Origin of the sequence: Noviherbaspirillum sp. ST9 (assembly GCF_048799745.1) — a bacterium.
Lineage (GTDB): Bacteria > Pseudomonadota > Gammaproteobacteria > Burkholderiales > Burkholderiaceae_D > Noviherbaspirillum.
In genome coordinates, this window is record NZ_JBLWFR010000010.1 from 57,672 (window position 1) to 113,895 (window position 56,224).

Here is a 56,224-nt window from a genome sequence, read left to right on the forward strand (position 1 = left end):
AGTCGTGATGTCACTGTCACACTCTGCATCACAGTTGCTGTCCGCAAATGATCAGGCAGCCTTGACCGGAATGGCGACGCGGCGCTTCTTCTCAAGGATTAATGGCGCGCAGCGTTCGTCGCTTTGATGGATGACGACGCAGTCCATGCACTGAAAGCAGTCGTCATAGCGGATGCCGCCGTCGGGTTGGATGGCGGAGTAGTCACAGCGATGGCGGCAGGTCTGGCAGGGTTTGCCGCATTCGTTCCGGCGCGGGAGCCAATCGAACAGGCGCACCCGGCCGAACAGCGCAAGGCCGGCACCCAGCGGACAGAGATAGCGGCAGAAGAACTTGTACCAGACGGCGCTGGCGGCAAGCAGGGCCGTCGCATACAGGACATACGGCCAATGGCGCTGGAGGCCGAGCGTGATTGCTGTTTTGAAGGGCTCGACTTCGACGAGGAATCCGGTCGCCCGTTCCGACACGAATACGCTGCAGACAAGAACAGCGAGCACACCATATTTCACCAACCGAAGGCGCGCATCGGTCCGCTGGCGGAGCCGCACTTGCGGAAGCCGCCCCCACTGCCCGAGTTTTCCCGTGAGCTCCTGCAGCGCGCCGAAGGGACACAGCCATCCGCAGAAGGTGCCGCGTCCCCACGCGAAAAGCGACAGTCCCACGGCGGCCCAGATGAGGATGGACACCGGGTCGTACATCAGGAACGCAAGACTGGCCCCCTCCTTCACGGCGTGGATGATGCCGGTCAGCGTGACAATGGACAGCTGGCCCTGCGCGTACCAGCCGATGAAGAGCAGCGTGAAGGCCAGGAATCCCGCACGGAACCAGGCAAAGCGGCGCGCATCGGCGGCGAGGATGGCCGGCTTCGACAAGGCGGCAAAGAGCAGCACAAGCGCCGCTGCCACGATGGCGAGTTCCGGCCAGCGCTGCTTCCATGCCGGCATCCACGACTTTTCCTCGCTGGGAGGGATCGTGACAAAACGCTCGGGCAAGCGATAGGCGAAGCGGAAATCCCGCACAAAGCGTTCCGGATAAATCATTCCCTTGAGCCGCGTAACGTGCAGAGCAAGATCGAGCGGCTGCGAAGGATCAAGTCCGGCTTGCGCAATGACGCGGAAGACCTTCATCGAATCCCGCGCGCCGTCCTGCAGGCGAAGGTCCAGATTGAGGTCACGCATTTCAATGGGCAGGCCGCCTTGTATCAAGGTGAATCGGTCCGGCGGCGTGCCGGCGATGAAGCGTTCCGATATCGGGGCATAGTTGCCGCGCCATCGCACCAGCAGGGCGTGATCGCCCTCTTCCAGTCTGGACGCGAGGCGCGACCAGCTTTGCACATCGAGAAGACTGCGGCCAATCGACGGCACGGACACGAGGGCAACTTCCAGATCCGCAAATACTTCGTTCGGTCTCTGTAACGCTGCAGGGTCCAGATCGGCGCCGTCGGACCCTTCGAACGCCTTCTCCACATCGACATTGCGCAGCAGGAACGATTGGAGCAGTCCCTCCGCCTTCAAGTCGGCGAATCTGATCGATTCCAGAACATCCTGGCGCACTTTCGCAATGCGGTCAGGATCCTGCGCCGCGGAGAACCCGAGCTTCTTGCGCGCCACCTTGAGCGCCGCGGACAGAAGGGTCTGGTTAACGATGCGCACGGATGCGGTGGCCTTCGCCACACCGTCGATGTGCACGTTAGTGCCGTCCTTGTTCGTCGCCGAATCGATCACGACATTCTGCTTGAGCGACACCCCCTGGTATTGGCTGACGAACTTGTGCAAGGGCCCCTCACCCAGTCCGTCCAGAAACACGGGTTCATGCTGGGACAAGACCTTTACGTCAAGGAAGGTGCCTTGCGGATCGATTGCGATGAGCAAGTCGACCGGTACGCCGGCGAAGCCCGGCACCGAGACGAAGTCGATGGACTCGAAGAGATAGCCGACCAGGTCCGTTGCCGGGCCGTTCTGCTTGTAAACGGGCCAGACCGGCAACGCCTCGTCCTTCTGCCCGATCATCCAGGGGGCGGGGTAGGACTTTTCAAGCGCCTCTCGGGTCAGGACGCCGGCACTGCATGGCAGCAGGATGCACAGCAGCAGGCCGGCGATCAGTCGTCGGAATGCGTTCACGGCTTGGCCGGCGTCACTCCGTGCTTCGCAAAAATCTTCGCCAATTCGCCGGAGGTTTCCAGCTCGTTGGCAGCCGCCTGCAGCGCCTTGGCCAGCTCCTCATTGTCCTTCTTGACGGCCAGGCCGATCACCCAGCCCTGGCGCGGAAGCCGTGCGAAGTTCAGGTCGCTGAGCGGGAAGTTGGTGTCGCCTTTCACGGCCCCTTCGATCTCGGACTGATTGGCGAACACGGCGTCGAGTTCACCGGCCTTGAATGCGGCGAGCGCGGCTGCTGCGGTGTCGTAGATCTTCACGCTGTCACGCACCTTGCCGTCCTGTTCTCCCAAAAGGAGCATGGCGGCAATCGATACCTTCTCGACACCGACCTTTTTCCCCACCAGGCAATCCACCGATTCGCACGACGCAATCTTGCGCACGTCGCGCACCAGGCGCACGCGGTCGCGGTAGTACGGGGCAAAGATCGATACGCGCTTGTTCTCGGCCATGAGCTGCCTGTCGACGGGCACATGCATCATGACATCGGCAGGGCCGTAGCCGAGGTAATGCCCCTTCCACACCATGTTGCGCAGGTCGTCGTTGAGGTTTTCGCCCGCCTCGAAGGGCAGCAGGCTCACCTGCACGCCGAGCTTGGCGGCCATTGCCCTGGCGAGGTCGACGTCGATGCCGCCCTCCTGCGAGGAGAAGGGTTGCATGTCCTTGTACACCGCGACCTTGAGGACGCCGGACTGCCGGATCTTGTCGAGATCCGCATGCGCGGACGGGATGGCAAGCGTGAATGCGAGCAGCAGCGCCGCCCGAAAGAATGGAATAAGTGTCACGACGGTCTCCGTTATCGTTATGGGAATGCGTGTCGCGCGGCTGCGGCGGCCTCCGGGCCGCCGTCCGGTCGTTGTTACTTCACTTCACGGCGCGTATCGAGATAGGCGCGGATCGACCACATGGCTTCCTGGCTCAGCGTGCCTTCGAAGGGCGGCATGTAGACGGCGCCGTTGCGGACCTTGCCACGGCGCGCGGACGTCAGGAAGTACTGGTCCACGTCCTTGATGCAGGCCTGTTTCTTGGTTTCGATCTTCTGGTTCATGCAATCCTTGTCGAGCTTGCGCAGGTCGGGCGCAATGCCGCCGGAGACCGCCTCGATGCCATGGCAGCGCGCGCAGTTCTGTGTATAGGCTGAGCCGCCGATGCGGACCGCCTCGTCATTGCCCCGGAAAGGATTTTCGTCGCGCCATTGTTCGCCCAGTTGCGGCAGCGATTTGGTGTCGACGGCCTGCGGCGTCACGTCTCCGTGGGCGAACACGACGGACGCCTGGAAGGAAAGGGCGAGCAGCAAAGCGGCGGTGCGGATGGATGAAGCTTTCATGTTGTCTCCTTGGCTTATTAAGAAATGGCGTTTCCCCATAAGCGCAAAGAGCATGCCAATCGCCCATCTGCACACGTCGTAGGCGCGCGTCTTACGTATTCGCCCTGAGCCCCGTGTCCGAACGCTTCAGGTGTGCTGCACCGCCTGATCCAATTTGAAACACCACTGTTAAAAGCTGGCGCAACTGTCCGCCCCTGTTTTTAGTACTTGACAAATAAACAAGCGTGACACGCCACAATGCGCACGAAAAACCTTGCATTCCCTAACGTCATGGTGAATAATCTAAATGAGAATTGTTCGTATTTACAAAAGGATCAATAATGACCGGAACGATGCAGCACATGAAGGACGAGGACGACGGCCGGCAAGGCAGTCCCGCCACGCAGGCTGCATCGCGGACGCCGCGCTTCAAGAGCGAAGATCTCTTCCAGCAGCAGCGTGAAGTCGAAATCGATCATCAGGGACGGATCTACCGTTTGCGGCTGACCCAGATGAACAAACTGATCCTGACCGCTTGAGCGGCGACCGCAGTTCGCACCATCAACTTTACGAAAGCAGTGCCATGATCGTCTGTGTCTGCAACAACGTCTCCGAACGCCAGATCCGTCGTGCTGTCGACGCGGGCCATACGACCATGCCGCAGCTGCGTGAAGAACTGGGTGTCGGCACCTGCTGCGGCAAGTGCCACTCCTGCGCCAAGACCGTACTGCGCGAATGCCTCGAAGATGGCGCGCGCGAGCCGCAACCGGCGATGTCGATGATGTTCCAGTCCGCAATCGCCGCCTGAGCTTTCCCCTCTCCCCTCCACACCTTTCCGCCACGCATCCGCCCGTCGGATGCGAATGATTCGCGCTAACAAAACGCAGGGCCTTCATGGCAAATCCGGCTGCGTGCGTTATCATTTCGATACTCAAGGGCGCGAACACGCGCCTCCTCCCACCCCACTGCAGAGGGCTCCATGAAAGGCGATCCGAATATCATCCGGCTGCTGAATGCGCAGCTCACCAACGAACTGACCGCGATCAACCAGTACTTCCTGCATGCGCGGATGTACCGGCATTGGGGCCTCAAGAAGATCGGCAAGAAGGAATACGAGGAGTCGATCGAGGAGATGAAGCATGCCGACCGTCTGATCGACCGCATCCTCATGCTCGAAGGCCTGCCAAACCTGCAGGCGCTGAACAAGCTGCTGATCGGAGAAAACGCGCAGGAAATGCTGGAATGCGACCTCAAGCTGGAACAAGGCGCGCAGCAGACCTTAAGGGATGGCATCAAGGCCTGTGAAGCCGCTGCCGACTTCGTGTCGCGCGACCTGCTGGAAGACATCCTCGAGGAAACCGAGGAACATATCGATTGGCTCGAGACGCAACTGGAGCTGATCAACAAGGTCGGCATCCAGAATTACCTGCAATCGCAGATGGACGATTGATCGTACTCACGGAAATAAAAAAGGGCAGCCGAGGCTGCCCTTTTCATTGGATGCGCGCAATCTTATTGCGGCACGGTGTCCTTGAACGATGGCCTTTCCGACAGCTTGTCGAACAGCTTGCCGAGGTTCGGATGATCCCCGCGCCAGTCGATTTCCGGGAAGCGGAACGACAGCCAGCCGAGTGCGCAGCCGACGGACACATCGGCCAGCGTGTAATGGTTGCCGCTACAGAACGCGGTGTCCTTCAGGCCGGCGGACATCGCCTTCAGGCCATTGTTGACCTTGTCCATCTGGCGCTTGATCCACTCGGGGCTCTGCTGTGCCTCCGGACGCTGCCGCTCCAGGCGAATTGCCACGCCGGCATCGAGCACGCCGTCGGCGAGCGCTTCCCAGCATTTGACTTCCGCGCGCTCGCGGCCGTTGGGTGGAATCAGCTTGCCGACCGGCGTCAGCGTATCGAGGTATTCGACGATCACGCGCGAATCGAACATGGCGCCGCCGTCTTCCATGATCAGGCACGGCACCTTGCCGAGCGGGTTGTACTGCATGATCTTGGTGTCGGGAGCCCAGACGTTTTCCTGGACCAGTTCATAGTCGAGCTTCTTTTCCGCCATCACGACGCGGACTTTGCGGACATACGGGCTGGCGAGAGAACCGATGAGTTTCATAGGAGCGTATCGTAAGAATTGGTCTGGATTATAACATTGAGGAAGCGCGCGATAAGGCGCGGCGGCCGCCGCGCGCATGTCCCGAGGCAGGCGATTTCGCGTGCGGCGCAGATGGTAAAATGATGGATTCCCCTGGTTTTGCGCACGGTTTGCCCCACTTTGCGCAGGTTTTCTTTTCATTCTCCGCATTTTCATATCATGTCGCTTTCCGCTCTCTCCGCCCTCTCGCCGTTGGATGGCCGCTACGCCGCCAAAACCGACAAGCTGCGTCCCCTGCTCTCCGAAGCAGGCTTCATGCACCATCGCGTGAAGGTGGAGATCGCCTGGCTGCAGGCGCTGTCCAACGCCGGCTTCACGGAGATCAAGCCGTTCTCGCCGGCGGCAAGCGCCCTGCTGGACAAGCTGGCCAACGAATTCAGCGAAGCGGATGCCGAGCGCATCAAGGCGATCGAAGCCGTCACCAACCATGACGTGAAAGCGGTCGAATACTGGCTCAAGGAAAAGGTCAAGGACGTGCCGGAACTGGTGGCCGCCTCCGAGTTCATCCACTTCGCCTGCACCTCGGAAGACATCAACAACACCTCCCACGGCATGATGCTGAAGGCGGCGCGCAACGATGTGCTGCTGCCGTCGCTGCGCAACGTGATCGCCCGCCTGACCGAGATCGCACACGACAACGCGGCGCTGCCGATGCTGTCGCGCACGCACGGCCAGCCGGCCAGCCCGACCACCCTTGGCAAGGAAATCGCCAACGTCGTCGCCCGCCTGAAGCGCGCCGAGAAGCGCATCGCCGACGTCGAAATCCTCGGCAAGATGAACGGCGCCGTCGGCAACTACAACGCCCACCTGTCCGCCTATCCCGCTTTCGACTGGGAATCGTTCTCGAAGAACGTGATCGAGCAGCGCCTCGGCCTGACCTTCAATCCGTACACCATCCAGATCGAGCCGCACGACTACATGGCCGAACTGTTCGACGCCGTCGCGCGCGCCAACACCATCCTGCTCGACCTGAACCGCGACATCTGGGGCTACATCTCCCTCGGTTACTTCAAGCAGAAGACCAAGGCCGGCGAAATCGGCTCCTCGACGATGCCGCACAAGGTCAACCCGATCGACTTCGAAAACTCGGAAGGCAACCTGGGCCTGGCCAACGCCGTGCTGAAGCACCTGTCCGAGAAGCTGCCGGTTTCCCGCTGGCAGCGCGACCTGACCGACTCGACCGTGTTGCGCAACATCGGCGTGGCCTTCGGTTATGCGATCCTCGCTTACGACAGCTGCCTGCGCGGCCTGAACAAGCTGGAAGTCAACCCGGCGCGCCTGGCGGAAGACCTCGATGCGACCTGGGAAGTGCTGGCCGAGCCGGTGCAGACCGTGATGCGCCGCTACGGCATCGAGAACCCGTACGAGCAGCTGAAGGAACTCACGCGCGGCAAAGGCATCTCGAAGGAAGCCCTGCGCGAGTTCGTGAACGGCCTGGCCATCCCGCAGGATGCCAAGGACCTGCTCCTGGCCATGACGCCGGGCAGCTACACCGGCCGCGCTGAAAAGCTCGCTCGCGAGATCTGATCCTGCTTTGCGGAGCGCCACCGGCGCTCCGCCCTTCCCTTCCGCACGCGGAATAAAAGCCGCTCCCTGCCTGTTTACATATCCGTACCGTCATATCCGGTATGACCGTAGTGCTGTCGTTTTTCCGGACAACACTGATACATTTTTGCTGATATGATATTCGTCCTAATTAAAACTAATTGACAAATAGCAACGACATGCGCCGCTATACGCTCCCGGCGATCCTCCTGCACTGGGTCACCGCGTTCCTGATCGTGTGCGCCTTCGGCCTCGGTCTGGTAATGGTCGACATCCCGGGCATCACGCCGACCAAGCTGAAGTACTTTTCCTGGCACAAGTGGCTGGGCGTGACCGTGCTCGGCATCGCCTGCGTTCGCATGCTGTGGCGGCTCACGCATGCGGCGCCCCCATTGCCGGCGTCCATACCGGTGTGGCAGGTCCGGGCGTCCCACGCGCTGCATGGCCTGCTGTATATCCTGATTTTCGCGGTGCCGGTTTCCGGCTATTTCTACAGCCTGGCCGCCGGTGTTCCGGTAGTCTATCTCGGCCTCATCCCGCTGCCCGTGCTGATCGAAGCCAACGCGGAGTGGAAGCCCATCCTCAAGCAAGTCCATTACGCGCTGAACATGACCCTGCTCACCTGTGTCGTGATCCACGTCGGCGCCGCCATCAAGCATCTCGTTATCGACCGCGACGGCGTTTTCCGTCGCATGTTGCCCTGATTTTCGACGCAAGGAATCGACCATGAAGCTCCACGCCATCCTTCGCAACACCACCGTCCTCGCGCTGGCGGTCGCGCTGCCGGTGCTCGCCGCGCAGCTCAAGTCCGACCCGGCCAAGAGCAGTGTCTCCGCCGTGTTCAAGCAGATGAACGTGCCTGTGGAAGGCAAGTTCAAGCGCTTCAACGCCCAGATCGACTACAACAGCGCCAAGCCGGAAACGTCGAAGGCCGCGATGGAAATCGACGTCGCCAGCTTTGACCTCGGCGATGCGGAGTTCAACAAGGAAGCGCAGAAGAAGGATTGGTTCAACGGCCCGCAATTCCCGAAGGCGACCTTCGTCTCCAGCGCGCTCAAGCCGGCCGCCGGTGGCAAGCTCGACGTTTCCGGCAAGCTGACCATCAAAGGCAAGACGTCCGACGTCGCCTTCCCTCTCACCGTGAAGCAGGAAGGTGCAACACAGGTTTTCGAAGGCGCGCTGCCGATCAAGCGGCTGGCTTTCAACATCGGCGAAGGCGAGTGGAAGGACACGAGCATGGTCGCCGATGAAGTCGTCATCAAGTTCCGCGTCGTCGCGACGCAATAAACAACCCTGGGAGAATAACCAATGCAGATCAAGCACATCATCGCCGCCGTCCTGGCCGTCAGCGCCAGCTCCGCCTTCGCGCAGACCTACAACATCGAACCGAACCACACCTTTCCGAGCTTCGAAGCCGACCACCTCGGCATCTCGGTTTGGCGCGGCAAGTTCACCAAGACCAGTGGCGTGGTGAAACTGGATCGTGCAGCGAAGACCGGCACGATGGACATCGCCATCGACGCCAACACCATCGATTTCGGTCATGCCAAGATGAACGAGCATGCCAAGTCCAAGGACATGTTCAACGTCGAGCAATTCCCGACCATCACCTACAAGGGCAAGTCGATGAAGTTCGACGGCGACAAGCCGGTATCGGTGGAAGGCGAACTGACCATGCTCGGCGTGACCAAGCCGGTCAGCCTGACGATCGGCAAGTTCAAGTGCATCGAGCACCCGATGTTCAAGCGTGAAGTGTGCGGCGCCGATGCGACGGCGGAATTCAAGCGTACCGACTTCGGCCTGAGCTATGGCACGCCGCGTTTCGCCCCGGAAGTGAAGCTGGCGATCCAGGTTGAAGCGCTGAAGGCGGACTGATCGCCCAGCCGATCCCACAAGCCGGCCCTTTCCAGGCCGGCTTTTTTTTGAGCCCATCATGAAGAGAGAACGTTACCTGCGCAGCGTCCGCCTGCTGGCCGAGTGCTACCACACGTTCGAGCACATCTCCTCGACCCACATTCGCACCCTCGACCTGACGCCGCCGCAATTCGACATTGTTGCGACGCTGGGCAATACCGAGGGCATGTCGTTCAAGGAACTGGGCGAGAAGACGCTCATCACCAAAGGTACGCTGACCGGGGTGGTCGACCGGCTGGAGGCGAAGGGGCTGGTGTGCAGGATTTCCGACGCTAACGACAGGCGCAGCACCATCGTGCGGCTGACCGCGAAAGGCGAGCAGGAATTCGAGCGCGTCTTTCCGCCGCAGATCACGCTGTGCAAGGAACCGTTCCTGGCGTACGGGGAAGAGGATTTCGCCGCGCTTGAACGGGAGCTGTCCAAGCTCAAGCAGCATCTCGACGACGCTGCACGACGCATGAAGCAATAAAAAAACCGGCTCGAAAGCCGGTTTTTTCATGGGGCGGAAGAATCAGACCACTGCGCCGTCGGTCTCGTCCTTTTCCTTGACCGGTTTGATCAGGTCTTCGCGCGTCACGCCCAGCCACATGGCGACAGCGGCGGCAACGAACACCGAGGAATAGATACCGAACAGAATACCGATCGTCAGCGCCAGCGCGAAGTAATGCAGCGTCGGGCCGCCGAACATCAGCATCGACATGACCATGATCTGCGTCGAGCCGTGGGTGATGATGGTGCGGGAGATCGTGCTGGTAATGGCGTGGTTCATCACGTCCGCCGTGTCCATCTTGCCGTAGCGGCGGTCACGGAAGGTTTCGCGCACGCGGTCGAAAATAACCACGGATTCGTTCACCGAATAGCCGAGGATCGCGAGCACCGCCGCCAGCACCGTTAGCGAGAATTCCCACTGGAAGAAGGCGAAGAAGCCGAGAATGATCACCACGTCGTGCAGGTTGGCGATGATGGCGGAGACCGCGAACTTCCATTCGAAGCGCACCGCAAGGTAGATCACGATGCCTGCAATCACCATGGCAAGCGCGGTCAGGCCGTCGTGCGCGAGTTCGTCGCCCACCTGCGGACCGACGAACTCGACGCGCTGCAGCTTGACCGCCTCATCCTGCGCCTTGAGCGTGGCCATGACCTTTTCGCTCTGCTGGGCGGACGAGATGTCCTTGCGCGCCGGCAGGCGGATCATGACGTCCTGCGCCGTGCCGAAGCTCTGCACCTGGGTATCGGTATAGCCGAGGCCCTCGATGCTCTTGCGGATGCCTTCCAGGTCGGCCGGCTTGGTGTAGGTCACCTCGATGACCGTGCCGCCGGTGAATTCGATCGACAGGTGCAATCCCTTGTAGAACAGGAAAAACACGGCCGCGACGAAGGTCAGCGCCGATACCGCGTTGAGGATCAACGCGTGGCGCATGAAGGGGATGTCCCTCTTGATGCGGAATAATTCCATTACATTCCTTTCGTTTGCCCGGTGTGGTCGTCAGGCGTTCGGTTTCCAGACCTGGCCGATCGACACGCTGGTCAGTTTCTTCTTGCGTCCATACCAGAGGTTGGCGAGGCCGCGCGACACGAAGACCGACGAGAAGATCGAGGTCAGGATGCCCAGGCAGTGCACGACGGCAAAGCCGCGGATGGCACCGGAGCCGAAGATCAGCAGCGCCAGGCCGGCAATCATGGTCGTCACGTTGGAGTCGAGAATCGTCGCCCACGCACGGTCGAAGCCGGCTGCGATGGCTGCCTGCGGCGTATTCCCGGCCCGCAGTTCCTCGCGAATGCGCTCGTTGATCAGCACGTTGGCATCAATCGCCATACCGAGCGTGAAGGCAATTGCCGCCATGCCGGGCAAGGTCAGCGTCGCCTGCAACGTGGACAGCACCGCGATCAGCAACAACAGGTTGACCGACAGCGCGAACACGCTGAAGAAGCCGAACAGGTGGTAATAGATGATCATGAAGATGGCGATCGCCGCGAAGCCATACAGCGTCGAGTTGAAGCCCTTCTGGATGTTGTCGGCACCAAGCTGCGGCCCGATGGTGCGTTCCTCGATGATTTCCATCGGCGCTGCCAGCGAGCCGGCGCGCAGCAGCAGCGCGAGGTCGTTGGCGGCTTCGGCGGAACCCATGCCGGTGATCTGGAAACGGGAGCCGAGTTCGTCGCGAATGGTGGCGACCGTGAGCACTTCGCCGCGGTTCTTTTCGAACAGCACGATGGCCATCAGCTTGCCGATTTTTTCACGGGTCGCTTCGCGCATGCGGCGGCCGCCGTCACCGTTCAGGTCGATGCTGACGGCGGGCTGCTGATTCTGGTCGAAGCTGGCCGAGGCGCTGGAGATATAGTCACCGGTGATGATTGGGTCCTTGAACAGCACGACGGGTGCGCCCTTGCCGACCTTGAACAGTTCGGAGCCGAAGGGCACGGCAGCGGTCTCTTCGGTGCCGCGCGTGACGCTCTCGTCGACCATGCGCACTTCCAGCGTGGCGGTACGCCCGATGATGTCCTTGGCGCGCGACACGTCCTGCACGCCCGGAAGCTGCACGACGATACGGTCGGCGCCCTGGCGCTGGATGACCGGCTCGGCCACGCCCAGTTCGTTCACGCGCTTGGACAGGGTGCTGATGTTCTGCTGGACGGCTTCCTCGACAGTACGCTTGAGCGCTTCCGGCTTGTAGCTGGCGAGCAGGGTCAGGTCGGCGCCGTTCGTGCCTTCCTGGAAGGTCAGTTCGCCCAGTTGCGAGGCGAGGACTTCGCGCGCCTTGACACGGGTTTCGGGTTCGCGGAACTTGATCTCGATGGCATCGCCGGCGCGGCCGATGCCGGCATGGCGCACATTCTTGTCGCGCAGCAGGCTGCGGACGCTGGATTGCAAACCTTGCAGGCGCTTGTTCAACACGCCCTTGGTATCCACCTGCATCAGGAAGTGCACGCCGCCGCGCAGGTCGAGGCCGAGGTACATCGGCAAGGCGCCGACGCGCTGCAGCCACTGCGGGGTGTTCGGCATCAGGTTGAACGCGACGATGTAGGTCGGGTCAGCCGGGTCGGTGTTCAGTTCCTTCTCGAGCAGGGCCTTGGCCTTGAACTGGGTGTCGGTGTCGCGGAAGCGGGCGCGCACCGAGCCCTGGTTGCCGCTGACGTCGAAGGACATCCCTTCCGCCTTGATGCCGTTTTTGGCCAGTGCCTCTTCCACACGGGAAGTCGCGGACACATCGACCTTCACGGTTGCCTTCGCGCTGCTGACCTGGACGGCCGGCGATTCACCGAAGAAATTGGGGATCGTATACAGCACGCCGAACAGCAGCGCGATGGCGATCAGAATGTATTTCCAGAGGGGATAACGATTCATGGGGATTCAAGTTCCGGATAGAGCGGGCCGATCAGATGATGCGGCCCAAGGAAAACTGCCGCCGGGAAAGGCGGCACATCATCCCTTTACAGCGACTTGATCGTGCCCTTCGGCAACAGGGTCGCAATGGCTGCCTTCTGCGCCACGATTTCGGTGCCGGTCGCGACTTCGATCGTTACATACGCATCGGTCACCTTGGTGATCTTGCCGAGGATGCCGCCTGCGGTCACGACTTCATCTCCCTTGGCCAGCGCTTCCATCATGCTCTTCTGTTCTTTCTGGCGCTTCATCTGGGGACGAATCATCAGGAAGTAGAGCACGATGAACATCAGGACGATGGGCAGGAAGCTCATGAGGCTGCTTTCCGGGCCAGCGGCCGCGGCTTGCGCGTATGCGTTGGAAATGAACACGTATTACTCCTTACTATGGGATGGATCAACCCGGCATTTTAGCATTGGCCGCCGGGATTTCCGGGATCGTCGAATTGACCCGGGAAGCGTGGGAAAACCGGCCCCGAATGGGCCGGTTCAAGGAGGTGTGCAGGCTCAGACGCCGCGGGCGCGGTCGGACTGGAATTGCACGACGAACGCCTGGAAGCGATCGGCGTCGATGGCGGCCCGCATCTCACGCATGAGCTGCAGGTAGTAGTGCAGGTTGTGGATGGTGTTGAGCCGCGCGCCGAGGATTTCGCCCGCCCGGTGCAGGTGGTACAGGTAGGCGCGCGAGAAATTGCGGCAGGTATAGCACTCGCAGGTCTCGTCGAGGGGCTTGTCGTCGTCCTTGTAGCGCGAATTCTTGATCTTCAGGTCGCCGAATCGGGTGAACAGCCAGCCGTTGCGGGCGTTGCGGGTAGGCATTACACAGTCGAACATGTCGACGCCGTTGGCCACCCCCGCCACCAGGTCTTCCGGCGTGCCGACGCCCATCAGGTAATGCGGCTTGTCCGCCGGAAGACGCGGACCGACGTGCTCCAGCACGCGCATCATGTCTTCCTTCGGCTCGCCCACGGACAGGCCACCAATGGCATAGCCCTCGAAGCCGATGTCCTGCAGGCCTGCCAGCGATTCATCACGCAGGTGCTCGAACATGCCGCCCTGGACGATGCCGAACAGCGCATTCGGATTTTCACCCTTGTTGAACTCGTCGCGCGAGCGCTTGGCCCAACGCAGGGACATGCGCATCGACTTGCCTGCCTCCGCTTCGGTGGCAGGCCGGCCGTCGATCTCGTACGGCGTGCATTCGTCGAACTGCATGACGATGTCGGAATTGAGCACGCGCTGGATCTGCATCGAGATCTCGGGCGAGAGGAAGAGCTTGTCGCCATTGATGGGCGACGCGAACTTGACGCCCTCTTCCGTGATCTTGCGCATCGCACCCAGCGAAAACACCTGGAAGCCGCCTGAATCGGTGAGGATGGGCTTGGTCCAGCCCATGAAGCGGTGAAGGCCGTCGAATTTGCCGACCACATCCAGCCCAGGACGCAGCCACAGATGGAAGGTATTGCCGAGAATGATCTGGGCGCCCACTTCGTTCAGTTCTACCGGCGACATCGCCTTGACGGAACCATAGGTGCCGACCGGCATGAAGATGGGGGTTTCGACCACGCCGTGGTTGAGCGTCAGGCGGCCGCGACGGGCCTTGCCGTCGGTCTTGAGGAGTTTGAAGTTCAGCATTTTTTTGTCAAAAGCATGGCGTCGCCATAGCTGAAGAAGCGGTAGCGCTTCTCGATGGCGTGCGCGTAGGCGTTACGGATCTGCTGGTAGCCGGCGAAGGCGGACACCAGCATCAGCAGTGTCGATTTCGGCAGGTGGAAGTTGGTAATCAGGCGGTCGACCGTTTTGAAGGTATAGCCCGGCGTGATAAACAGGTTGGTATCGGCGCTGCCGGCCACCAGCTCACCGGACTGCGAGGCGGATTCCAGCGCGCGCATGCTCGTGGTTCCCACTGCGACGACCTTGCCCCCATCGGCTTGCGCCGTGCGCACCGCTTCGACCGTCTCGTGCGGAATGGTGTACCACTCGCTGTGCATCTTGTGCTCGGCAAGGTTTTCGGTACGCACCGGCTGGAAGGTGCCGGCGCCGACATGCAGGGTGACGTAGGCAAACCGCACGCCCTTGTCGCGCAACTTGTCCAGCAAGGGTTGGTCGAAATGCAAGCCTGCGGTTGGCGCAGCGACCGCGCCCGGCTCTTTCGCGTAGACGGTCTGGTAGCGCTTTTCGTCGAATTCGTCGGCGCTGTGCTCGATGTACGGCGGCAGCGGCAGGCGGCCGTGCGCTTCGATCAGGTCGAACACATCGGAGGGGAATTGCAGCGTGAAGAACTCGCCCGCACGCTCCCCGACCGTCACATCGAAGGCATCGGCGAGACGGATCGTCGTGCCGGCCTTGGGCGACTTGGATGCGCGAACCTGCGCAAGCACATGACGCGTATCGAGCACACGCTCGACCAGCACCTCGACCTTGCCGCCGCTGTCCTTGACGCCGAAGAAGCGCGCCTTCAGCACGCGCGTGTTGTTGAAGACCAGCAGGTCGCCGGGGTTGAGCTGATCGACAATCTCCGCGAAGGCGCGGTCGATGAGCGTGTCCCCGTCCACATGCAGCAGGCGCGATGCGCTGCGTTCGGGCAGCGGCAATTGCGCAATCAGTTCCTGCGGCAGGTGGAAATCGAAGTCGGAAAGGGAATACATGCGTCAGAATGGCACAGAACGATGTTGAAGCAGGCATCTGCGCTTGACAGAATTGCCATACAATCTTCAACCGAGATAAAACCCGCTATTTTACGCCCTGCAGCACGAATCACATGCCCGCCCCGAAGCGAAAATCCGCCACACAGGAAAAAGCCAATACCGGCGCCGCCAAACTGGCGCGCCTCGGGCTGCGCACCGACATGGACCTGGTGCTGCACCTGCCGTTGCGCTATGAGGACGAAACCCAGGTGCTGCCGATCAAGGAGGCAGGATTCATGGGCGGCACCTCGGCGCAGGTCGAGGGCGTGGTGACGAATTGCGATATCCAGTACCGTCCGCGCCGCCAGCTTGTGGTGACCATGGCGGACGACAGCGGACAACTGGTGATGCGTTTCCTGAATTTCTACGGCAGCCAGGTCAAGCAGCTTGCGGCCGGAACGCGGGTGCGGGCGCGCGGCGAAGTGCGCCACGGGTTCTTCGGCGCGGAAATGGTCCACCCCACGTACAAGGTGGTGGAAGAAGGTACACCGCTGCCGGACGCGCTGACCCCGGTCTATCCGGCCGGAGAAGGATTGTCGCAGGCTTACCTGCGCAAGGCGATTGCCAATGCACTGACCCGCGTCGACTGGCGCGACACGCTCTCGCCACAACTCCTTGCGGAACTGAAGCTTCAGCCCTTCGAGCCCTCCGTCCGCCTGCTGCACAACCCGCCTCCGGATGTGAGCGAACATGCGCTGCTGGATCGTTCGCATCCCGCATGGGTGCGCATGAAGTTCGACGAGCTATTGGCGCAGCAGTTGTCATTGAAGCGTGCACAGGCCGCGCGCCGCGCAAAGGGTGCCGCAGCCCTCCCGGTCCTCGGCGAGCTGTCCCACGCACTGATGCAGGCTCTGCCCTTCACGCTTACCCGCGCGCAGCAGCGCGTGCTGGCGGAAATCCGGGCGGACCTGCGCGAGTCCTTCCCCATGCAGCGCCTGTTGCAAGGCGATGTCGGTAGCGGCAAGACTGTCGTTGCCGCACTGGCTGCCGCGCAGGCGATCGACAGCGGTTTCCAGGCCGCGCTGATGGCGCCGACGGAAATCCTGGCCGAGCAGCATTTTCGCAAGATCGCGCAATGGATGGAACCGCTGGGTGTGAAAGTCGCCTGGCTGACCGGCAGCCTGAAAAAGAAGGAAAAGCTGGAAGCGCTTGGCCGCGTGGAAACCGGCGACGCGCAACTGGTCATCGGCACCCACGCGCTGATCCAGGAAGGCGTGGAGTTCGCAAGACTGGGCCTCGTCATCGTTGACGAACAGCACCGCTTCGGCGTCGGGCAGCGGCTGGCGCTGCGCAACAAGGGTCTGGATGCGGATACCGTTCCGCACCAGCTGATGATGTCGGCCACACCGATCCCGCGCACGCTGGCGATGACGTATTACGCCGACCTCGAAGTGTCGGTCATCGACGAACTGCCGCCCGGGCGCACGCCCATCGTCACCCGCATCGTGGACCAGAACCGGCGCGACCAGGTCATCGAGCGCGTCCATGCCGCCGCCCAGGAAGGACGGCAGGTGTACTGGGTCTGTCCGCTGATCGAGGAATCCGAAGCGTTGCAATTGCAGACGGCTACCGACACCCACGCGACACTGGCCGCCGAACTGTCCGACCTGCGCGTCGGTCTCGTGCACGGCCGAATGAAGCCGGCAGAGAAGCAGATTGTCATGGACGCCTTCTCACGCGGCGAAGTGCATGTACTCGTCGCCACCACCGTGATCGAAGTGGGCGTGGACGTACCGAATGCGTCCCTGATGGTCATCGAGCATGCGGAGCGCTTCGGCCTGTCGCAATTGCACCAGTTGCGCGGCCGTGTCGGCCGCGGTTCCGCGGCGAGTGTCTGCTTGCTGCTCTACCAAAGCCCGCTCGGGCCGGTGGCCAAACAGCGCCTGATGACCATGCGCGAAACGACGGACGGCTTCGAAATCGCCCGCCGCGACCTCGAAATACGCGGCCCGGGAGAATTCCTCGGGGCACGCCAGTCGGGCCAGGCGATGCTGCGCTTCGCGGACTTGCAGACTGACCAGTGGCTGGTGGAAAAGGCGCGGGACCTTGCCCAGGCATTGCTTCGCGACGATCCCGCAACCGTTGAAGCCCATCTCGCCCGCTGGCTGGGCGGCCGGGAAGAATTCCTGAAAGTCTGACCGGCCCCCCACATTGCCGCACGCAATCCTTTGCTTTTTGGCATAGTCTTTATACTATGGTCATTACCGACAGCGATCCGACCTTGTCCTATACAGAAGAGGCGAGCGTACCCTTATGACACTTACCGAACTCAAATACATCGTGGCGGTCGCGCGGGAAAAGCACTTCGGCCATGCCGCCGAGGCCTGTTTTGTCGCCCAGCCAACGCTGTCCGTCGCGATCAAGAAACTCGAGGATGAGCTTGGCGTCGTGATTTTCGAGCGCGGCGGGACCGAGATTTCGATGACCCCCCTGGGTTCCCAGATCGTCGCCCAGGCCGAGCGCGTGCTGGAGCAGACTGCCGCCATCAAGGAAATCGCCAAGCAAAACAAGGATCCGCTTGCCGGCCCGCTGCGCCTCGGCGTGATCTACACCATTGCCCCCTACCTGCTGCCGCCGCTGGTCAAGACCATGATCGAACGCGTGCCGCAGATGCCGCTGGTGCTGCAGGAAAATTTCACCACGCGTCTGATCGAGCTGCTGCGCCAGGGCGAACTGGACGCCGCCATCATGGCCCTGCCCTTTGCCGACCAGGGTCTGGTCGTGCAACCGCTCTACGACGAACCCTTTGTCGTGGCCCTGCCCAAGCACCACCCGTGGTCCGACCGGTCCGCCATCAAGGCCGAAGACCTGAAATCCGAAACCATGCTCCTGCTGGGCAACGGCCACTGCTTCCGCGACCAGGTGCTGGAAGTGTGTCCGGAAATGTCACGCTTTTCGACCAGCGGCGACGGCATTGCACGGACCTTTGAAGGTTCGTCGCTGGAAACCATCCGCCACATGGTTGCGTCAGGAATCGGGATCACTGTCCTTCCGAAGGCATCGGTGCCGGACATGCAGTCGCGCGACGGCATGCTGCGCTACGTGCCTTTCGCCGAGCCCAGTCCATCGCGCCGTGTCGTGATCGCCTGGCGCAAGAGTTTTACCCGCCGTCCCGCCATCGATGCCATCCGGGATGCCGTGATGTCCTGCGACCTGCATGGTGCAACCATGCTGCAGGAGGCGGAAAGCGCCGCAGCCTGAGGATCAGGCTTCGATTCGTCGCGTTGTCTTTGAATCGAACCAGTGCAGGGCCGCGGCGTCGTATCCCGCCTGGACCGTTTCGCCGACCTCGGCATGCACATGGGACGGCGCACGCAGGACAAGCGGCTGCCCGCCCGCCGTGCCATGAATGAGCACGTCCGCCCCAAGCGCCTCCACCATCTCCACCTGAAAGCTTAATCCCGGCGTCCCCAACTGCATGTGTTCAGGTCGGATACCAAGGATGCACTCCCGGCTCTGCAGTGCACCTGCAGGCACCGGTAATGCTGCACTTGCGCCATTGCCAAGTTCAAACCGCGTCCCGTCACTGCTGACCTTGCCCGGCAACAGGTTCATCGGTGGAGAGCCGATGAAACCGGCAACAAACGTCGTGGCCGGCTTGCCATACACCTCCGTCGGCGTGCCAATCTGCTCGGCACGTCCCGCATTCATCACGATCATGCGCTGGCCCAGCGTCATCGCCTCGACCTGGTCGTGCGTCACATAGAGACTGGTGGTGCCAAGGGTGCGATGCAGTTTCTGGATTTCCAGCCGCATCTGGACGCGCAGCTTGGCATCCAGGTTGGACAAGGGTTCGTCGAACAGGAATACCGCAGGCTCGCGCACGATGGCGCGGCCCATCGCCACGCGCTGCCGCTGGCCGCCGGAAAGCTGGCGCGGCGTGCGATCGAGCAGCGCGCCCAGTTCCAGGATCTTCGCCGCCTTCTGCACGCGGCTGTCGATATCGGCCTTGGAAAACTTCCGGATCTTCAATCCATACGCCATGTTCTCGTACACGCTCATGTGCGGATACAACGCGTAGTTCTGAAACACCATCGCAATGTCGCGGTCCTTGGGTTCCAACTGGTTGACGACGCGCTCGCCGATGACGATATCGCCGCCGGTGATTTCTTCCAGGCCGGCCACCATGCGCAGCAGCGTCGACTTGCCGCAGCCGGAGGGGCCGACCATGACGATGAATTCGCCGTCGGCGATATCGATCGAGATACCGTGGATGACCTCGACTGCCTTGATGCCTTTGCCGTAGGTCTTGGTAATGTTTTTCAGGTGGACTTGTGCCATCGATGTACCGTTGCCTTACTTTTCCGAATCAACCAACCCTTTGACGAACCACTTCTGCATGATGACGACAACGAGACCTGGCGGCAGCATGGCCAGGATCAATGTCGCCATCACCATGTTCCACTCCGGCGCCGCGTCGCCGCCGGCAATCATCGTCTTGATGCCGATACCGATGGGATACATGCCCTGCTCTGTCGCCACCAGCAGCGGCCAGAGGTACTGGTTCCATCCGTAGATAAACATGATGACGAACAGCGCAATCACATTGGTGCGCGACAGCGGCCAGAGCACATCCTTGAAGAAGCGCAGAGGCCCTGCCCCGTCGATGCGTGCCGCCTCGGCCAGCTCGTCCGGCACAGTGAGGAAGAACTGGCGGAACAGGAAGGTCGCGGTCGCCGATGCGATCAGCGGGATGGTCAGTCCGGCATAGCTGTTGAGCATGCGCAGGTCGGAGACAACCTGGTAGGTCGGCGTGATGCGCACTTCCACAGGCAGCATCAGGGTGATGAAGATCATCCAGAAGAAGACGGATCGTCCGGGGAAACGGAAGTACACGATGGCGAAGGCGGAGAGCATCGAGATGGAGATTTTCCCGATCGCGATCACCAGCGCGGATACCAGGCTGACCCACATCATGCGACCAACCGGCGGGGCGGTGATATAGCCAGACGCGCCTTCGACAATGACAGCGGAGTAATTCGCGAGGAACTGGTCACCCGGCAGCAGCGACAGTGGCGCCATTGCCGCCTGTTCCGCCGTCTGCGTACTGGCAACGAAAGCCACGTAGATCGGGAAGGCGACGATGGCGACGCCGAGGATCAGCACAAGGTGGCTGATGAAATCGAGAATGGGCCGGCGTTCAATCATGAGTACTGCACCTTCCGTTCGACGTACTTGAACTGCAGCACCGTCAGCGTAATCACGATGGCCATCAACACCACCGACTGCGCCGCCGCGCTGCCCAGGTCGCCGCCCTTGAAGCCGTCGTGGAACACCTTGTACACGAGGATTTCGGTTTCCTTGCCCGGACCGCCGTGCGTCGTCGCTTCGATGATCGCGAAGGTATCGAAGAAGGAGTACACGATATTGATCACCAAAAGGAAGAAGGTTGTCGGCGACAGCAGCGGGAAGACAATCGTGAAGAAGCGTCGTACCGGTCCGGCGCCATCGATGGCCGCCGCTTCAATCAGCGATTTCGGAATCGCCTGCAATCCGGCGAGGAAGAACAGGAAGTTGTAGCTGATCTGCTTCCACACCGCGGCCATGACGATCAGGATCATCGCGTGCCGGCCGTTGAGGAGGTTGTTCCACTCGACGCCCACGTCGCGCAGCACGTGGGCAATCACGCCCAGTGTCGGGTTCATCAGGAACATCCACAGCACCCCGACCACGACGGGCGATACGGCGTAGGGCCAGATCAGGAAGGTCTTGTAGATCGCCGCGCCCTTGACGACGCGGTCGGCAAAGACGGCGAGGATCAGCGACAGCGACAGGCCGATGCAGGCCACCAGCACGGAAAACATGGCCGTGGTCTTGAAGGACTCCAGGTAATTGCCGTCGTTGAACAAGTCGCGGAAGTTGTCGAACCAGACGAACTCCGACGACACGCCGAAGGCATCCTGCATCAGCACGGACTGATACAGCGCCTGCGCGGCGGGCCAGAAGAAGAACAGCAGGGTAATGAGGATCTGAGGTGCCACCAGGGCATAAGGCAGCCAGGCGGACCTGAAGCGCGCGCGTTTTTCCATTGCTCTCCGGGCGGTGCGGGATCCGCCGGACGGATCCCGCCAATCGCCTTATTTGTTGGTCTTCTCGAAGCGCACCAGCAGGTCGTTGCCGCGCTGGACGGCGGTGTCGAGCGCCTCTTTCGCCGTCTTCTTGCCGTTCCAGACCTGCTCCAGCTCTTCGTCGACGATGGTGCGGATCTGCACGAAGCTGCCGAGGCGGATGCCGCGCGACTTGGCCGTGGTTTTGACAATCATCTGCTGCACGGCGACCTGCGGCCCCGGCGACTTCTCATAGAAGCCAGACTGCTTGGTCTGCTCGTAGGCGGCGGTGGTGATCGGCAGGTAACCGGTCTCCTGGTGCCACTTGGCCTGCACTTCCGTCTGTGACAGGAACTTGAAGAACTTCGCGACCGCCTTGTATTCATCCGTCTTCTTGCCGCTCATCACCCACAGCGACGCGCCACCGATGATGGTGTTCTGCGGAGCGCCCTGCACTTCGCTGTAATACGGCAGCGTCGATACAGCGAACTTGAACTTCGCATTCTTGTTGATGTTGGCGTAAGCCGAACTGGAGGAGGTCAGCATCGCGCATTCGCCGGAGTAGAACTTGGCTTCCGGTTCGTTCTTGCGGCCGGCATAGGTGAAATAGCCCTGTTTGGCCCAGTTCGACAGGTTCTCGATATGCTTGACGTGCAGCGGGCTGTTGAACGACAGGCGCGCATCGAGGCCGCCGAAGCCGTTGTTCTTCGTCGCAAACTCGACGTTATGCCAGGCGGAGAAACTCTCCAGGTGCACCCAGGACTGCCAGCCGGTCGTATAGGCGCACTTCTCGCCGCTGGCCTTCAGCTTGGCGGCGGCGGACAGGACTTCCTGCCAGGTGGACGGCGCCTTGTTCGGGTCCAGCCCGGCTTTGGCGAACATGTCCTTGTTGTAATAGAAGACGGTGGTCGAACTGTTGAACGGGAAGGACACCATGTCGCCCTTGGGCGAGGTGTAGTAGCCGGCCACGGCGGGGACGTACACGGACGGATCGAATTTCTCGCCGGCCGTCTTCATGACTTCGGTGACCGGCACGATGGCGCCCTTGGAGTACATCATGGTCGCGGTGCCAACCTCGAACACCTGCAGGATATGCGGCGCATTGCCAGCACGGTAGGCGGCAATCGCGGCTGCCATCGCCTCGTCGTAGCTGCCCTTGAAAACGGGCGTGACCTTGTATTCCGACTGGCTCTTGTTGAACTGGTCCGCGAGGTTGTTGACGCGTTCGCCGAGCGCGCCCTGCATGGAATGCCACCAGCTGATCTCGGTGGCGGCATGGGCGGTTGCGCCGGCCATGGCAAACATTCCCGCGGCAAAAAGCGGCTTCAATGCATAGTGCATGGTTGTCTCCATCCAAAATTTGTATGCTAGTCATCTGATGTGACCGTTGCATTACGATAACTTAAACCTTGTGCACGCCGCTTATAATTCGATTTTGCAGCGCAATAACCGATCATGAACCGACTCGCCCTTTACGCCCGACTGATCCGCATCGACAAGCCCATCGGCATCCTGCTCCTGCTGTGGCCGACCCTTTCGGCCTTGTGGCTGGCGTCGAACGGGCATCCGGACTGGGGCCTCGTCGCCATCTTCACCCTCGGCACCGTCCTCATGCGCTCGGCCGGCTGCGCCATCAACGACTTCGCCGACCGCGACTTCGACAAGCATGTCAAACGCACGGCGGAGCGGCCTTTGACCAGCGGCAAGATCGCGGCCTGGGAAGCGGTGATGGTCGCCGCCGTCCTCGCCGTCATATCGTTTGCGCTGATCCTGCCCTTGAATACTTTGACCAAGCTGTTGTCCGTCGTGGCGGTGGTCATCGCAGGCAGCTACCCTTACTTCAAGCGCTTCTTTGCCATTCCCCAGGCCTATCTCGGCATCGCCTTCGGGTTCGGCATCCCGATGGCTTTCGCTGCCGTTCAGGACACCGTGCCAGCGGCGGCATGGCTGCTGCTCGTGGCGAATATCTTCTGGGCGGTCGCTTACGATACGGAATACGCGATGGTCGACCGAGACGATGACCTGAAGATCGGGATCAAGACGTCGGCCATCACGTTTGGCCGCTTCGACGTGATGGCGGTGATGGTCTGCTACGCCGTCGCCTTTGTGATCATCCTCGTCGTCGGCCTGGAATACGGGCTGCATGCGTGGTTCGTCGCCGGCATCCTCGTTGCCATCGGCTGCGCCTGGTATCACTACATCCTGATCCGCGGCCGTGACCGCATGCGCTGCTTCGCTGCCTTTCGCCATAACAACTGGCTCGGCGCCGCGATCTTCGGCGGCATTGCCCTTGATTACGCCTTGCGATAGCGAGTTTGACCACTCGCAAGATGGCCCGCGCCCTGTTGCTTACACTCAAAGTCGGTCTAACCTACAGAGGAGTGAACAATGGAGACGATTGGACTGGGCGGTGATATCCGTGACCGTTTGCTCGAAGATTTGCGGCTCGTGATCAAGGATGCCGAAGATTTGCTGCGCTCGAGCGGGCTGCAGCTGGACGAAGGCTACCGCCTCGCGCGCGCACGTTTCGAATCTACCCTGAGCGACGCCAGGAGCAGCCTGTCATCGCTGGAGGAACGCGTCGCCGACGGCGCACGCGATGCGCTCGATACCACCCAGCAGTACGTGAAGGAAAATCCCTGGCAGGCCGTCGGCATCGGCGCCCTGACCGGACTGGCAATCGGCCTGCTGATCGGACGGCGCTAAGCGCATGATAATTGCGGAATCCGCGTCGCGTCTCGCGGCGACCCTGCTTGCCATCGTCCAGAACCGGGTCGAACTGGCCTCGACCGAACTGGAAGAAGAGTCGCTGCGCTATTTCTCCTGCCTCATGCTGTCGCTGGCGGCGATGTTCTGCCTGGGCATCGCCGTGGTGCTCGGCGTCATCCTGGCTGTGGTGCTGTATTGGGATTCCCACCGTGTCGCCATCTTGTCAGTGTTGATCGTGATGTTTGGCGGCGCCGCGCTGGCGATCGCGATGCGGGTACGGCGGCAGTACCAGTCAAAGCCGCGGCTGCTGGGGCATACGATGGCGGAGCTGTCGCGGGATTCCGATCTGTTGCAACCGCGCGCATGAAGACGCGCGCGGAGTTCCTCGCCTGGAAGCGTAGGCAACTGCTCGCTGAGAGCGGTGCGCAGCGCGCCGCACTGGCGCAGCAATTGCGCCCCTGGGCCTGGCGGCTTGAGTCCGTGGAATCGGGTCTGCGCATCGTCGCACGCATCCGGCGGCATCCCGGATGGATCGCCGGGGCGGCGGCGGCCGTCCTGCTGGTGACGCCGCGCCGCCTGTCTTCGCTTTTCCGGCTTGGCGTATCCGGACTGCGTTCATGGCAGTCCATTGCGCCGACGGTAAGGGCAATGATCGAGCGAATGCGCTGATCAGTCCTTGCCGAATTCTTCGCCCAGTTCCTTGCCGCGCGCAGCAGCTGCTTTCAAGGCCTTGACGATCGCTTCCTTCACGCCGCTGGCATCCATGCTGGTCAGTGCCGCGTAGGTGGTGCCGCCCTTGGAAGTGACGCGCTCGCGCAGTACCGATACCGGCTCGGCGGAATTCGCGGCAAGTTGCGCGGCGCCGACGAAAGTCTCGATGGCGAGCTGGTTGCCCTGCTCCGCGGTCAATCCCATTTCCTGCGCGGCCTGCTGCATCGCCTCGATGAAATAGAACACATAGGCCGGGCCGCTACCGGACACGGCCGTTACCGGATCGATCAGGGACTCGTCGTCGAGCCAGACGGTCGCGCCTACCGCACGCATGATGGCATCGGCGGCGTTGCGCAGCTCCGTCGACACGCCGGAGGTCGCCACCATGCCGGTGATGCCCTTGCCGATCAGCGCCGGCGTGTTCGGCATCGTGCGCACGATGACATCGTGGCCGCCGAGCCAGCGCGACAGGTCGACCGCGCGAATGCCCGCCGCAATCGACAGGATGAGCTGTTTGGAAACTTGCGGGCGTAATTGCTGCACCACGTCCTTCATCTGCTGCGGCTTCACGGAAAGCACGACGACGTCACACTTGGCCAGCGCCGCATCAACCTGCGACGCTGTGGTCACGCCGAATTGCGACTGCAGTTTCTTCAACGCGTCGGCGTTCGGATCAACCACATGGATGTTTGCGCCTGCGGTCAGTTTGCCTGCCAGTCCACCGATCAGGGCCGACGCCATGTTGCCGCCGCCGATGAAGCCGATCTTCAAGTTATTTTGCATACGTCCTCTGTCCAAAAATAGCCGTTCCCACACGCACGATCGTCGCACCTTCCGCAATCGCCGCGTCCATGTCCGCCGACATGCCCATCGAGAGCGTGTCCAGCGCCAATCCTTCTTCGTTCAGTTGCTCGAACAGCTGCCGCAGCTTGCGGAACGGTGCGCGCTGTTGTTCGACATCGTCAGCCGGCTCGGGAATCGCCATCAGGCCGCGCAGCTTCAGGTTCGGCAGACGAGCAATCGCTTTCGCCACTGCAGCAACGTCTTGCGGCGCGACGCCGCTCTTGGTGTCCTCGCCGCTGATATTCACCTGCAGGCAGATGTTCAAGGCCGGCAAGTTGGCAGGCCGCTGCTCCGACAAGCGATGCGCGATCTTTTCCCGGTCGACCGAATGCACCCAGTCGAAGTGCTCGGCGATCGGCCGCGTCTTGTTGCTCTGTATCGGACCGATGAAGTGCCACTCGAGCTTCAGGTCGGGGCGGAAGGCATGGATCGATGCCATCTTGTCCACGGCTTCCTGCAGGTAGTTTTCGCCGAATGCGCGTTGGCCGGCGTCTGCGGCGTCGACCACCGCATCGGCGCCGAAGGTCTTTGACACGGCGAGAAGCTGCACAGTTTGGGGATCACGCAACGCTGTGCGCGCCCCGGCGGCAATACGCTCCCGCACGGCTTGCAAGTTGTGGGAAATTGGAGACATAATCGATTTACTCAAGGCAATACCGATGCCCGTGGCCGGTATTGCTGTTTTCTTACGGCATCCTCGCCGGCCCAGGGATTATAAATGGACATCTCCGAACTCCTCGCCTTTGCAGTCAAGAATAACGCGTCCGACTTGCACCTGTCGGCCGGCCTGCCGCCGATGATCCGCGTGCACGGCGACGTGCGCCGCATCAACCTGCCGCCGCTGGAACACCGCGATGTGCACGGGATGATCTATGACATCATGAACGACGGCCAGCGCAAGGCATACGAGGAAGTGCTCGAGTGCGACTTTTCCTTCGCCATCCCCGGCCTCGCCCGTTTCCGCGTGAACGCCTACAACCAGGACCGCGGCGCGGCGGCCGTGCTGCGTACCATTCCGTCAAAGGTGCTGACGCTGGAGCAACTGCATTGCCCGAAGATCTTCGCCGACCTGGCCATGAAGCCGCGCGGACTGGTACTGGTCACGGGCCCGACCGGTTCCGGTAAATCGACCACGCTGGCGGCGATGATCAACCACCTGAACGAAAACGAATACGGCCACATCCTCACGGTCGAGGACCCGATCGAATTCGTGCACGAATCCAAGAAGTGCCTGATCAATCAGCGCGAAGTCGGCCCGCACACCATGTCTTTCCAGAATGCGCTGCGCTCGGCGCTGCGTGAAGACCCGGACGCCATCCTCGTCGGCGAATTGCGCGATCTCGAAACCATCCGCCTCGCGCTGACCGCCGCGGAAACCGGCCACCTTGTGTTCGGCACCCTGCACACCTCCTCCGCCGCCAAGACCATCGACCGTATCGTCGACGTGTTCCCGGCCGAAGAAAAGGAAATGGTGCGCGCGATGCTGTCCGAATCGCTGCAGGCCGTGATTTCGCAAACGCTGCTGAAGACCAAGGACGGCGGCGGCCGCGTCGCCGCGCACGAGATCATGCTCGGCACACCCGCCATTCGAAACCTGATCCGCGAAGCGAAGGTCGCGCAGATGTATTCGGCCATCCAGACCGGGAGCAACATTGGCATGCAGACGCTGGACCAGAACCTGACGGACCTTGTCCGCCGCAATGTCATCTCCTCCGCCGCTGCCCGTGCAGCCGCCAAGACGCCGGAAAACTTCCCCGGTTAAGGACAAATCATGGAACGCGAACAGGCCACAAAATTCATGCACGACCTGCTGAGGCTGATGCTCAGCAAGAACGGCTCCGACCTTTTCATCACTGCCGAATTCCCGCCGGCATTCAAGATCGACGGCAAGATGACGCCGGTGTCGAACCAGCCGCTGACGTCGACGCACACCGTCGAACTGGCGCGCGCCATCATGAACGACAAGCAGGCGGCGGAATTCGAAGCGACCAAGGAATGCAACTTCGCGATCAGCCCGGGCGGCCTCGGCCGTTTCCGCGTGTCGGCCTTCGTGCAGCAGGGCAAGGTGGGCATGGTACTGCGTACCATCACCACCACCATCCCGAAGCTGGAAGACCTCGGCGTGCCGGAAGTGCTGAAGGAAGTCGCGATGACCAAGCGCGGCCTGGTGATCATGGTGGGTGCGACCGGTTCCGGTAAATCGACCACGCTCGCGGGTATGGTCGGCTACCGCAACGAGAACAGCTACGGCCACATCATCACCATCGAAGACCCGGTCGAATACGTGCATCCGCACAAGAACTGCATCATCACGCAGCGCGAAGTGGGCGTCGACACGGCCGACTGGTTTGCCGCGCTGAAGAACACGCTGCGCCAGGCGCCGGATGTGATCCTGATCGGCGAAATCCGCGACCGCGAAACGATGGACTACGCCGTTGCCTTCGCCGAAACCGGCCACCTCTGCCTTGCCACGATGCACGCCAACAGCTCCAACCAGGCGCTGGACCGCATCATCAACTTCTTCCCCGAAGAACGGCGTGCGCAACTTTTGATGGATTTGTCGCTCAATCTGAAAGCGATGATTTCGCAGCGCCTTGTCCCGTTGAAGGACACCAAGGGCCGGTGCGCGGCGGTGGAAGTGATGCTGAATTCGCCGCTGATTTCCGACCTGATCTTCAAGGGCGAAGTGCACGAGATCAAGGAAATCATGAAGAAATCGCGCGAGCTGGGCATGCAGACCTTCGACCAGGCGCTGTTCGACCTGTATGAACTGGGCAAGATTTCCTATGAGGACGCGCTGCGCAACGCCGACTCGGTCAATGACCTGCGCCTCGCGATCAAGCTCAACAGCAAGGATGCGAAGGGCCGCGACTTGAGCAAGGGCACGGAACATCTGGGGATTGTATGACGACAGTTTACGATTTCAGGGCCAAGGGCCTGGACGGCAAGGATATCGACCTGAAGCAGTTCCAGGGCAAGGTGCTCCTGATCGTGAACACCGCCAGCGAATGCGGTTACACGCCCCAGTACAAGGGGCTGGAAGCCGTGTACGAGCAGTTCCGGGACAAAGGCGTGGAAGTGCTGGGCTTCCCCTGCAACCAGTTCGGCGCGCAGGAGCCGGGAAGCAACGCGGAGATCGGCGCGTTTTGCGAACGCAATTACGGCGTCACCTTCCCCCTCTTCGACAAGATCGACGTGAACGGCGATGCGGCGCATCCGCTGTTCAAGCACCTCAAGAGCGAGGCGCCCGGCCTGATGGGCACCGAAGCGATCAAATGGAATTTCACCAAGTTCCTGGTGCGCAAGGACGGGCGCGTGTACAAGCGTTACGCGCCGCAGACCGAGCCGAAGGAATTGATGAAGGATATCGAGAAGCTGCTGGCGGAGTAACGGTCCTCAGGCGACGACGCCAAGCAGTTTCAGCACAACCGGCACCAGCAGTGCCGTGAGCACACCCGCCACACCCATTGCCAGCCCGGAAAAGGCACCCATTTCCTCGCTGACCTGGAAGGCCCTTGCCGTGCCGATGCCGTGCGACGTGAGGCCAAGCGCAAAGCCGCGCACCGCGTGGTCGTCGATGCGCATGAGATTGAATATCCAACGCGCCGTCGTCGCCCCCAGGATGCCGGTCACCATCACCAGTACTGCAGTCAATGACGGCAGGCCGCCGATTTTCTCCGCCACCCCCATCGCGATCGGCATGGTCACCGCCTTGGGCGCAAGCGAGAGGATGGTTGCGGGTGACGCGCCGAGCGCCCAGGCGATTCCCATCGCGCTGCCGATCGCGGCGGTCCCGCCGGCAAGCGCACTGGCGAGCAAGGCGAACCAGTTGCGCCGCAACTTGTTCATTTGCTGATAGAGCGGAATGGCCAGCGCCACGGTCGCCGGGCCGAGCAGGAAGTGGACGAACTGCGCGCCTTCGAAATAGGTTCCGTACTCGGTGCCTGTGCCCACAAGAACGGTCACCAGCAGCGCGACGGCGATTGCGACAGGATTGACCAGCGGATTGAATTTGCTGCGCGCGTACAGCGCGTATGCAATCTGGTAGGCGAGCAGGGTCGCGGTCAGCCACAGCAGCGGCGAGGCCGACAGGTAGACCCAGATTGTCGAGATGCCCGGCGTCATTTCTGCAACCAGCGCAGGACGGTCGCCGTCACGACGAGCGATACCACCGCGCTGACGACTAGCGCCACGACGATCGGCAGCCATTCCGCTGCCACCCGCTCGGCATGCACCATGATGCCCACGCCGGCAGGGATGAACAGAAGGGAGAGGTGCTTGAGGAATTCCAGCGTTGTCGGTGCGAGCTTGTCGGCCACCTGCGGCTTTGCCAGCAGATAGCAAAACAGCAGCAGCATGCCGATGACCGGCCCCGGTACGGGAAGGGAAAATGCAAACGCAAGGCTCTCGCCCAGCGTCTGGAATATCAGGAGGACGGCAAAGGTATGGATCAAGTTCGGCTCGCGCGAGAATGGTGCGGACGAACTATTGTAACGAGATCAAGTGCGCCGGACGACCGCACCCGATATGGTGGATGCGGTGAAGATGTGCAGGTGCCGCTGGCGTTGCGGCTGGGCGAGGACTTATTCCGGCTGGGCGCGACGTGCAGGCGCCACATCACCCTTGATGACGAGATAGGCGACGGCTTCCACCACGCCGATGGCAACAACGGAAAACAGGACGATATAGGGTACGACGGACATGATGCGCTTCCTTTCGACGGTTCAATCTTTCTTGAACCCAGTATAGGGAGGCACCAGTTATTGATCCAATTCCGATTTCCCATAAGACCTATTCACACCGCTGATACCGCGAGCCCTTACGCCGCCTTCGATAATGCCCTGTCAACAAGCTCGATCCAGTGCGTGACCGGCGTGTCGGTGCCCGATTGCAGATGCGTCTGGCAACCGATGTTTGCCGAGACGATCACATCCGGTTTCGTGGCCTGCAGGTTTGCCAGTTTGTTATCGCGCAGCTGGTAAGACAACTCCGGCTGCAGGACCGAGTAGGTGCCGGCCGAGCCGCAGCAGAGATGGCTGTCTGCGCACAACTGCACATCGACACCCACGGCGCGCAGCACACCTTCCACCTTGCCGCGAATCTGCTGCCCGTGCTGCAGCGTGCATGGCGGATGGAAGGCGACGCGCTCCTTGATCTTGCCCTTCAGCTTCTGCGCGAGTTCCGCTTCGAATGCCGGCAGGAGTTCGCTCACGTCCTTCGTCAACGCGGAAATGCGCTGGGCCTTCTCCGCGTACTTCGGATCGTGCGCGAGCAGGTGGCCGTACTCCTTGACGGTCACGCCGCAGCCGGACGCGTTCATCACGATGGCTTCCACACCCGATTCGACATAGGGCCACCAGGCATCGATGTTGTTGCGCATGTCGTTCAGTCCGCCGTCCTGGTCGTTCATGTGATAGCGGATGGCGCCGCAGCAGCCTGCTTTCGGCGCGACGACGAGCTGCACGCCGAGCGCGTCCAGCACGCGGGCGGTAGCGGAATTGATGTTGGGGGACATGGAGGGCTGCACGCAGCCTTCGAGCAGCAGCATCTTGCGTGCGTGCTGCGTGGAGGGCCATGCGCCAGCATCCTGTTTCGCCGGCACCTTGTTCTTCAGCACCTGCGGCAGCAGCGGACGCACCAGCTGACCGGCGGCCATCGCCGGCTTGAACAGCCACTTGCGCGGCAGCGCCTCCTTCAATGCGGTACGCACGAGCCGCTGCGACAGCGGACGCTCCACCTGCTGCTCCACGATCTTGCGGCCGATGTCGACCAGGCGGCCGTACTGCACGCCGGACGGGCAGGTGGATTCGCAGTTGCGGCAGGTCAGGCAGCGATCCAGGTGAGTCATGGTCTTGAAGGTTGCCTTCTTGCCTTCGAGCACCTGCTTCATCAGGTAGATGCGGCCGCGCGGACCGTCGAGCTCGTCGCCGAGCAGCTGGTAGGTCGGGCAGGTGGCGGTGCAGAAACCGCAGTGCACGCACTTGCGCAGGATGGCGTCGGCTTCTTCGCCTTCCGGGGTGTTCTTGATGAAATCAGCGAGATTGGTTTGCATGCTTAGAAATCGTTGTACATCCGTCCCGGATTGAAAATGCCGGACGGATCGAATGCATTCTTGAGGTTGCGGTGGATGGCCGCGACGGCGGGAGCCAACGGGTGGAACACGCCCGCGCTCTTGTCGCCGCCGCGGAACAGCGTCGCATGGCCGCCGGCCTTTTCCGCCACGGCGCGAATCTTCTTCGCGCCGGCGTCCGTGCGAAGCCAGCGTTGCGCGCCGCCCCACTCGATCAGCTGGTCGCCTTCCAGGTCCAGAGGCGGCGCCACCGGCGGCACGGAGACGCGCCACAACGCCGGGCCTTCTGCGTCGCCAAGGAATGCGTTGCCGTGGTCGCGCAATTCATTCCAGAAGGCCGCGGCCTGCGTGTCTTCTTCGCCGCCCATCTTTTGCACGGCGGCCTTGACGGCGGCGACAGCGCCCGACAGGCGCACGATCAGCGTGCCGCCGTGCCATGCGCTCGCCGAAATCGGCAGCGGCTGTCCGCCCCAGGTGTTGAGGCGTTCGATGGCTTCCTTCTGGCCAAGTTCAAAACGCAGCGTGGTTTCAATGAAGGGCTTGGGCAGGACCTTGAGCGAAACATCGACGATCAGGCCAAGCGTGCCCATCGAACCGGCCAGCAGGCGCGACACGTCGTAACCCGCCACGTTCTTCATCACCTGTCCGCCGAAGCGAAGCACATCTCCCTTGCCATCCACAAGCGTCGCTCCCAGCACGAAGTCGCGCGCCGCCCCGACCGCCTGCCGCCGTGGGCCGGAAAGGCCGGCGGCCACGACGCCGCCGATGGTCGACGCAGCGCCGAATCGCGGGGGCTCAAATGCCAGCATCTGGTTGCGTTCATCCAGCGCCGCCTCGATTTCAGACAACGGCGTGCCGGCGCGCGCGACAATCACCAGCTCGGTCGGCTCGTAGGCGACGATGCCGGTGTAGGCGCGGGTGTGGAGGATTTCCCCCTGCAGCGACTGGCCGTACCAGTCCTTGGTGCCGCCGCCGAGGATGCGCAGCGGTGTCTTGTTAGTGGTCGCCTTGACGATCGTGTCGCGGAATTGTTGCAATACCTGTTCCATTCCCATCCCTTAAAAGCGCGGCAGGTGTGCGAACTTCGTCTGTCCGCCCGTCACGCGCATCTTGCCGTTCTCTGCGCAGCGGTTGAGTGTCGGGATGGCCTTGTCCGGATTCAGCAGGAAGGCCGTGTCAAAGGCGCGCTTCACCGCGCGGAATGCTTCCAGCTCCTGCGGCGCGAACTGCACGCACATCGAGTTGATTTTCTCGATTCCCACGCCGTGTTCGCCGGTGATGGTGCCGCCGACCTTGACGCAGAGTTCCAGGATGTCGGCGCCGAATTCCTCCGCCCGCTCGAATTCGCCCGGCTTGTTGGCATCGAACAGGATCAGCGGATGGAGGTTGCCGTCGCCCGCATGGAACACGTTCGCGCAGCGCAGGCCGTGCTTCGCTTCCATTTCCGTAATGCTGATCAGCACATGCGCGAGGTGTTTGCGCGGGATGGTGCCATCCATGCAGTAGTAATCGGGGGAAATGCGTCCCGCCGCCGGGAAGGCGTTCTTGCGGCCGGACCAGAAGCGCATGCGCTCCGCCTCGTTCTGCGACACGGCGATGGCGGTGGCGCCGGAGGATTTGAGCACCTCGCTCATGCGGCCGATTTCTTCCTCGACCTCTTCCGGGATGCCGTCGGATTCGCATAGCAGGATGGCTTCGGCGTCGATGTCATACCCCGCCTTCACAAAGGGTTCGACCATGCGCGACGAGGTCTTGTCCATCATTTCGAGGCCGGCCGGAATGATGCCGGCGGCAATCACTTCCGCGACCGCGTCGCCGCCCTTCACCACGTCGTCGAAGGAGGCCATGATTACGCGCGCCAGTTGCGGTTTCGGCACCAGCTTGACGGTGACTTCGGTGACGACGCCCAGCATGCCTTCGGAGCCGATAAATACGGCGAGCAGGTCGAGTCCGGGCGCGTCGAGCGCTTCGCTGCCGAGTTCAACGACCTCGCCGTCGATGGTCACCATGCGCACGCGCAGGACGTTGTGCACGGTCAGGCCATATTTCAGGCAGTGCACGCCGCCGGAATTTTCCGCGACGTTACCACCGATGGTGCAGGCAATCTGGGAAGACGGGTCGGGCGCGTAATACAGGCCGTGCTGTGCGGCGGCGTCGGAGATGGCAAGGTTGCGCACGCCGGGCTGAACCACGGCCGTGCGCGAATACGGATCCATCTTGAGGATGCGGTTGAAGCGCGCCGTCGAGAGCACCACACCATCGGCGATCGGCATCGCGCCGCCGGACAGCCCCGTGCCCGCGCCGCGCGGCACGATCGGCACCTTCAGTTCGCGGCAGATCTTGAGGATATCGATGACTTGCGCCTCGGTCTGCGGCAGCGCGACGACCATCGGCAACTGCCGGTAGGCGGCGAGTCCGTCGCATTCGTAGGGACGGGTGTCCTCTTCATTGAACAGAATGCAATGTTCCGGCAGCTTGCGCCGCAATGCGGCAACGACTTCTCGCTGGCGTTCAAGGGGAATGAGGTTTTCGTTGGGGGCGTTCATGAGGGCTTCCTGTCGCAGGCATGCGGACATGCCAGAGTGTAGCGAAATCGCATGACCAGCGTGCGTCAGGGGCCTGAAAAGCTTGTCGCGGTGGCGTGAAATGTTTTCAAGCGATGCGCCAGGATGCGTAAAGCAGACCGCGCCGGAGACAGTCGTTCCGAACTACAACAGTCGGTTTTCAAAAGTATGCTTTTAGTCAACATTCCCCCCTATAATGATTTCATGATGGAAATCAACGAACGTGCTTGTTGCGCTTGCATTTTTCGCGGCGCGTTCGCCGTGTAGGACGAATTCCGAATAAAGAAACAGACAATTCGACCGACATCCAAAGAGATGACAATACATTGGGGAGGCGCACGGATGTCCAGGGTACTGTGTCGCGGGAAAAGGAAAACAGCGGCTGCCATCATCGGCCTTGCGCTCGCAGCGACGACCCTGGCCGGCTGCGCGGTGAAGCGTGACCGCTACGATGTCCCTGCGATTCCCGTTCCCGTGACCTTTCCGAAAGCAGCGAGCGCACCGGACGCCGACGACAAACCGGCGGACAGCAGTCCCGTAGCAATCGACCAGGCCTTGCCGCAGTGGTGGCGGCTGCTCGGGAGCGCCGAGCTCAACCGCCTGGTGGACAGGGCCTTATCCGGCAACCACGATCTGCGTATTGCCAACCTGCGCATACGCCAGGCAGCAGCGCGGGCCAAACAGGCCGTATCAGACCAGCTTCCCACGCTCACCGCCCCGTTGCAGGCCAAACGCGAAGCGCCGCCCGGCGGCATCGGCACGGTCGGCGCCGGTGGCGACGTGAAGAGCCGGGATGTCTACCAGCTTGGTCTGCGCGGCGACTGGCGCATGGACGTATGGGGCGAGCGGGCAGCGCTGTCTGAATCGGCAGACCTCCAGCTGTGGCGCGCCGTCTTCCAGCGCGACGACGTCCAGCGCACTGTCATCGCCAACGTGGTCAGCAGCTATATCGATTACCTGTCCTTCACCGACAGGATGGCCGTGGCCAGGGAAACCGACGCCGCAGTCTCCGACATGCTGTCGACCATCACCGCCCGTCTTGAAAAGGGTGACGCGACTGTCATCGACATGGAGCAGCAGCGCGCCGCGGTCTACGCCGTGAAGGCGACCATCCCGGCCCTGCAGCAGCAGCGGGACGAAGCGCTGAACAACCTGAGTTTCCTGATTGGCGCCCCGCCCGGTTCGCTCAAGCTCTCGGGGAACGGACTCGCCTCGCTGTCCTTCCCGGCCGTGGATCCGGGCGTACCGTCGTCGCTGCTGCTGCGCCGGCCGGACATCCGCGTGATGGAGGCCCGCCTTCTCGCGGCCGATGCTGATCTCGACGTCGCGCGCGCCCGCCTGATGCCGCCGCTGGACCTGTCGGCCCAGGCTGGCTTTGGCACCCCGTTCGTGTCCCAGATGTTCGAATCGCACACCCTGTTCTGGAACCTGATCGGCAACCTGTCCGCGACCATCTTCGATTACGGCAAGCGCGACCGCGAAGTCGACTTCGCCAGGGCGATGCACGAGGAGCTCGTCGAAACCTATGCGCGTGTCATTTACACCGGCATCCGCGAGGTTGATGACGCGCTCAATGCCATCGCGTTGACACGCCAGCGCCTGGAAGCGCAGCGAGAGTCCGCCGAAGCGGCGCGCCGCTCATGGGAATACAGCCGCGAATCCTATCAGGCGGGCTCGGTGGACCACCTGCTCATGCTGGACGCGGAGCGGACCTACCAGCGCAACCTGGACGAGCAGCACAATGTAGACAGGCTGCGCTATCGCGCGCTGGCCAGCCTGTTCGCCTCACTCGGCGGTGGCTTGCAGACGGAAGGGCCGCTGCCGGGTAAGGGTGAGCGTCCTTCTGCACCGGCCGGCGCGGCCACGGCATTCGCGGTCGAAATCGGCCGGGCCGGCTCGCGCCAGGAGGCGGCCACACTTGCGGAGACATGGAAAGACAAGGGCTACGCCACCTTTGTGGTGCCCGTGACCGACGAAGACGGCCTGCCGGGCTACGCGGTGTACTTCGGCCGGCTGGCAAGCGAAGACCAGGCGGCGATGATGGCCCGGGCATTCAACGAGCAGGAAGGCCGTCCGGCGCGCACCGTGCGTCTCGGCCCCTCCCCGGGTACAGGCGGGAACCGCAATCAATGAAGGCAAACCGCGTCCCCGATCAGCCTCCGCCAGCCGGTGCGCAACCGGGGACGGGCAATGCCGGCACACCAGCCGCGCCAGCCGCGCCTGAACTGACGCCCAGGCAACAGCAGATACTCGACCTGCTCCGCGCCGGCAAGGTCAACAAGGAAATCGCGAAGGAACTGGGGATCGAGATCGGGACGGTCAAGCAGCATGTGGTCGCCCTGTTCAAACGCCTGAACGTCAGCAACCGCACGATGGCGGTGTCGCGCGGCATCGAACTCCTCGGAGGACGTCCGGCTCCCACGCCGGCGCCCGCGACGCTCGCCGACGGCCTCCTCGAGAGGCGGCCCTGCGTGGTGCTCAGCCTGGCCTTGCCGGAGGCAGCGGATGATGCCTCCGTGCGCCGCCTGCATGGTGCCCTGGCTGCGCTGGCATTCGACCAGGAAGCTGTTTTCCTGGCGCGGCGCGGCCACGCGGGCGATCTCATTTTCGGCCTGCACCAGGCGAGCGAACGCGACCTCCTGAAGGCATTGCATACCGCACGCCAGGCGTTCGAGGACTTGCATGTCATGGTGCCGGATTGGGCGGACGGCATGCGCGGCGGGGTGACCGCCGGCCTGGTGGTCGCCAGCATGCTGCGCTCGGGCGGCTGGTCGGGCGAGGCCATTGTCAGTACCGCCATCGCTTCCGCCCGCGAATTGCAGGAGCAGGCGCCGGCGGGCCGCGTGGCCATCGGCGGCCCGGCGCTGGATCTGTTGAGGTCGTTCGGCATCCGCGGCGAAGCGGCGCTTTCCGAAAATGCCGGCCTCCACACTGCCGCATTCCCGGCACTGACCGCATTCGAGTGGAGCGGCGACCGCGCCATCCACCCTCTCGTCGGGCGTGAAGGCGAAGTCAGTTCATTCCGCCGCATCCTCAACCACGCGGGCAGCGGACAGGGAAAGCTCGTCTTTCTCGAAGGCGAAACCGGTATGGGCAAATCCCGCCTGTGCCGAGAATTTCTTGCCATGTGCCGGGCTGACGGCGGACAGGCCGTACTCCACCGCGTCCAGGCCGACACGAACAATCTCTTGCGCGACCCGGAAAGCGGCGCATCGTCGGACGCCGCGCGCGTCTTCAGTGCCCTGCCCGCCCCCATTCCCGGCAAGCCGTCACTGGCCATCGTCGACGACTGCCACTTCCTGTCGCGGGAAGTCCGCCCCGCCGTGGGAGCGGCTGCCGCCAAGGCAGTGCGGGCCGGCTGGACCGTGCTGCTCGCCGGCCGGCACATGCCCGAACTCGATCACAGCAACACCGAAACGATACGCCTGCAGCGGCAGAGCGCCAGGGACATCGAGTCCCTCGTCAGGCAAGCCCTGGGACCGGCCGAGGTGCCGGCGAAAGTGATCCACCAAATCGCAAAGGATGCCGCCGGCGTGCCGCTGTTCGCGGTGGAACTGGCCAGGCAACCCGACAGCGGCGGCATCGCGATGTCGCTGCTGGTCACCATCGCCTCGCGCCTCGACGGGCTGCGCCTGGATCGCAAGCTGCTGCGGACGATTGCACGCAGCGCCCAGCCGCCCACGCCCGAAGAAGTCACCGGCATGCTGGGCGAGAACAACGAATCCGTCGCGCAGGCCCTACGGCGGGCAATGGCCACCGGCGTCCTGCAAACCGATGCCGGCGGCCGCCTGGCCTTCGCGCACCCCTTGGTGAGGAAAATCATCGACCATGTTTCCCTTGAATGATATGAATTCCCCAACTCCGGCGGCAATTGAAACGGCGACGTACAAGCCGAAGTCTCGACTCCCGTTCATGGACGGCCCCCTGGGCCACGTGCTGCGCTCCGCGGACCTGCGGCGGCTGGTGCCGGTACTGGCGCTGTCGGCACTCCTGTCCAACCTTCTGTCCCTGGGTTTGCCGCTTGCCATCCTGCAGATCCTTGACCGGGTGGTCTCCAACCAGTCCCTCGAAACCCTCGCCTTCCTCGTGACCGGCATCGTTCTGGCGCTGATTCTCGAGGAAGTCCTGCGCGCCATGAGCACCGTGATCACCGGCTGGCTCGGCATCCGATACGAGCACAAGGCGGCCATCTCCGCGCTCGACAAGCTGTTGCGCACGCCGATGCGGCGCTACCAGAAAGAAGAACCCGGCGCCTATGCGGAACGCATCCTGGCGACCGCAAAGGTGGCCGAGTTTTACTCGGGACAAGCGCTGCTGGTGGTGTTCGACCTGCCCTTTGTCATCGTCTTCCTGTTCGTGATCGCGGCCATCGGCGGCTGGCTGGCGGTGGTGCCCGCCGCGCTGCTGGCGCTGTTTGTCTTCCTGAGCATGCGCTTCGGCCAGCACCTCAATGACCAGATCGAGCGGCGGCAGATGCTGGACGACCGGCGCTTCAGCTTCCTTGCCGAGGTGCTGTCCAATATCCATTCGGTCAAGACGCTGACCATGGAATTCCTGATGCTGCGCCGTTACGAGCGCCTGCAGGAATCCAACGCCGGCATCGGCGAAACGCTGACCTACAACAGCGCGCGCGCCAGCGACCTCGGCATCCTGTTCTCGCAAATCATGATCGTGTCGGTGATCTTCGCCGGCTCGGTCGCCGTCATCATGGGCAACATGACGCCGGGCGGACTGGCGGCAACCATGATGCTGTCGGTCCGCGCGTTGCAGCCGCTGCGCCGCAGCCTCTCGGTCTGGCTGCGTTACCAGGCCTTCATCTCTGCAGAGCAGCGCCTGAACGACATCATGCACATGCCCGTCGAGGGTTCCGAGGACAAGCCGGTCCTGCCGCCCGTCAAGCAAGGACTGGAGCTGCGGGACGTATCGCTGCGCCACGGCGATGCTCCGGCCCTGTTCTCCCGCCTCTCGCTGAGCGTCACGGCCGGCGAATGCATCGCGATCCAGGGTGAGAGCGGCAGCGGCAAGACCAGCCTGCTCTCCCTGCTCAACGCGCTGGAAGCGCCCGACCAGGGAGCCATCCTGATGGACGGACAGCCGATCCAAAATTTCGCCCTCGACAGCATCCACAAGGAAATCGCCTTCCTGCCCCAGTCCGGCCAGATCCTGTCCGGCACCATCCTGGAAAACATGACCATGTTCGACAGCAGCCTGAACGAGGCGGCGCTGGCGATCGCCAGGGAAATGGGCCTGGATCACGTCGTCGCAGGCATGAAGACGGGCTACCAGACGCCGCTCGGCGAAGGCGTGGGCGAAACACTCCCGGAGGGGGTGCGCCAGATGATTGCCATCGTTCGCGCCCTGGTGCACGACCCGAGCGTCATCCTGTTCGACGAAACCAATATCCACCTGGACATGGACGGCGACCGCCGGCTGCGCGACTACCTGAGCGCACGCAAGGGCCAGAAGACGATGGTGCTGGTGACCCGCCGGCCGTCGATGCTTTCGCTGGCGGACAAGGTTTATTCCCTGATCGGCGGCGGGTTGAAGGAAGGACACCTGCGCGACCTGACGGGTGCGCCGGACCTGCAGGAAAAAGCCGCGGACGAAGGACGCGCAGCGGACCGCCCGGCGGCGATCACCGACCTCGGCGAACTGGTGGACAAGCATTTCGAAGTACCGTCCGACCTGTCCCGCTGCCTGATGCCCTTGCTCAAGGCGCTTGACTGGCAAGGCCAGCCGCGCCATCTGGCCGAGGCCATGCCCCACCTCCCGCGCGAACTCGACCTCTCGGGGTTCTGCTCCCTGCTGTCCAATCTCGAGCTGCTGCCGCGGCATTTCCACAGCTCCCTCGCGACCCTGGACGAACGCCTCGTCCCCTGCCTGTTCATCGCGCCGAACTCGCCGGCGATGGTCATCCTCGCTTGCGAACCCGACGGCCGCGTACGCGTCTTCAATGGCGGCAACGGAAACGTCGAAACTCTGGAAGGAAATGCCCTCGGACTGGAAGGCGATGCCTTCCTGTTCAAGAAGCACGAACCGGAGGACAAGAAGGCAAAGGTCAACGAAAGCTGGTTCTGGAGCCTGATCTGGCGCCTGCGCAAGCACCTCGCGCTGATTCTCGGCCTGACCGTCCTTTCCACCGCGCTGGCCCTGACGCCGCCGCTGTTCGTCCGGTCCATCTTTGACACCGTCGTGCCCAGCGGCGACCTGACGCTAGGTGCGGCGCTGACGCTGGGCGTGCTGCTCACCATCGGCCTGGACTGGATGCTGCGGGGCTTGAAGAACCGCATCCTTGCGTATGTCGGCGGGCGTACCGAATACGTCCTCGGCACCAGCGTCTTCGAGCGCATCCTCTGCCTGCCGGCGACGTCGACGGACGGCGCGTCGATCAACCGCCAGGTGGGACGGATCAAGAACCTGGAAAGCCTGCGTGATTTCTTCCTCGGCCCCCTGGTGCTCATCGTTTTCGAACTGCCGGCCAGCCTCGTCATGATGACCGCGCTGGCCGTGATCAATCCCTGGATCATGCTCGTCATCCTGGCGGCCGTGGGTGCGTACACGGCACTGTGGATCGCGTCGCGCACCCTGATCCAGAATACGATCGCGCGCGCCTCGTCCCTGTCCGCCACCCGCAGCGAATTCGTGAATGAAGCCTTGTCCGGCATGCGTACGATCCGGAATTCCGGCGCCGGCGCCATCCTGCTGCAGCGCTTCACCGATATCAGCGGCAAGGCGGTGCTGTCGTCCTTCCACGACCACCAAATCCGCACGCGGGTCAGCGGCGTGGCCCAGGTCCTCGGCATGTGCACCGGCCTGTTCTCGCTCGCCGTCTCGGCTTACCTTGCCATCATCGGCCAGCTGTCCGGCGGCGCGATGATCGCCACCATGATGATCGTCTGGCGCCTGACCGGCCCGATCCAGAATGTCTTCCTGGCGGCCACATCGCTGGTGCGCACACGGACCAACATTCGCCAGGTTGAAAACCTGATGCGCCTGCAGATCGAACGCGACAGCGGCGTCAACCAGATCGTGCGGCCCGAACTGAACGGCGCGCTGAACTTCTCGCGCGTGTCCTTCCGCTACGCCAACGACGCCGATCCGGCGCTGCTCGGCATCAATGTCACCATCGATGCCGGCCAGCTCGTCGTCATCGCCGGGGCCAACGGCGCCGGCAAGTCGACCCTGCTCAAGCTCATTACCCGCGTCTACATGCCCCAGGCAGGCACCATACGCCTTGACGGGGTCGACATCCGCCAGATTTCGCCCTCCGACCTGCGCGGCCGCATCAGCTACATGCCGCAGAACTGCGAGATCTTCTACGGCACGATCGCGCAGAACCTGCGCCTCGTGCATCCCGCCGCCACCGACGAGGAGATCCGCTGGGCCGTCGACATGGCCGGACTGACCGCCGACATCGCCGCGCTTCCGCAGGGCCTCGAGACGCGCATCTCCAACAGCCGGTCGGAGCAGCTGCCCTACGGATTCCGTCAGCGGCTGATGCTGGCCAGGACCATGCTGAAGCCGGCCCCGGTCGTCCTGCTCGACGAGCCGGGCACCGGGATGGACCAGGCAGGGGAAGTGGCATTGATACGCTGTATCGAATGGCTGCGGGGACGCTCGACGTTGCTGATCGTCACCCATCGCCCCGGGCATATGCGGATCGCGGACAAGGTCATTTATATGGAAAACGGTGCGGTCACCGCAATGGGACCGTTTGAAAGTATCAAGAATCGTGTGATGGCAGGACTGAACTGATGCTAAAAAACTTGAAGCGCTTGTTGTCGGGCGACAGCGGCAACACCCTCGTCGGCAGCCGCAAACGCAGGCTGCTGTCCGAAGCAGCCAGGGTCGAGGAAGAACTGGTCCCCTCATTCGTCCAGCCGGTCCTGATGATCGTCGCGGCGATCATCCTGCTCTTCCTCATCTGGGCCGCGCTGACGCGCATTACCGAAGTGGCGCGCGCGCCCGGCGAGGTCATACCGGCGGGCCAGCTCAAGGTCGTCCAGCACTTTGACGGCGGGCCGGTCGCCGAAATCATGGTCGAGGAAAAGGCCCTGATCCAGCCCGGACAGGTCCTGGTGCGCATGGATGGCGCCCAGGCGATGGCAGACGTGCGGCAGACCGAGGCGCGGCTGGTTTCGCTGAAGCTGCGCGCGGAACGCCTCAGCGCTTTTGTCGAGAACCGCAAGCCGCGCTTTGAAGACTTTGCAGGCAACCATCCCGAGCTCATCCGTCATCAGGAAGAGATCTACCGGACCCAGCTGTCGACGCGCAGTTCGACGCTGTCCATCCTCGACCACCAGATCAACCAGCGCTCGGACCGGCTGCAGCAGCTCAAGAAAGCCGTCACTGTCGCCGAAGAGCACCAGAACCTGACCGGCGAGCTGCTGGCCATGCGGGAGAACCTCGCCGCACGCCGTCTCATCAATCGTTCGGTACTGCTGGAGACGCGACGCGCCAAGGTCACGGCCGACGGCGAAGCGGCACGCATCGGCAAGGAAATCGAGGTGTCCCAGCAGGAGCTCGAAGAAACACGCAGCCGACGCATCGACGTCAACAACCAGTTGCGACGCGACGCGCTGGCCGAACTCGGCAGCGTGCATTCGGAAATCGCCGAAGTCACCGAAACCCTGGCGCGCCAGCAGGCAAGGGCCGACCGCCTCGTCGTCCGCGCACCGGTCCGGGGTTATGTGCAGGACATGAAAGTCGTCACCATCGGCCAGGTGGTGCCGCCGGGCGGACTCATCATGCATATCGTGCCCGACGACGTGCCGCTGGAAGCCGTTGTCAGGATTGCACCCAAGGATATCGGCTACGTGAAGGTCGGCCAGCCGGTGAACCTGCGCGTGACCAGCTTTGACTACTCCCGCTTCGGATTCGCCAAGGGCACGCTCAACCGGGTGACGGCGTCGAGCGTGGTCGGCGACGACGGACGGCCATATTTCCGCGGCTGGGTGAAGCTGACCCAGCCCTATGTCGGCAACGAGGCCGGACGCTACCAGCTGCAGCCTGGAATGGGCGTGGAAGGCGAAATCCTCACCGGCGAAAAGACCGTACTGGCTTACCTGGCCAAACCGTTCGTCGACATGTTCTCGCGGTCGTTCCAGGAGAGATGACCTAGACACCCTTCAGTCCGCAACTCCCCTTTGCGCCCGGGCGGGCTAAAGCGGGGTTACAGGTCGGGACTATAACTTTTGGCCGTCTGGTTTCCGGCCGCCAAGAAAGTTACCATGGATCATCTCCAAGTCCCGCCCGGATCGCGCCATGGTTGACAAGAGTCAAGAAAACAAAGGCAGCGGCAACCCGCAGCCGAACGAAAATCATTCGGCAACCAATGCCGATGATGCAACTCTTTTTGACGACTTGACTGTCCTTAGCCGCGGCCAAGGGCTTGGTGATACCAACCGCACCGACAATCTCGGTGCCGCACCCGAACGAGTGGATGACACCGGTAACGAAAACGTCCAGGCCGACTTCAACGGCACGGACACGCGGGACCGGCAACAGGACGACGTCGGGGCCGCGACTGATGATGGCCTTGGCACCACGACCGGTGGAAACGGGCGACGCCTTAATATCGCCGGCATCGATGGATCAAGCAACGGTCAGCAGGACGCGGTCCCCTTCGTCGACCAGGTAACACCAAACGCCCAGGCCGCCTCGGGCCCGGGCTCCAACACCAAGGACAACCAGGCGGATTCAACTGCGCCTGGGGGGGTTACTCCGAATGGCGTCGGAAATAACTCATTGCAAAATGAGACTGCGGGTCTGACGGAGGGGGCTGCTCCGGCTGAGACTCCGGCTCCGACTGAGACTCCGGCGCCGACCGAAACTCCGGCTCCGACTGAGACTCCGGCCCCGACCGAAACTCCGGCGCCGACTGAAACTCCGGCGCCGACTGAGACGCCTGCTCCGACTGAGACGCCTGCTCCGACTGAGACGCCTGCGCCGACTGAAACGCCGGCGCCGACTGAGACGCCGGCTCCGACTGAGACGCCTGCTCCGACTGAGACGCCTGCTCCGACTGAGACGCCTGCTCCGACTGAGACGCCTGCTCCGACTGAGACTCCGGCTCCGACTGAGACGCCTGCTCCGACTGAGACTCCGGCTCCGACTGAAACGCCTGCGCCGACTGAGACTCCGGCTCCGACTGAAACGCCTGCGCCGACTGAGACGCCTGCTCCGACCGAAACGCCTGCTCCGACCGAAACGCCGGCTCCGACTGAGACTCCGGCTCCGACTGAGACGCCTGCTCCGACCGAGACGCCGGCTCCGACTGAGACCCCGGCGCCGACCGAAACGCCGGCGCCGACCGAAACGCCGGCTCCGACTGAGACGCCGGCTCCAACCGAGACTCCTGCGCCGACTGAAACGCCTGCGCCGACCGAGACTCCGGCTCCGACTGAGACGCCTGCTCCGACTGAGACGCCTGCTCCGACCGAGACTCCGGCTCCGACCGAGACGCCGGCTCCGACTGAGACTCCGGCTCCGACTGAGACTCCGGCTCCGACCGAAACTCCTGCGCCGACCGAGACGCCGGCTTCGACTGAGACTCCGGCTCCGACTGAGACTCCGGCTCCGACCGAAACTCCTGCGCCGACTGAGACGCCTGCACCGACTGAGACTCCGGCTCCAACCGAGACTCCTGCGCCGACTGAGACGCCTGCACCGACCGAGACGCCGGCTCCGACCGAAACCCCGGCGCCGACTGAGACGCCTGCTCCGACTGAGACGCCTGCTCCGACTGAGACGCCTGCTCCGACTGAAACGCCGGCTCCGACTGAGACTCCGGCGCCGACCGAGACTCCGGCTCCGACCGAGACGCCGGCTCCGACTGAGACTCCGGCTCCGACCGAAACGCCGGCTCCGACTGAAACTCCGGCACCGACTGAAACCCCGGCTCCGACTGAAACCCCGGCTCCGACTGAAACCCCGGCTCCGACTGAGACGCCTGCTCCGACCGAGACACCTGCTCCGACCGAGACGCCTGCGCCGACCGAGACGCCGACTCCCACCGAGACGCCGGCCCCAACGCATACACCAAATGGGCCGCAGGGTAACAATGGTCACGGCAACGGCGACCAGTCCGCGCCTGGCAATTCGGGCAGCCACAACAACGCCGAGAACGCTGGCGGAGGCACACCCGCGCCGACTTCCACGCCAGTACCGACGGATGCACCACAGGGCAACAACGGTCACGGCAACGGCGACCAGTCCGCTCCCGGCAATTCAGGAAGTCACAACAACGCTGAAAACGCCGGCGGAAGCACGCCGTCGCCCACTCCCACACCGGCACCGACGGATGCGCCGCAGGGCAACAACGGTCATGGCAATGGCGACCAATCCGCTCCGGGCAATTCAGGCAGCCACAACAACGCTGAAAACGCCGGCGGCAATACGCCTGCGCCGACCCCAACACCAGCACCAACAGATGCGCCGCAGGGCAACAACGGCCATGGCAACGGGGACCAGTCCGCTCCCGGCAATTCCGGCAGCCACAACAATGCCGAGAACGCCGGCGGCAGTACGCCTGCCCCGACGCAAACGCCGGTACCAACCGAGGAGCCAAAGGGCAACAACGGCCATGGCAACGGGGACCAATCCGCCCCCGGCAACTCAGGCAGCCACAACAACGCCGAGAATGCTGGCGGCAATAATTCGCCGGTACAAACCGAAGCGCCGAAGCACGAGGACAAGCCCGACAACAAGGGCAAGTCCAGCTCCGCCAAGTCATTGAGCAAGTCGGACGACGACGACAAGTCCGCCTCGTCCAGCGACGATGGAAACGGCAAGGGCGTCAGCGGCAAGCAACAGAGCACGAGCCTTTCAGGCGATGCGGACGACGGACAATCCGCAGGACACGGATCGTCGGATACGGCCGGCCACGCCGACAGCTCGAATGTGGACGCCAGCGACGACCTGTTCACCTTCGGCGATGTTCATGGCCAGGCGCAGGCGTCCGCCAGCTCGAACTGGTCCGATGTGATCGAGATGGATATCAATGACGATCTCTCGTCGGGACAGGGCGGGACGTGGACCGAGGAAATCGACGGCCAGAAGATCGTCGACGGCCATGGTTCGGACAAGAGCGACCACGATACCGGCAAGGGTCATTCGGACCATGGCGATCTCGACATGGACCATATCGACAAACTGCAGTGGTAATCCGGTAATTCTTTGGTACGATGGGACGCAGGCAAGCGTCCCATTTTTTTTCTCCTGCTTATGGAATCCAGCGCATCGCTTCCGTCGATCTTCGTCTCCATCGCCAGTTACCGCGATCCCGATTGCCAGAACACCGTGCGCGACCTGTTCAAGAAGGCTGCGCATCCGGCGCGCGTGTTCATCGGCATCTGCTGGCAGCACGTCCCGGGGGAAGACGACGACTGCTTTGTCCTCGATACGCGGCCGGAACAGGTCAGGACCATCAAGGTCCACGCGTCGGAAAGCCGGGGCGTGTGCTGGGCGCGCAGCCAGGTACAGACACTCTGGCGCGGCGAGGACTACTTCCTGCAAGTGGACAGCCATATGCGTTTCGCCCCGGGCTGGGATGAACTGCTGATCGACATGCTCGGCAAGTGCGCGAGCCCGAAGCCGGTGCTGTCGACCTATCCCCTGGCCTTTACCCCGCCGGACCAGCTGGCCGACGATGGCATGGTGACCATCTACCCCAAGGAATTCGACGACCACGGCACGCTCTCGCAGCGCTCCGAGATCAGGAGCCTGAAGGACGCACCGGCGCTTCCGCCGCAAAATGCCTTCATCGGCGCAGGCCTGATCTTCGCGTCGGCGCGGCTGATCGAAGAAGTCCCCTACGATCCCCACATCTATTTCGAGGGCGAGGAAATCACGCTCGCGGTCCGCATGTGGACCAAGGGCTGGGATATCCATGTGCCCAATGCGGTGGTCGCCTATCACGATTACGGCCGGCGGCCGGAACGTCCGCGGCACTGGCGCGACCAGACCGACTGGAGCACGCTGAACCTGCACGCACGCAAACGCATCCGCCATCTGCTCGGCATCGAACTGACGAGGCATGGTGAAGACCTGGTGGACATCGACCGCTTCGGGCTCGGTGCGACGCGCTCGCTGGCGGAGTACGAAGCATTTTCCGGGCTGGATTTCCGCGCCCGCCTCTATCAAGGCCGGCCACTGCAGCGGCCCGATATGCAGGCGGACAACCCAGAGCAGGTTGCCGCGCGCAAAGCGGTGTTTACCCGCATCTGGAAAGAAAACCTGTGGGCCTGTGCCGAGACGCGCTCGGGGGCCGGTTCAGCCTTGTCGGAAACGACAGCGCTGCGTGAATGGCTGCCGAAGACGCTGGACTTCCTCGACGTGCGCATCCTCGCCGACGCGGGCTGCGGGGATTTGAACTGGATGAAGAACCTGGCCGGCTCGCTGCGTTTCTACTTCGGATTCGACATCGTGCCGGAACTGGTCGCGGAGGCGCGTGGCACCATGCAGGGCCGCACCAACTGCTTTTTCTCGGATACGGACATCGTGACGACGACGCTGCCGGAAAGCGATGCCATCCTGTGCCGCGATTGCCTGACCCATCTCCCGCTCGACGCGGTGCTGATGGCCCTGCAGCACTTCCGCCGCAGCGGCGCGAAATACCTGATTTCGACCACGCACGCTATTGGCCGCAATACATGGATCCGCAGCGGCGGCTGGCAGCCGCTGGACCTCACCGCCGCGCCATTCAACCTTCCTTTGCCTCGCCTCGCGCTGAACGAAGGCGGAACCAAGCAATTGGGTGTGTGGGCGATATCCGATCTGCCCGAGTGACAGGGATGTCCTAGACGTTACGGTAGGTCTCCAGCAACCAGTCGACGAAGGCACTCACTTCCGGGCGATCGCGCGCCGGCTTTTCATAGACGATGTAGTACGCGTGCGGCGGGGATTTGAGCTGCACGTCGGGGAACAAGGGCACGATTTCGCCGGTGGTGATCAGGTTCTGCACGAAGTGCTTGCGCGTCAGTCCGACCCCGTGGCCGTGGCGCACCGCTTCAAGCAGCAGGCCCAAGTCATCCAGCCGCAGCCCGGTCGACGGCTCCGGCCAATCAAGGCCGGCGACTTCAAACCACGGCTGCCAGGGCTCAAGCGCAGAACGCAGCAACGATGCCTTCTGCAGATCGGCCGGGTTCTTCAGCCCGCCGATTTTTTCCAGGTACTGCGGGCTGGAGACCGCAAAGGTTGGCTCTTCGTACAACTTTTCGGTCACGAGGTCCGGATACTTGCCGGCACCGAACCGCACCTCCACATCGCTCTCGGACAGGCTCAAGTCATACAACGGCACGGACAGGAACAGCTCGATCACGATATCGGGATGCTGTGCCGTGAACTCGGCCAGGCGCGGCACGAGCAGGCAGCGCGCGAAGGTCGGTGGAACGGTGATCTTGATGCGCGGCTGTGCCGGCGCCGAGCGATGCGGCAGGGGGAAGTCGGTCAACGTGCGGAGAGCCGCCTTGACGACGTCGAGGTAGCGGCGCCCGAACTCCGACAGAGTGACCGTACGGCCGTCCCGCAGGAACAGGCGCTCCCCGACGAAATCCTCCAGCAGTCGAATGCGATGCGACAGCGCGGAAGGCGTAATGCACAGTTCATCGGCAGCGACTGCAAAGGAACCGTGACGGGCTGCCGCTTCGAATGCGGATAGTGCATGAACCGGCGGGAGGCGGGTGGCCATAAAGATCGATCCTTAACTCGGGAAACTCCAGAACCGGCCTCGTTGCGAAGCCTCAGTCCCATCGGATGATTTTACCGGGGTTCAATATGTTTTTGGGATCAAATGCGTGCTTGAGCACGCGCATTGTCTCGATCGCGCCTTCCCCATGCTCCTGCACTAGGAAATCCATCTTGTGCATCCCCACGCCGTGTTCGCCAGTGCATGTGCCGTCCATCGAGATCGCCCTCGCCACCATGCGCGAATTAATGCCCTCGGCCTTGGCCACGTCCGCCTCGTCATGCGGATCCACCATCATCAGCACGTGGAAATTGCCGTCCCCGACATGGCCGACGATGCCGTAGATCATGTCATTTTTTTCACAATCCGCCTGGGTATCGAGGATGCATTCCGCGAGGCGAGAGATCGGCACGCAGGCGTCGGTGGAAATCGAACGCCCGCCCGGTCGCATCTGCAGCATGGCGAAATACGCATTGTGGCGGGCCGCCCAGAGACGCGTGCGGTCTTCCGGACGCGTCGCCCACTCGAAGGCAATCGCGTCGTGTTCGCTGGAGATGTCCTGCACGACCTGCGCCTGCTCCTGCACGCTGTTCTCGCTGCCATGGAATTCGAACAGCAGGATTGGCTTTTCGGGCAGGCTCATCTTGTCGTACGCATTAACGGCCCGCACGCAGTTTTCATCCAGAAACTCCACGCGCGCGACCGGCACGCCCATCTGGATGGTCTGGATCACGGCATTGACCGCCGCCGCCGTGCTGGGAAACGAACACACGGCCGCCGACACAGCTTCCGGTTGGGGATAGAGCCGGACGGTGACCTCGGTGATGATGCCGAGTGTGCCTTCGCTGCCCACGAAGATGCGCGTGAGATCATAGCCGGCGGAGGACTTCTTGGCGCGCGTCCCCGTCTTGATGATGCGGCCGTCGGATGTGACCACCGTCAGCGCGAGCACGTTTTCGCGCATCGTGCCGTAACGCACTGCATTAGTCCCTGAGGCACGCGTGGCAGCCATGCCGCCGAGCGAGGCATCAGCGCCGGGATCGATCGGGAAGAACAGGCCGGTGTCGCGGATGTCCTGGTTGAGTTGCTTGCGGGTCACGCCGGCCTGCACCGTCGCCGTCTGGTCTTCCGCGTGTACCGCCAGTACCTTGTTCATCTGCGACAGGTCGATCGTCACGCCGCCCCGCAGCGCAAGGATGTGGCCTTCCAGCGATGTGCCGGTGCCGTAGGGAATGATCGGGATCTCGTGCGCGCTGCACAGCTTGACCACTTCCGCCACCTCCTCTGTGGTCTGTGCAAACACCACCGCGTCCGGCAACATCGGGTCGTAGGAGGATTCATCCCGCCCGTGGTGCTCGCGCATCGCTTGGGAAGTGGAAACACGGTCTTCGAATATGGCCTGCAGCGCGGCCAGCAATTCGTCCGGCAGGGGCTTCTTGAGCGCGGCCAGTTGGGCGGGGTGGTTCATATTGTCTCCGTTATACGGTTGTCGTTCGATTTTACTCTGATGCCAACAACCCGACTATTGGCGTCCGGATGACAGCGAACGCGGTGTTTTTGCCGTATGCTCGCGTTTTCCCTTTTGCTTGGACATGCCATGGGCAACAGACTTTCGAAAATCGCGACGCGTACTGGCGACAACGGCACGACCGGACTCGGCGACGGCACCCGGGTTCCCAAGGACAGCCTGCGCGTGCATGCGATGGGCGACGTGGACGAACTCAATTCACACATCGGCCTGCTGCTATGCGAAGAACTGCCGCCGGCCTTGCGCGAAGAACTCTTCTCGATCCAGCACGACCTGTTCGACCTCGGCGGCGAGCTGTGCATTCCCGGCTACACGCTGATCACGGATGTGCACGTTGCGCGCCTGGATGCGCTGCTGGAAAAATACAATGCCGACCTGCCGCCGCTGAAGGATTTCATCCTGCCGGCAGGATCGCGCGGCGCGGCGCTTGCGCATGTGTGCCGTACGATCTGCCGCCGCGCCGAGCGCGCGGTCGTCACGCTGGGCAACAACGAAACGCTCAATGCCAATCCGAGGCAATACCTGAACCGGTTGTCCGACCTGCTGTTCGTGCTGTCGCGCGTGCTGAACCGCTTTGCAGGCGGCAGCGACGTGCTGTGGGAGAAGGACAGGAAGCGCGACGTCGAGTGACGGCGGCGAAAAAAAAGCGACGCATATGCGTCGCTTTTTTTATCAGTTGTTGACCACGAGCCTGGGCTCGCCCTTGTCGAAGCGTTTCCGGATGGAAGCGACAATGCCTTTACCGTCCAGCCCGCAAGCGGCGAGCAGGTGCGCCGCATCGCCATGGTCAATGAACTTGTCGGGCAGGCCGAGATGCAGCACCGGTTTCACGATGCCGGCTTCCGCGAGCGCCTCGGACACAGCCGAACCGGCACCGCCCATCACGCAGCCCTCTTCGACTGTCACGAGCACATCGTGCGTCTGCGCCAGCTGCTTGACCAGCTCGACGTCGAGCGGCTTGATGAAGCGCATATTCGCCACCGTGGCATCGAGCGATTCCGCTGCGGCCAAACTTGGCGCGAGCATGGTGCCGAACGCGAGGATTGCGATGTCCTTGCCTTCGCGACGGATTTCACCTTTGCCAAGCGGGATGGTCTTCAGGTCTTTTTCAACGGTCGCACCGATACCGGCTCCACGCGGATAGCGCACCGCCGCCGGCCCCTTGAACTGGTAGGCGGTCGACAGCATGTGGCGGCACTCGTTCTCGTCGGAGGCCGCCATCACGACCATGTTCGGGATGCAGCGCAGGAAGGCGATGTCGTAATTGCCCGCGTGCGTCGCGCCGTCAGCGCCGACGATGCCCGCACGGTCGAGCGCGAAAGTCACGTCAAGGTTCTGCAGCGCCACGTCGTGGATCAACTGGTCATAGCCGCGCTGCAGGAAGGTCGAGTAGATGGCCACCACCGGCTTGAGCCCTTCGCAGGCAAGTCCGGCGGCAAAGGTCACTGCATGCTGCTCGGCGATGCCGACGTCGTAGTAGCGATTCGGGAAACGCTGCTCGAACTGCACCAGGCCGGAACCTTCACGCATGGCCGGCGTGATGCCGACGAGTTTCTCGTCCTGTTCGGCCATGTCGCACAGCCAGTCGCCAAACACCTGGGTGTACGTCACCTTGGTCACCGTCGCCGGCTTGATGCCCTCGGCGGGATTGAACTTGCCGGGACCGTGGTACAGCACCGGGTCGGCTTCGGCCAGCTTGTACCCCTGGCCCTTCTTCGTCACCACGTGCAGGAATTGCGGGCCCTTCAGGTTCTTGAGGTTCTGCAGGGTCGGGACCAGCGACTCGAGGTCGTGGCCATCAATCGGGCCGATGTAGTTGAAGCCGAATTCCTCGAACATCGTCGCCGGCATCACCATGCCCTTGGCATGTTCCTCGAGGCGCTTGGCCAGCTCCAGCATCGGGCCGGGCAGGACCTGCTTGCCGACGTTGCGTGCGGCAGCGTAGAACTTGCCCGACATCAGGCGCGCGAGGTAGCGGTTGAGTGCACCCACCGGCGGCGAGATCGACATGTCGTTGTCGTTCAGGATCACCAGCAGGTTGACGTCGTGGTAGACGCCCGCATTGTTGAGCGCCTCGAAGGCCATGCCGGCGGTCATCGCGCCGTCGCCGATGACGGCAATGGCGTGGCGGTTCTCGCCCTTGCACCGCGCAGCCATAGCCATGCCCAGCGCGGCGGAAATCGAGGTCGAGGAATGCGCGGTGCCGAAGGTGTCGTACTCGCTCTCGTCGCGCTTCGGGAAGCCGGAGATGCCGTTCAACTGGCGCAGCGTGTGCATCTGGTCGCGGCGGCCGGTGAGGATCTTGTGCGGATAGGTCTGGTGCCCCACGTCCCACACGATGCGGTCTTCCGGCGTATTGAACACGTAGTGCAGCGCGATGGTCAGTTCGACCGTGCCGAGGTTCGACGACAGGTGCCCGCCGGTCTTGGATACCGAGTCGAGCACGAAGGCGCGCAATTCGTCCGCCAGCGGCTTGAGTTGCATGCGCGACAGCTTGCGCAGGTCCGCGGGTCCGTTGATGCTCTTCAACAAATCCATACTATGCTTTCCGTTGCACGATCAGGTCCGCGAGTTCGCGGAGGCGTCGTGCCTTGTCTCCGAACGGTGCGAGCGCACGATGTGCGTCGTTCCGCAGTTTTTCCGCCAGTGCCCGGGATTCTTCCAGGCCGAGAATCGATACGTAGGTCGGCTTGTTGTCCGCCGCATCCTTGCCCGCGGTTTTGCCGAGGGTGGCCGAATCGGCCGTCGCATCGAGGACATCGTCCACCACCTGGAACGCCAGGCCGATCGCCGCCGAATAGGCATCCAGCGACTCGGTTTCGTCCGGCGTCAACCGCTTGCCGGCCAATGCGCCCAGCAGCACGGATGCACGCAGCAGGGCGCCGGTCTTCAGGCGATGCATGTTCTCCAGTTCGCCCAGCGACAGCGACATACCGACGCTGTCGAGGTCGATCGCCTGACCGCCGCACATGCCAACCGAGCCGGATGCGCGCGCCAGCAGGCGCAGCATGTCCAGCCTGCGCGCGGCATCGGCGGCGTCTCCTTCCGAGAGCACGATGAACGCTTGCGACTGCAGTGCATCGCCCACCAGCAGGGCGGTCGCTTCGTCGTACTTCACGTGGACTGTCGGCTTGCCACGGCGCAGCGCGTCGTCGTCCATGCAGGGCATGTCGTCGTGTACGAGCGAGTACGCGTGGATCATTTCGACCGCCGCGCCCGCGCGTGCCAGCACGGCCGGATCGGCGTCGAACAGTTCTCCGGCGGCAAACACCAGCAGGGGCCGAACGCGCTTGCCGCCATCGAGTGCGGCGTAACGCATCGCCTCGTGCAGGCGCGAAGGAATATGCGACGACGGCGGCAGGAACGAAGCCAGCGCATCTTCCATAGTGGACTGGACGTCCTTCATCCAGTCCTGAAAACCCAGCGCAACTGTCATTATTCGTCCGCCTCGGGTGCAGTATCGGTAGTGAACGGCTTGAGCATGTCGCCTTCGAGCACCTTCACCTGGCTGTCGACCTTGTCGAGCTGCCCTGCACAATATTTGACCAGTTCGGAGCCGCGCTTGTAGGCGGCCACCGACGCTTCCAGCGGCAATTCACCGGCCTCCATCTGGGCAACGAGCTGCTCCAGTTCGGCCATCGCATCCTCAAAGGACACGGGATCGCCCGCCGGCGATGATTTCTTTGACATGGTGGACAAAATTTAAGTGTAGCCCGATATTTTAGAACAAACCACCTGATGCAGTTGAGGCGCAGAAACGGAGAATTACCCATATAGCGGAAAAATGCGCCGATTCTGCGCAAGATCAAGCGGTATTCCGCCTGGAACAGACCACTGCGGAAGAGTGCATGGCAATCTGGCCTTTTCACACCACGGACACGTTTGTGCGCATACCGGGCTTGCCATTGCATTTTTTATAACGCGCTTCTTGCCGCCTGTTTTGCCTCTCGGTAAAAGCGCTGGGGGACTTGCAATGACCGCTGGGGTATAATCTCCCGTTCTGTCCAAAATTTCCGTTTCATCTTATTTGAATACTGGTTTTTGCGGATTCTTTCTCTCTTAGGTTGGTGCAAATTAATTTGGGGGTGGGGATGTCCGATTTGGCTTCTGTCGCCAAGCTCGCGCAGTCCAACGCGCAACTTCCGGTCAACGTCTACTTCGACGACTCGCTGTTACAGCAGGAAATCAAACAACTTTTTCATCAAGGGCCTCGTTACGTCGGCCATGAGCTCATGGTGCCCAACGCGGGCGACTATGCCACGCTGCCATGGGAAAACGAGGGCCGCATGCTGGTGCGCGGACCGCAGGGTATCGAACTGCTCTCGAACGTGTGCCGTCATCGCCAGGCCAAGATGCTCGACGGCCGGGGCAATGCGAACAACATCGTGTGCCCGCTGCATCGCTGGACCTACGATCTCAAGGGTGAGCTGATCGGGGCGCCGCACTTCGGCGAGACGCCCTGCTCCAACCTGTCGAAAACGCCGCTGCAGAACTGGAACGGCCTGCTGTTCGAGCAGAACGGTTTCGACATCGCGGCATTGATGGGCAAGCTCGGCGTCACGAAGGACCTCGACTTCTCCGGCTACATGCTGGATCACGTCGAGGTGCACGACTGCGACTACAACTGGAAGACCTTCATCGAGGTCTACCTCGAGGACTACCACGTCGAGCCCTTCCATCCTGGCCTGGGCAACTTCGTCACCTGCGACGACCTGCGCTGGGAGTTCGGCGACAACTACAGCGTGCAGACCGTGGGCATCAACAGCGGCCTGTCGAAGTTCGGCTCGCCGAAGTACCGCAAGTGGCAGGAACAGGTCATGAAGTTCCGCAACGGCGTGGCGCCGCCCTATGGCGCGATCTGGCTCACGATCTACCCGAACATCATGGTCGAGTGGTATCCGCATGTGCTGGCCGTGTCCACCGTGTGGCCGAACGGCACGCAGAAGACGACCAACGTCGTCGAGTTCTACTACCCCGAGGAAATCGTGCTGTTCGAGCGCGAGTTCGTCGAGGCCGAACGCGCGGCCTACATGGAGACCTGCATCGAGGACGACGAGATCGGCATTCGCATGGATGCCGGCCGCCGAATCCTGCTCGACCGCGGCGAGAACGAGGTCGGGCCGTACCAGTCGCCGATGGAAGACGGCATGCAGCACTTCCACGAGTGGTACCGCGCACGCATCTCCGTATAAACCTCATCCGGGCGATGCGTCGCATCGCCCGCCTTCCTGCCTGCTCGCCGGATTCGGCGTATCATCGAGGGCTCCCTCGATCCTCCTCACGCAGTTCACCTGTCGGCACGCCCCCATGCAATCGCTCTGGATGTTGTTTGCAAGCTTCGTTTTTTCCATCATGGGCGTGTGCGTGAAGATCGCGTCGCAGACCTACTCCATTTCCGAAATCGTGATGTATCGCGGACTGGTCGGCACCGTCTTCCTCGGCGCGCTGGTCATTGTCCGCGGCGGCACCTTTCGCACCGCGCTGCCCTGGCACCATGTCTGGCGCGGCGCTGTCGGCGTGACCGCGCTCTGGATGTGGTTCTACTCGATCGGCAAGCTTCCAATCGCCACCGGCATGACGCTCAATTACATGTCGCCGATCTGGATCGCCGCCATTCTTTTCACCGTGGGGTGGTGGCGAGGACAGAACAGGTTCGAGTGGGGCCTGGCGACTGCCATCCTGTTCAGCTTCATCGGCGTCACCATGCTGCTGAAACCCGCCTTCCAGGCCGACCAGTGGTTCGCCGGACTCATCGGCCTCGGATCGGGCATGCTCTCGGCGCTTGCTTACCTGCAGGTGAAGAAGCTGGGGCAGATGGGAGAACCGGAATACCGCGTGGTCTTCTATTTTTCCGTGACGGGTTTTCTCGCCGGACTGGCTGGCGCATTCCTCCCCGGTGGCAAAGGCATTGCGCTCAGCGCA

The 56,224-nt window shown here is 62.5% G+C and carries 51 protein-coding genes (1 of these 51 running past the window's edge); 26 read left to right on the plus strand and 25 right to left on the minus strand.

Annotated features, from left to right (window positions below):
• Window positions 1–51 precede the first annotated feature (51 nt).
• The 3 genes from ACNOHI_RS21565 to pedF form a co-directional block, all read right to left on the minus strand.
• Entirely contained in the window at window positions 52–2,118 is a 2,067-nt protein-coding gene (locus ACNOHI_RS21565; RefSeq protein ID WP_420476767.1) for a 4Fe-4S binding protein, read from the minus strand.
• Window positions 2,115–2,936 (minus strand): substrate-binding periplasmic protein, encoded by an 822-nt coding sequence (locus tag ACNOHI_RS21570; RefSeq protein ID WP_420476768.1) that lies wholly within the window; start codon window positions 2,934–2,936, stop codon window positions 2,115–2,117. The genes ACNOHI_RS21565 and ACNOHI_RS21570 overlap by 4 nt, the downstream gene beginning before the upstream one ends.
• A 74-nt stretch (window positions 2,937–3,010) precedes the next feature.
• A complete protein-coding gene (pedF, locus tag ACNOHI_RS21575) occupies window positions 3,011–3,478 on the minus strand; it encodes a cytochrome c-550 PedF (protein WP_420476769.1) in 468 nt (155 codons plus the stop codon).
• 341 nt (window positions 3,479–3,819) lie between these two features.
• Between pedF and hemP the strand changes: the two genes are divergently transcribed.
• The 3 genes from hemP to bfr all read left to right on the plus strand — a co-directional run bounded on the left by hemP (window position 3,820) and on the right by bfr (window position 4,907).
• Window positions 3,820–3,996 (plus strand): hemin uptake protein HemP, encoded by a 177-nt coding sequence (gene hemP, locus ACNOHI_RS21580; protein WP_420476884.1) that lies wholly within the window; start codon window positions 3,820–3,822, stop codon window positions 3,994–3,996.
• Window positions 3,997–4,040: 44 nt separating this feature from the next.
• Complete coding sequence (locus ACNOHI_RS21585) at window positions 4,041–4,265, plus strand: (2Fe-2S)-binding protein (protein WP_420476770.1); 225 nt, start codon at window positions 4,041–4,043, stop codon at window positions 4,263–4,265.
• Between the two features lie 171 nt (window positions 4,266–4,436).
• On the plus strand, window positions 4,437–4,907 hold the full coding sequence (gene bfr, locus ACNOHI_RS21590; RefSeq protein WP_420476771.1) for a bacterioferritin: 471 nt from the start codon (window positions 4,437–4,439) through the stop codon (window positions 4,905–4,907).
• Window positions 4,908–4,969: 62 nt separating this feature from the next.
• On the opposite strand, the gene ACNOHI_RS21595 is transcribed toward bfr, so the two are convergent.
• Window positions 4,970–5,575, minus strand: coding sequence for a glutathione S-transferase (locus tag ACNOHI_RS21595; protein ID WP_420476772.1), 606 nt, complete (start codon window positions 5,573–5,575; stop codon window positions 4,970–4,972).
• A gap of 198 nt (window positions 5,576–5,773) precedes the next feature.
• Here ACNOHI_RS21595 and purB point away from each other — a divergent pair, with 198 nt between their 5' ends.
• The 5 genes from purB to ACNOHI_RS21620 all read left to right on the plus strand — a co-directional run bounded on the left by purB (window position 5,774) and on the right by ACNOHI_RS21620 (window position 9,542).
• Window positions 5,774–7,141: an adenylosuccinate lyase gene (gene purB / locus ACNOHI_RS21600; RefSeq protein ID WP_420476773.1), complete on the plus strand. Its 1,368-nt coding sequence runs from the start codon at window positions 5,774–5,776 to the stop codon at window positions 7,139–7,141.
• 197 nt (window positions 7,142–7,338) lie between these two features.
• Window positions 7,339–7,863 (plus strand): cytochrome b, encoded by a 525-nt coding sequence (locus ACNOHI_RS21605; protein WP_420476774.1) that lies wholly within the window; start codon window positions 7,339–7,341, stop codon window positions 7,861–7,863.
• Window positions 7,864–7,885: 22 nt separating this feature from the next.
• Window positions 7,886–8,446 carry a YceI family protein gene (locus tag ACNOHI_RS21610; protein ID WP_420476775.1) on the plus strand — a complete coding sequence of 187 codons (561 nt, stop codon included), beginning with the start codon at window positions 7,886–7,888 and terminating at the stop codon, window positions 8,444–8,446.
• A gap of 21 nt (window positions 8,447–8,467) precedes the next feature.
• A complete protein-coding gene (locus tag ACNOHI_RS21615) occupies window positions 8,468–9,034 on the plus strand; it encodes a YceI family protein (protein ID WP_420476776.1) in 567 nt (188 codons plus the stop codon).
• A gap of 58 nt (window positions 9,035–9,092) precedes the next feature.
• Window positions 9,093–9,542: a MarR family winged helix-turn-helix transcriptional regulator gene (locus ACNOHI_RS21620; protein WP_420476777.1), complete on the plus strand. Its 450-nt coding sequence runs from the start codon at window positions 9,093–9,095 to the stop codon at window positions 9,540–9,542.
• Between the two features lie 42 nt (window positions 9,543–9,584).
• Here the strand turns inward: ACNOHI_RS21620 and secF are convergent, their stop codons facing one another.
• The 5 genes from secF to queA all read right to left on the minus strand — a co-directional run bounded on the left by secF (window position 9,585) and on the right by queA (window position 15,105).
• Entirely contained in the window at window positions 9,585–10,529 is a 945-nt protein-coding gene (gene secF, locus ACNOHI_RS21625; RefSeq protein WP_420476778.1) for a protein translocase subunit SecF, read from the minus strand.
• 30 nt (window positions 10,530–10,559) lie between these two features.
• On the minus strand, window positions 10,560–12,419 hold the full coding sequence (secD, locus tag ACNOHI_RS21630; protein WP_420476779.1) for a protein translocase subunit SecD: 1,860 nt from the start codon (window positions 12,417–12,419) through the stop codon (window positions 10,560–10,562).
• Window positions 12,420–12,505: 86 nt separating this feature from the next.
• Entirely contained in the window at window positions 12,506–12,772 is a 267-nt protein-coding gene (yajC, locus tag ACNOHI_RS21635; RefSeq protein WP_420476885.1) for a preprotein translocase subunit YajC, read from the minus strand.
• A gap of 192 nt (window positions 12,773–12,964) precedes the next feature.
• The gene (gene tgt / locus ACNOHI_RS21640; protein WP_420476780.1) at window positions 12,965–14,092 is read right to left on the minus strand and encodes a tRNA guanosine(34) transglycosylase Tgt; all 1,128 of its coding nucleotides are present in this window, start codon (window positions 14,090–14,092) and stop codon (window positions 12,965–12,967) included.
• Complete coding sequence (gene queA / locus ACNOHI_RS21645) at window positions 14,086–15,105, minus strand: tRNA preQ1(34) S-adenosylmethionine ribosyltransferase-isomerase QueA (RefSeq protein WP_420476781.1); 1,020 nt, start codon at window positions 15,103–15,105, stop codon at window positions 14,086–14,088. The genes tgt and queA overlap by 7 nt, the downstream gene beginning before the upstream one ends.
• Window positions 15,106–15,218: 113 nt before the next feature.
• Between queA and recG the strand changes: the two genes are divergently transcribed.
• Window positions 15,219–17,282, plus strand: coding sequence for an ATP-dependent DNA helicase RecG (gene recG, locus ACNOHI_RS21650; RefSeq protein WP_420476782.1), 2,064 nt, complete (start codon window positions 15,219–15,221; stop codon window positions 17,280–17,282).
• A 115-nt stretch (window positions 17,283–17,397) separates the two neighbouring features.
• Window positions 17,398–18,345: a hydrogen peroxide-inducible genes activator gene (locus ACNOHI_RS21655; RefSeq protein WP_420476783.1), complete on the plus strand. Its 948-nt coding sequence runs from the start codon at window positions 17,398–17,400 to the stop codon at window positions 18,343–18,345.
• Window positions 18,346–18,348: 3 nt separating this feature from the next.
• On the opposite strand, the gene ACNOHI_RS21660 is transcribed toward ACNOHI_RS21655, so the two are convergent.
• The 4 genes from ACNOHI_RS21660 to ugpB are packed head-to-tail and all read right to left on the minus strand — an operon-like array spanning window position 18,349 to window position 22,532.
• Window positions 18,349–19,425: a sn-glycerol-3-phosphate import ATP-binding protein UgpC gene (locus tag ACNOHI_RS21660; RefSeq protein ID WP_420476784.1), complete on the minus strand. Its 1,077-nt coding sequence runs from the start codon at window positions 19,423–19,425 to the stop codon at window positions 18,349–18,351.
• A gap of 15 nt (window positions 19,426–19,440) precedes the next feature.
• On the minus strand, window positions 19,441–20,292 hold the full coding sequence (gene ugpE / locus ACNOHI_RS21665; protein ID WP_420476785.1) for a sn-glycerol-3-phosphate ABC transporter permease UgpE: 852 nt from the start codon (window positions 20,290–20,292) through the stop codon (window positions 19,441–19,443).
• On the minus strand, window positions 20,289–21,173 hold the full coding sequence (gene ugpA, locus ACNOHI_RS21670; RefSeq protein ID WP_420476786.1) for a sn-glycerol-3-phosphate ABC transporter permease UgpA: 885 nt from the start codon (window positions 21,171–21,173) through the stop codon (window positions 20,289–20,291). The genes ugpE and ugpA overlap by 4 nt, the downstream gene beginning before the upstream one ends.
• Before the next feature lie 48 nt (window positions 21,174–21,221).
• Complete coding sequence (gene ugpB, locus ACNOHI_RS21675) at window positions 21,222–22,532, minus strand: sn-glycerol-3-phosphate ABC transporter substrate-binding protein UgpB (protein WP_420476787.1); 1,311 nt, start codon at window positions 22,530–22,532, stop codon at window positions 21,222–21,224.
• Between the two features lie 114 nt (window positions 22,533–22,646).
• On the opposite strand from ugpB, the gene ubiA reads away from it, so the two are divergent.
• The 4 genes from ubiA to ACNOHI_RS21695 all read left to right on the plus strand — a co-directional run bounded on the left by ubiA (window position 22,647) and on the right by ACNOHI_RS21695 (window position 24,569).
• Window positions 22,647–23,501: a 4-hydroxybenzoate octaprenyltransferase gene (gene ubiA / locus ACNOHI_RS21680; RefSeq protein WP_420476788.1), complete on the plus strand. Its 855-nt coding sequence runs from the start codon at window positions 22,647–22,649 to the stop codon at window positions 23,499–23,501.
• Window positions 23,502–23,579: 78 nt separating this feature from the next.
• The gene (locus ACNOHI_RS21685) at window positions 23,580–23,897 is read left to right on the plus strand and encodes a DUF883 family protein (RefSeq protein ID WP_420476789.1); all 318 of its coding nucleotides are present in this window, start codon (window positions 23,580–23,582) and stop codon (window positions 23,895–23,897) included.
• 4 nt (window positions 23,898–23,901) lie between these two features.
• Window positions 23,902–24,267 carry a phage holin family protein gene (locus ACNOHI_RS21690; RefSeq protein WP_420476790.1) on the plus strand — a complete coding sequence of 122 codons (366 nt, stop codon included), beginning with the start codon at window positions 23,902–23,904 and terminating at the stop codon, window positions 24,265–24,267.
• Window positions 24,264–24,569: a YqjK family protein gene (locus ACNOHI_RS21695; RefSeq protein ID WP_420476791.1), complete on the plus strand. Its 306-nt coding sequence runs from the start codon at window positions 24,264–24,266 to the stop codon at window positions 24,567–24,569. The genes ACNOHI_RS21690 and ACNOHI_RS21695 overlap by 4 nt, the downstream gene beginning before the upstream one ends.
• Here ACNOHI_RS21695 and proC read toward each other — a convergent pair whose 3' ends face one another.
• Window positions 24,570–25,394, minus strand: a complete 825-nt coding sequence (proC, locus tag ACNOHI_RS21700) for a pyrroline-5-carboxylate reductase (protein ID WP_420476792.1) — start codon at window positions 25,392–25,394, stop codon at window positions 24,570–24,572. It abuts the gene before it with no gap.
• Window positions 25,384–26,088, minus strand: a complete 705-nt coding sequence (locus ACNOHI_RS21705; RefSeq protein WP_420476793.1) for a YggS family pyridoxal phosphate-dependent enzyme — start codon at window positions 26,086–26,088, stop codon at window positions 25,384–25,386. The genes proC and ACNOHI_RS21705 overlap by 11 nt, the downstream gene beginning before the upstream one ends.
• A gap of 84 nt (window positions 26,089–26,172) precedes the next feature.
• Here ACNOHI_RS21705 and ACNOHI_RS21710 point away from each other — a divergent pair, with 84 nt between their 5' ends.
• From ACNOHI_RS21710 to ACNOHI_RS21720, 3 genes are read left to right on the plus strand one after another with little or no spacing between them, the layout of a single operon-like run.
• Window positions 26,173–27,216, plus strand: coding sequence for a type IV pilus twitching motility protein PilT (locus ACNOHI_RS21710; protein ID WP_420476794.1), 1,044 nt, complete (start codon window positions 26,173–26,175; stop codon window positions 27,214–27,216).
• A 9-nt stretch (window positions 27,217–27,225) separates the two neighbouring features.
• Window positions 27,226–28,362, plus strand: coding sequence for a PilT/PilU family type 4a pilus ATPase (locus tag ACNOHI_RS21715; protein WP_420476795.1), 1,137 nt, complete (start codon window positions 27,226–27,228; stop codon window positions 28,360–28,362).
• Window positions 28,359–28,844 carry a glutathione peroxidase gene (locus tag ACNOHI_RS21720; RefSeq protein ID WP_420476796.1) on the plus strand — a complete coding sequence of 162 codons (486 nt, stop codon included), beginning with the start codon at window positions 28,359–28,361 and terminating at the stop codon, window positions 28,842–28,844. Before ACNOHI_RS21715 ends, ACNOHI_RS21720 begins: the two co-directional genes overlap by 4 nt.
• Before the next feature lie 6 nt (window positions 28,845–28,850).
• On the opposite strand, the gene ACNOHI_RS21725 is transcribed toward ACNOHI_RS21720, so the two are convergent.
• The 5 genes from ACNOHI_RS21725 to ACNOHI_RS21745 form a co-directional block, all read right to left on the minus strand.
• Complete coding sequence (locus ACNOHI_RS21725) at window positions 28,851–29,579, minus strand: LrgB family protein (protein WP_420476886.1); 729 nt, start codon at window positions 29,577–29,579, stop codon at window positions 28,851–28,853.
• Entirely contained in the window at window positions 29,576–29,908 is a 333-nt protein-coding gene (locus tag ACNOHI_RS21730) for a CidA/LrgA family protein (RefSeq protein WP_420476797.1), read from the minus strand. Before ACNOHI_RS21730 ends, ACNOHI_RS21725 begins: the two co-directional genes overlap by 4 nt.
• Window positions 29,909–30,273: 365 nt before the next feature.
• Window positions 30,274–31,506: a glycolate oxidase subunit GlcF gene (gene glcF, locus ACNOHI_RS21735; protein ID WP_420476798.1), complete on the minus strand. Its 1,233-nt coding sequence runs from the start codon at window positions 31,504–31,506 to the stop codon at window positions 30,274–30,276.
• A 2-nt stretch (window positions 31,507–31,508) separates the two neighbouring features.
• Window positions 31,509–32,573: a glycolate oxidase subunit GlcE gene (glcE, locus tag ACNOHI_RS21740; protein ID WP_420476799.1), complete on the minus strand. Its 1,065-nt coding sequence runs from the start codon at window positions 32,571–32,573 to the stop codon at window positions 31,509–31,511.
• A 9-nt stretch (window positions 32,574–32,582) separates the two neighbouring features.
• Window positions 32,583–34,070 carry an FAD-linked oxidase C-terminal domain-containing protein gene (locus ACNOHI_RS21745; protein WP_420476800.1) on the minus strand — a complete coding sequence of 496 codons (1,488 nt, stop codon included), beginning with the start codon at window positions 34,068–34,070 and terminating at the stop codon, window positions 32,583–32,585.
• A 360-nt stretch (window positions 34,071–34,430) separates the two neighbouring features.
• On the opposite strand from ACNOHI_RS21745, the gene ACNOHI_RS21750 reads away from it, so the two are divergent.
• The 6 genes from ACNOHI_RS21750 to ACNOHI_RS21775 all read left to right on the plus strand — a co-directional run bounded on the left by ACNOHI_RS21750 (window position 34,431) and on the right by ACNOHI_RS21775 (window position 47,876).
• Window positions 34,431–36,221, plus strand: coding sequence for an efflux transporter outer membrane subunit (locus tag ACNOHI_RS21750; protein WP_420476801.1), 1,791 nt, complete (start codon window positions 34,431–34,433; stop codon window positions 36,219–36,221).
• Entirely contained in the window at window positions 36,218–37,933 is a 1,716-nt protein-coding gene (locus ACNOHI_RS21755) for a LuxR C-terminal-related transcriptional regulator (protein ID WP_420476802.1), read from the plus strand. The genes ACNOHI_RS21750 and ACNOHI_RS21755 overlap by 4 nt, the downstream gene beginning before the upstream one ends.
• Window position 37,934: 1 nt before the next feature.
• Window positions 37,935–41,843, plus strand: a complete 3,909-nt coding sequence (locus tag ACNOHI_RS21760; RefSeq protein ID WP_420476803.1) for a peptidase domain-containing ABC transporter — start codon at window positions 37,935–37,937, stop codon at window positions 41,841–41,843.
• Window positions 41,843–43,204, plus strand: coding sequence for an HlyD family type I secretion periplasmic adaptor subunit (locus ACNOHI_RS21765; protein WP_420476804.1), 1,362 nt, complete (start codon window positions 41,843–41,845; stop codon window positions 43,202–43,204). Before ACNOHI_RS21760 ends, ACNOHI_RS21765 begins: the two co-directional genes overlap by 1 nt.
• A 2,617-nt stretch (window positions 43,205–45,821) precedes the next feature.
• A complete protein-coding gene (locus tag ACNOHI_RS21770; protein WP_420476805.1) occupies window positions 45,822–46,253 on the plus strand; it encodes a hypothetical protein in 432 nt (143 codons plus the stop codon).
• 60 nt (window positions 46,254–46,313) lie between these two features.
• Window positions 46,314–47,876, plus strand: coding sequence for a GlcNAc-transferase family protein (locus tag ACNOHI_RS21775; RefSeq protein WP_420476806.1), 1,563 nt, complete (start codon window positions 46,314–46,316; stop codon window positions 47,874–47,876).
• Window positions 47,877–47,886: 10 nt separating this feature from the next.
• Here ACNOHI_RS21775 and ACNOHI_RS21780 read toward each other — a convergent pair whose 3' ends face one another.
• Both ACNOHI_RS21780 and ACNOHI_RS21785 read right to left on the minus strand, forming a co-directional pair.
• Window positions 47,887–48,777 carry a LysR substrate-binding domain-containing protein gene (locus ACNOHI_RS21780; RefSeq protein ID WP_420476807.1) on the minus strand — a complete coding sequence of 297 codons (891 nt, stop codon included), beginning with the start codon at window positions 48,775–48,777 and terminating at the stop codon, window positions 47,887–47,889.
• A gap of 52 nt (window positions 48,778–48,829) precedes the next feature.
• Complete coding sequence (locus ACNOHI_RS21785) at window positions 48,830–50,242, minus strand: FAD-binding oxidoreductase (RefSeq protein ID WP_420476808.1); 1,413 nt, start codon at window positions 50,240–50,242, stop codon at window positions 48,830–48,832.
• 129 nt (window positions 50,243–50,371) lie between these two features.
• Here ACNOHI_RS21785 and ACNOHI_RS21790 point away from each other — a divergent pair, with 129 nt between their 5' ends.
• Window positions 50,372–50,932, plus strand: coding sequence for a cob(I)yrinic acid a,c-diamide adenosyltransferase (locus ACNOHI_RS21790; protein WP_420476809.1), 561 nt, complete (start codon window positions 50,372–50,374; stop codon window positions 50,930–50,932).
• A gap of 42 nt (window positions 50,933–50,974) precedes the next feature.
• Here ACNOHI_RS21790 and dxs read toward each other — a convergent pair whose 3' ends face one another.
• From dxs to ACNOHI_RS21805, 3 genes are read right to left on the minus strand one after another with little or no spacing between them, the layout of a single operon-like run.
• Complete coding sequence (dxs, locus tag ACNOHI_RS21795; protein WP_420476810.1) at window positions 50,975–52,840, minus strand: 1-deoxy-D-xylulose-5-phosphate synthase; 1,866 nt, start codon at window positions 52,838–52,840, stop codon at window positions 50,975–50,977.
• Window position 52,841: 1 nt separating this feature from the next.
• Complete coding sequence (locus tag ACNOHI_RS21800) at window positions 52,842–53,738, minus strand: polyprenyl synthetase family protein (RefSeq protein WP_420476811.1); 897 nt, start codon at window positions 53,736–53,738, stop codon at window positions 52,842–52,844.
• Window positions 53,738–53,992 (minus strand): exodeoxyribonuclease VII small subunit, encoded by a 255-nt coding sequence (locus ACNOHI_RS21805; protein ID WP_420476812.1) that lies wholly within the window; start codon window positions 53,990–53,992, stop codon window positions 53,738–53,740. The genes ACNOHI_RS21800 and ACNOHI_RS21805 overlap by 1 nt, the downstream gene beginning before the upstream one ends.
• A 401-nt stretch (window positions 53,993–54,393) precedes the next feature.
• Here ACNOHI_RS21805 and ACNOHI_RS21810 point away from each other — a divergent pair, with 401 nt between their 5' ends.
• On the plus strand, window positions 54,394–55,494 hold the full coding sequence (locus ACNOHI_RS21810) for an aromatic ring-hydroxylating oxygenase subunit alpha (protein WP_420476813.1): 1,101 nt from the start codon (window positions 54,394–54,396) through the stop codon (window positions 55,492–55,494).
• Window positions 55,495–55,609: 115 nt separating this feature from the next.
• Window positions 55,610–56,224, plus strand: partial view of a DMT family transporter gene (locus ACNOHI_RS21815; protein WP_420476814.1) — the 5' portion only. 315 nt of this gene lie beyond the right edge of the window; only the first 615 of its 930 coding nucleotides appear in the window; the start codon lies at window positions 55,610–55,612; its stop codon lies beyond the right edge, outside the window.

What these genes read in the sequence shown, in the direction of transcription:
- pedF (WP_420476769.1), bottom strand. Translation starts at nt 3,478, where the DNA reads ATGAAAGCTTCATCCATCCGCACCGCCGCTTTGCTGCTCGCCCTTTCC.
- hemP (WP_420476884.1), top strand. Translation starts at nt 3,820, where the DNA reads ATGAAGGACGAGGACGACGGCCGGCAAGGCAGTCCCGCCACGCAGGCT.
- ACNOHI_RS21585 (WP_420476770.1), top strand. Translation starts at nt 4,041, where the DNA reads ATGATCGTCTGTGTCTGCAACAACGTCTCCGAACGCCAGATCCGTCGT.
- bfr (WP_420476771.1), top strand. Translation starts at nt 4,437, where the DNA reads ATGAAAGGCGATCCGAATATCATCCGGCTGCTGAATGCGCAGCTCACC.
- ACNOHI_RS21595 (WP_420476772.1), bottom strand. Translation starts at nt 5,575, where the DNA reads ATGAAACTCATCGGTTCTCTCGCCAGCCCGTATGTCCGCAAAGTCCGC.
- purB (WP_420476773.1), top strand. Translation starts at nt 5,774, where the DNA reads ATGTCGCTTTCCGCTCTCTCCGCCCTCTCGCCGTTGGATGGCCGCTAC.
- ACNOHI_RS21605 (WP_420476774.1), top strand. Translation starts at nt 7,339, where the DNA reads ATGCGCCGCTATACGCTCCCGGCGATCCTCCTGCACTGGGTCACCGCG.
- ACNOHI_RS21610 (WP_420476775.1), top strand. Translation starts at nt 7,886, where the DNA reads ATGAAGCTCCACGCCATCCTTCGCAACACCACCGTCCTCGCGCTGGCG.
- ACNOHI_RS21615 (WP_420476776.1), top strand. Translation starts at nt 8,468, where the DNA reads ATGCAGATCAAGCACATCATCGCCGCCGTCCTGGCCGTCAGCGCCAGC.
- ACNOHI_RS21620 (WP_420476777.1), top strand. Translation starts at nt 9,093, where the DNA reads ATGAAGAGAGAACGTTACCTGCGCAGCGTCCGCCTGCTGGCCGAGTGC.
- secF (WP_420476778.1), bottom strand. Translation starts at nt 10,529, where the DNA reads ATGGAATTATTCCGCATCAAGAGGGACATCCCCTTCATGCGCCACGCG.
- secD (WP_420476779.1), bottom strand. Translation starts at nt 12,419, where the DNA reads ATGAATCGTTATCCCCTCTGGAAATACATTCTGATCGCCATCGCGCTG.
- yajC (WP_420476885.1), bottom strand. Translation starts at nt 12,772, where the DNA reads ATGAGCTTCCTGCCCATCGTCCTGATGTTCATCGTGCTCTACTTCCTG.
- tgt (WP_420476780.1), bottom strand. Translation starts at nt 14,092, where the DNA reads ATGCTGAACTTCAAACTCCTCAAGACCGACGGCAAGGCCCGTCGCGGC.
- queA (WP_420476781.1), bottom strand. Translation starts at nt 15,105, where the DNA reads ATGTATTCCCTTTCCGACTTCGATTTCCACCTGCCGCAGGAACTGATT.
- recG (WP_420476782.1), top strand. Translation starts at nt 15,219, where the DNA reads ATGCCCGCCCCGAAGCGAAAATCCGCCACACAGGAAAAAGCCAATACC.
- ACNOHI_RS21655 (WP_420476783.1), top strand. Translation starts at nt 17,398, where the DNA reads ATGACACTTACCGAACTCAAATACATCGTGGCGGTCGCGCGGGAAAAG.
- ACNOHI_RS21660 (WP_420476784.1), bottom strand. Translation starts at nt 19,425, where the DNA reads ATGGCACAAGTCCACCTGAAAAACATTACCAAGACCTACGGCAAAGGC.
- ugpE (WP_420476785.1), bottom strand. Translation starts at nt 20,292, where the DNA reads ATGATTGAACGCCGGCCCATTCTCGATTTCATCAGCCACCTTGTGCTG.
- ugpA (WP_420476786.1), bottom strand. Translation starts at nt 21,173, where the DNA reads ATGGAAAAACGCGCGCGCTTCAGGTCCGCCTGGCTGCCTTATGCCCTG.
- ugpB (WP_420476787.1), bottom strand. Translation starts at nt 22,532, where the DNA reads ATGCACTATGCATTGAAGCCGCTTTTTGCCGCGGGAATGTTTGCCATG.
- ubiA (WP_420476788.1), top strand. Translation starts at nt 22,647, where the DNA reads ATGAACCGACTCGCCCTTTACGCCCGACTGATCCGCATCGACAAGCCC.
- ACNOHI_RS21685 (WP_420476789.1), top strand. Translation starts at nt 23,580, where the DNA reads ATGGAGACGATTGGACTGGGCGGTGATATCCGTGACCGTTTGCTCGAA.
- ACNOHI_RS21690 (WP_420476790.1), top strand. Translation starts at nt 23,902, where the DNA reads ATGATAATTGCGGAATCCGCGTCGCGTCTCGCGGCGACCCTGCTTGCC.
- ACNOHI_RS21695 (WP_420476791.1), top strand. Translation starts at nt 24,264, where the DNA reads ATGAAGACGCGCGCGGAGTTCCTCGCCTGGAAGCGTAGGCAACTGCTC.
- proC (WP_420476792.1), bottom strand. Translation starts at nt 25,394, where the DNA reads ATGCAAAATAACTTGAAGATCGGCTTCATCGGCGGCGGCAACATGGCG.
- ACNOHI_RS21705 (WP_420476793.1), bottom strand. Translation starts at nt 26,088, where the DNA reads ATGTCTCCAATTTCCCACAACTTGCAAGCCGTGCGGGAGCGTATTGCC.
- ACNOHI_RS21710 (WP_420476794.1), top strand. Translation starts at nt 26,173, where the DNA reads ATGGACATCTCCGAACTCCTCGCCTTTGCAGTCAAGAATAACGCGTCC.
- ACNOHI_RS21715 (WP_420476795.1), top strand. Translation starts at nt 27,226, where the DNA reads ATGGAACGCGAACAGGCCACAAAATTCATGCACGACCTGCTGAGGCTG.
- ACNOHI_RS21720 (WP_420476796.1), top strand. Translation starts at nt 28,359, where the DNA reads ATGACGACAGTTTACGATTTCAGGGCCAAGGGCCTGGACGGCAAGGAT.
- ACNOHI_RS21725 (WP_420476886.1), bottom strand. Translation starts at nt 29,579, where the DNA reads ATGACGCCGGGCATCTCGACAATCTGGGTCTACCTGTCGGCCTCGCCG.
- glcF (WP_420476798.1), bottom strand. Translation starts at nt 31,506, where the DNA reads ATGCAAACCAATCTCGCTGATTTCATCAAGAACACCCCGGAAGGCGAA.
- glcE (WP_420476799.1), bottom strand. Translation starts at nt 32,573, where the DNA reads ATGGAACAGGTATTGCAACAATTCCGCGACACGATCGTCAAGGCGACC.
- ACNOHI_RS21745 (WP_420476800.1), bottom strand. Translation starts at nt 34,070, where the DNA reads ATGAACGCCCCCAACGAAAACCTCATTCCCCTTGAACGCCAGCGAGAA.
- ACNOHI_RS21750 (WP_420476801.1), top strand. Translation starts at nt 34,431, where the DNA reads ATGTCCAGGGTACTGTGTCGCGGGAAAAGGAAAACAGCGGCTGCCATC.
- ACNOHI_RS21755 (WP_420476802.1), top strand. Translation starts at nt 36,218, where the DNA reads ATGAAGGCAAACCGCGTCCCCGATCAGCCTCCGCCAGCCGGTGCGCAA.
- ACNOHI_RS21760 (WP_420476803.1), top strand. Translation starts at nt 37,935, where the DNA reads ATGAATTCCCCAACTCCGGCGGCAATTGAAACGGCGACGTACAAGCCG.
- ACNOHI_RS21765 (WP_420476804.1), top strand. Translation starts at nt 41,843, where the DNA reads ATGCTAAAAAACTTGAAGCGCTTGTTGTCGGGCGACAGCGGCAACACC.
- ACNOHI_RS21775 (WP_420476806.1), top strand. Translation starts at nt 46,314, where the DNA reads ATGGAATCCAGCGCATCGCTTCCGTCGATCTTCGTCTCCATCGCCAGT.
- ACNOHI_RS21780 (WP_420476807.1), bottom strand. Translation starts at nt 48,777, where the DNA reads ATGGCCACCCGCCTCCCGCCGGTTCATGCACTATCCGCATTCGAAGCG.
- ACNOHI_RS21785 (WP_420476808.1), bottom strand. Translation starts at nt 50,242, where the DNA reads ATGAACCACCCCGCCCAACTGGCCGCGCTCAAGAAGCCCCTGCCGGAC.
- ACNOHI_RS21790 (WP_420476809.1), top strand. Translation starts at nt 50,372, where the DNA reads ATGGGCAACAGACTTTCGAAAATCGCGACGCGTACTGGCGACAACGGC.
- dxs (WP_420476810.1), bottom strand. Translation starts at nt 52,840, where the DNA reads ATGGATTTGTTGAAGAGCATCAACGGACCCGCGGACCTGCGCAAGCTG.
- ACNOHI_RS21800 (WP_420476811.1), bottom strand. Translation starts at nt 53,738, where the DNA reads ATGACAGTTGCGCTGGGTTTTCAGGACTGGATGAAGGACGTCCAGTCC.
- ACNOHI_RS21805 (WP_420476812.1), bottom strand. Translation starts at nt 53,992, where the DNA reads ATGTCAAAGAAATCATCGCCGGCGGGCGATCCCGTGTCCTTTGAGGAT.
- ACNOHI_RS21810 (WP_420476813.1), top strand. Translation starts at nt 54,394, where the DNA reads ATGTCCGATTTGGCTTCTGTCGCCAAGCTCGCGCAGTCCAACGCGCAA.